At 68.7% G+C, this 55,121-nt stretch carries 53 protein-coding genes and 1 pseudogene (1 of these 54 running past the window's edge); 33 read left to right on the forward strand and 21 right to left on the reverse strand.

What is annotated here, in order from left to right; genetic code table 11:
• The 5 genes and pseudogenes from AB4Y68_RS05160 to AB4Y68_RS05180 form a co-directional block, all read right to left on the reverse strand.
• Nucleotides 1–310, reverse strand: a pseudogene (locus tag AB4Y68_RS05160) (energy transducer TonB); the annotation flags it as partial.
• Nucleotides 311–314: 4 nt separating this feature from the next.
• Complete coding sequence (locus tag AB4Y68_RS05165; RefSeq protein ID WP_441454441.1) at nucleotides 315–779, reverse strand: ExbD/TolR family protein; 465 nt, start codon at nucleotides 777–779, stop codon at nucleotides 315–317.
• A 3-nt stretch (nucleotides 780–782) separates the two neighbouring features.
• Nucleotides 783–1,538, reverse strand: a complete 756-nt coding sequence (tolQ, locus tag AB4Y68_RS05170) for a protein TolQ (RefSeq protein WP_441454442.1) — start codon at nucleotides 1,536–1,538, stop codon at nucleotides 783–785.
• A 169-nt stretch (nucleotides 1,539–1,707) separates the two neighbouring features.
• Nucleotides 1,708–2,967: a dicarboxylate/amino acid:cation symporter gene (locus AB4Y68_RS05175; protein WP_441454443.1), complete on the reverse strand. Its 1,260-nt coding sequence runs from the start codon at nucleotides 2,965–2,967 to the stop codon at nucleotides 1,708–1,710.
• A gap of 126 nt (nucleotides 2,968–3,093) precedes the next feature.
• Nucleotides 3,094–6,048, reverse strand: coding sequence for a TonB-dependent receptor plug domain-containing protein (locus AB4Y68_RS05180; protein ID WP_441454444.1), 2,955 nt, complete (start codon nucleotides 6,046–6,048; stop codon nucleotides 3,094–3,096).
• A gap of 516 nt (nucleotides 6,049–6,564) precedes the next feature.
• Between AB4Y68_RS05180 and uvrB the strand changes: the two genes are divergently transcribed.
• The 3 genes from uvrB (at nucleotide 6,565) to AB4Y68_RS05195 (ending at nucleotide 10,413) form a co-directional block, all read left to right on the forward strand.
• Nucleotides 6,565–8,784, forward strand: a complete 2,220-nt coding sequence (gene uvrB, locus AB4Y68_RS05185; RefSeq protein ID WP_441454751.1) for an excinuclease ABC subunit UvrB — start codon at nucleotides 6,565–6,567, stop codon at nucleotides 8,782–8,784.
• Between the two features lie 999 nt (nucleotides 8,785–9,783).
• Nucleotides 9,784–9,987 (forward strand): hypothetical protein, encoded by a 204-nt coding sequence (locus AB4Y68_RS05190; RefSeq protein ID WP_441454445.1) that lies wholly within the window; start codon nucleotides 9,784–9,786, stop codon nucleotides 9,985–9,987.
• A gap of 96 nt (nucleotides 9,988–10,083) precedes the next feature.
• Nucleotides 10,084–10,413 (forward strand): hypothetical protein, encoded by a 330-nt coding sequence (locus tag AB4Y68_RS05195; RefSeq protein ID WP_441454446.1) that lies wholly within the window; start codon nucleotides 10,084–10,086, stop codon nucleotides 10,411–10,413.
• 133 nt (nucleotides 10,414–10,546) lie between these two features.
• Here the strand turns inward: AB4Y68_RS05195 and AB4Y68_RS05200 are convergent, their stop codons facing one another.
• From AB4Y68_RS05200 to AB4Y68_RS05230, 7 genes are all read right to left on the reverse strand, one after another.
• Entirely contained in the window at nucleotides 10,547–10,834 is a 288-nt protein-coding gene (locus tag AB4Y68_RS05200; protein WP_441454447.1) for a GNAT family N-acetyltransferase, read from the reverse strand.
• Between the two features lie 4 nt (nucleotides 10,835–10,838).
• Entirely contained in the window at nucleotides 10,839–11,219 is a 381-nt protein-coding gene (locus AB4Y68_RS05205; protein WP_441454448.1) for a hypothetical protein, read from the reverse strand.
• Between the two features lie 13 nt (nucleotides 11,220–11,232).
• Entirely contained in the window at nucleotides 11,233–11,604 is a 372-nt protein-coding gene (locus AB4Y68_RS05210; protein WP_441454449.1) for a serine/threonine protein kinase, read from the reverse strand.
• A gap of 73 nt (nucleotides 11,605–11,677) precedes the next feature.
• Nucleotides 11,678–12,067: a dihydroneopterin aldolase gene (gene folB, locus AB4Y68_RS05215; protein WP_441454450.1), complete on the reverse strand. Its 390-nt coding sequence runs from the start codon at nucleotides 12,065–12,067 to the stop codon at nucleotides 11,678–11,680.
• The gene (locus AB4Y68_RS05220; RefSeq protein WP_441454752.1) at nucleotides 12,064–12,600 is read right to left on the reverse strand and encodes a 6-pyruvoyl trahydropterin synthase family protein; all 537 of its coding nucleotides are present in this window, start codon (nucleotides 12,598–12,600) and stop codon (nucleotides 12,064–12,066) included. The genes folB and AB4Y68_RS05220 overlap by 4 nt, the downstream gene beginning before the upstream one ends.
• A 118-nt stretch (nucleotides 12,601–12,718) precedes the next feature.
• A complete protein-coding gene (locus tag AB4Y68_RS05225; RefSeq protein ID WP_441454451.1) occupies nucleotides 12,719–13,498 on the reverse strand; it encodes an SDR family oxidoreductase in 780 nt (259 codons plus the stop codon).
• Nucleotides 13,499–13,912, reverse strand: coding sequence for a dihydroneopterin aldolase (locus AB4Y68_RS05230; RefSeq protein WP_441454452.1), 414 nt, complete (start codon nucleotides 13,910–13,912; stop codon nucleotides 13,499–13,501). It lies immediately after the preceding gene.
• A gap of 154 nt (nucleotides 13,913–14,066) precedes the next feature.
• On the opposite strand from AB4Y68_RS05230, the gene AB4Y68_RS05235 reads away from it, so the two are divergent.
• From AB4Y68_RS05235 to pgsA, 5 genes are all read left to right on the forward strand, one after another.
• On the forward strand, nucleotides 14,067–14,540 hold the full coding sequence (locus AB4Y68_RS05235; protein WP_441454453.1) for an NUDIX domain-containing protein: 474 nt from the start codon (nucleotides 14,067–14,069) through the stop codon (nucleotides 14,538–14,540).
• Between the two features lie 9 nt (nucleotides 14,541–14,549).
• Complete coding sequence (locus AB4Y68_RS05240; protein ID WP_441454454.1) at nucleotides 14,550–14,996, forward strand: DMT family transporter; 447 nt, start codon at nucleotides 14,550–14,552, stop codon at nucleotides 14,994–14,996.
• 16 nt (nucleotides 14,997–15,012) lie between these two features.
• A complete protein-coding gene (gene uvrC / locus AB4Y68_RS05245; RefSeq protein WP_441454455.1) occupies nucleotides 15,013–16,893 on the forward strand; it encodes an excinuclease ABC subunit UvrC in 1,881 nt (626 codons plus the stop codon).
• A 21-nt stretch (nucleotides 16,894–16,914) separates the two neighbouring features.
• A complete protein-coding gene (locus AB4Y68_RS05250; RefSeq protein ID WP_441454456.1) occupies nucleotides 16,915–17,535 on the forward strand; it encodes a carbonic anhydrase in 621 nt (206 codons plus the stop codon).
• Nucleotides 17,536–17,605: 70 nt separating this feature from the next.
• Complete coding sequence (pgsA, locus tag AB4Y68_RS05255; RefSeq protein WP_441454457.1) at nucleotides 17,606–18,238, forward strand: CDP-diacylglycerol--glycerol-3-phosphate 3-phosphatidyltransferase; 633 nt, start codon at nucleotides 17,606–17,608, stop codon at nucleotides 18,236–18,238.
• A gap of 182 nt (nucleotides 18,239–18,420) precedes the next feature.
• Here the strand turns inward: pgsA and AB4Y68_RS05260 are convergent, their stop codons facing one another.
• From AB4Y68_RS05260 to AB4Y68_RS05270, 3 genes are all read right to left on the reverse strand, one after another.
• Nucleotides 18,421–18,948 (reverse strand): GNAT family N-acetyltransferase, encoded by a 528-nt coding sequence (locus AB4Y68_RS05260; protein ID WP_441454458.1) that lies wholly within the window; start codon nucleotides 18,946–18,948, stop codon nucleotides 18,421–18,423.
• Nucleotides 18,945–21,056, reverse strand: coding sequence for a S46 family peptidase (locus AB4Y68_RS05265; protein WP_441454459.1), 2,112 nt, complete (start codon nucleotides 21,054–21,056; stop codon nucleotides 18,945–18,947). Before AB4Y68_RS05265 ends, AB4Y68_RS05260 begins: the two co-directional genes overlap by 4 nt.
• Before the next feature lie 328 nt (nucleotides 21,057–21,384).
• Nucleotides 21,385–23,478 (reverse strand): S46 family peptidase, encoded by a 2,094-nt coding sequence (locus tag AB4Y68_RS05270; RefSeq protein ID WP_441454460.1) that lies wholly within the window; start codon nucleotides 23,476–23,478, stop codon nucleotides 21,385–21,387.
• 193 nt (nucleotides 23,479–23,671) lie between these two features.
• Here AB4Y68_RS05270 and AB4Y68_RS05275 point away from each other — a divergent pair, with 193 nt between their 5' ends.
• From AB4Y68_RS05275 to AB4Y68_RS05285, 3 genes are read left to right on the forward strand one after another with little or no spacing between them, the layout of a single operon-like run.
• Nucleotides 23,672–24,844 (forward strand): ABC transporter permease, encoded by a 1,173-nt coding sequence (locus AB4Y68_RS05275; RefSeq protein WP_441454461.1) that lies wholly within the window; start codon nucleotides 23,672–23,674, stop codon nucleotides 24,842–24,844.
• 2 nt (nucleotides 24,845–24,846) lie between these two features.
• The gene (locus AB4Y68_RS05280) at nucleotides 24,847–25,596 is read left to right on the forward strand and encodes an ABC transporter ATP-binding protein (protein WP_441454753.1); all 750 of its coding nucleotides are present in this window, start codon (nucleotides 24,847–24,849) and stop codon (nucleotides 25,594–25,596) included.
• Nucleotides 25,597–25,619: 23 nt separating this feature from the next.
• Nucleotides 25,620–26,636, forward strand: coding sequence for an HlyD family secretion protein (locus AB4Y68_RS05285; protein ID WP_441454462.1), 1,017 nt, complete (start codon nucleotides 25,620–25,622; stop codon nucleotides 26,634–26,636).
• 235 nt (nucleotides 26,637–26,871) lie between these two features.
• Here AB4Y68_RS05285 and AB4Y68_RS05290 read toward each other — a convergent pair whose 3' ends face one another.
• Together AB4Y68_RS05290 and AB4Y68_RS05295 are read right to left on the reverse strand one after the other, a co-directional pair.
• Nucleotides 26,872–27,669 (reverse strand): crotonase/enoyl-CoA hydratase family protein, encoded by a 798-nt coding sequence (locus tag AB4Y68_RS05290; RefSeq protein ID WP_441454463.1) that lies wholly within the window; start codon nucleotides 27,667–27,669, stop codon nucleotides 26,872–26,874.
• A 133-nt stretch (nucleotides 27,670–27,802) separates the two neighbouring features.
• Entirely contained in the window at nucleotides 27,803–27,961 is a 159-nt protein-coding gene (locus AB4Y68_RS05295; protein ID WP_170136955.1) for a hypothetical protein, read from the reverse strand.
• A 164-nt stretch (nucleotides 27,962–28,125) separates the two neighbouring features.
• Between AB4Y68_RS05295 and AB4Y68_RS05300 the strand changes: the two genes are divergently transcribed.
• Together AB4Y68_RS05300 and AB4Y68_RS05305 are read left to right on the forward strand one after the other, a co-directional pair.
• Nucleotides 28,126–28,365, forward strand: coding sequence for a DUF1289 domain-containing protein (locus AB4Y68_RS05300; protein ID WP_441454464.1), 240 nt, complete (start codon nucleotides 28,126–28,128; stop codon nucleotides 28,363–28,365).
• Between the two features lie 148 nt (nucleotides 28,366–28,513).
• Entirely contained in the window at nucleotides 28,514–28,996 is a 483-nt protein-coding gene (locus tag AB4Y68_RS05305; RefSeq protein WP_441454465.1) for a retropepsin-like aspartic protease family protein, read from the forward strand.
• Nucleotides 28,997–29,206: 210 nt separating this feature from the next.
• Here AB4Y68_RS05305 and AB4Y68_RS05310 read toward each other — a convergent pair whose 3' ends face one another.
• The gene (locus tag AB4Y68_RS05310) at nucleotides 29,207–30,043 is read right to left on the reverse strand and encodes an LD-carboxypeptidase (protein WP_441454466.1); all 837 of its coding nucleotides are present in this window, start codon (nucleotides 30,041–30,043) and stop codon (nucleotides 29,207–29,209) included.
• A gap of 82 nt (nucleotides 30,044–30,125) precedes the next feature.
• Between AB4Y68_RS05310 and AB4Y68_RS05315 the strand changes: the two genes are divergently transcribed.
• The 8 genes from AB4Y68_RS05315 to AB4Y68_RS05350 all read left to right on the forward strand — a co-directional run bounded on the left by AB4Y68_RS05315 (nucleotide 30,126) and on the right by AB4Y68_RS05350 (nucleotide 39,877).
• A complete protein-coding gene (locus AB4Y68_RS05315) occupies nucleotides 30,126–31,514 on the forward strand; it encodes a UDP-N-acetylmuramate--L-alanine ligase (RefSeq protein ID WP_441454467.1) in 1,389 nt (462 codons plus the stop codon).
• A gap of 117 nt (nucleotides 31,515–31,631) precedes the next feature.
• A complete protein-coding gene (locus AB4Y68_RS05320) occupies nucleotides 31,632–33,233 on the forward strand; it encodes an ATP-binding protein (protein ID WP_441454468.1) in 1,602 nt (533 codons plus the stop codon).
• Between the two features lie 41 nt (nucleotides 33,234–33,274).
• Nucleotides 33,275–35,305, forward strand: a complete 2,031-nt coding sequence (locus AB4Y68_RS05325) for a TonB-dependent receptor (RefSeq protein ID WP_441454469.1) — start codon at nucleotides 33,275–33,277, stop codon at nucleotides 35,303–35,305.
• Nucleotides 35,306–35,381: 76 nt separating this feature from the next.
• Nucleotides 35,382–36,059 carry a PepSY-associated TM helix domain-containing protein gene (locus AB4Y68_RS05330; protein ID WP_441454470.1) on the forward strand — a complete coding sequence of 226 codons (678 nt, stop codon included), beginning with the start codon at nucleotides 35,382–35,384 and terminating at the stop codon, nucleotides 36,057–36,059.
• Nucleotides 36,060–36,081: 22 nt separating this feature from the next.
• Nucleotides 36,082–36,594 (forward strand): DUF2271 domain-containing protein, encoded by a 513-nt coding sequence (locus tag AB4Y68_RS05335; protein ID WP_441454471.1) that lies wholly within the window; start codon nucleotides 36,082–36,084, stop codon nucleotides 36,592–36,594.
• A gap of 12 nt (nucleotides 36,595–36,606) precedes the next feature.
• Nucleotides 36,607–37,413 (forward strand): DUF4198 domain-containing protein, encoded by an 807-nt coding sequence (locus AB4Y68_RS05340; protein ID WP_441454472.1) that lies wholly within the window; start codon nucleotides 36,607–36,609, stop codon nucleotides 37,411–37,413.
• The gene (locus AB4Y68_RS05345; RefSeq protein ID WP_441454473.1) at nucleotides 37,383–38,501 is read left to right on the forward strand and encodes an FAD:protein FMN transferase; all 1,119 of its coding nucleotides are present in this window, start codon (nucleotides 37,383–37,385) and stop codon (nucleotides 38,499–38,501) included. Before AB4Y68_RS05340 ends, AB4Y68_RS05345 begins: the two co-directional genes overlap by 31 nt.
• A gap of 8 nt (nucleotides 38,502–38,509) precedes the next feature.
• A complete protein-coding gene (locus tag AB4Y68_RS05350; RefSeq protein ID WP_441454754.1) occupies nucleotides 38,510–39,877 on the forward strand; it encodes a sulfite reductase subunit alpha in 1,368 nt (455 codons plus the stop codon).
• A 127-nt stretch (nucleotides 39,878–40,004) separates the two neighbouring features.
• On the opposite strand, the gene AB4Y68_RS05355 is transcribed toward AB4Y68_RS05350, so the two are convergent.
• From AB4Y68_RS05355 to AB4Y68_RS05365, 3 genes are all read right to left on the reverse strand, one after another.
• Complete coding sequence (locus AB4Y68_RS05355) at nucleotides 40,005–40,682, reverse strand: Fe2+-dependent dioxygenase (protein WP_441454474.1); 678 nt, start codon at nucleotides 40,680–40,682, stop codon at nucleotides 40,005–40,007.
• 83 nt (nucleotides 40,683–40,765) lie between these two features.
• A complete protein-coding gene (locus AB4Y68_RS05360) occupies nucleotides 40,766–43,042 on the reverse strand; it encodes a TonB-dependent receptor (protein ID WP_441454475.1) in 2,277 nt (758 codons plus the stop codon).
• 105 nt (nucleotides 43,043–43,147) lie between these two features.
• Nucleotides 43,148–44,356, reverse strand: coding sequence for an NAD(P)/FAD-dependent oxidoreductase (locus tag AB4Y68_RS05365; protein ID WP_441454476.1), 1,209 nt, complete (start codon nucleotides 44,354–44,356; stop codon nucleotides 43,148–43,150).
• 126 nt (nucleotides 44,357–44,482) lie between these two features.
• Between AB4Y68_RS05365 and AB4Y68_RS05370 the strand changes: the two genes are divergently transcribed.
• The 12 genes from AB4Y68_RS05370 to edd all read left to right on the forward strand — a co-directional run.
• Nucleotides 44,483–44,797 carry an endonuclease domain-containing protein gene (locus AB4Y68_RS05370; RefSeq protein ID WP_441454477.1) on the forward strand — a complete coding sequence of 105 codons (315 nt, stop codon included), beginning with the start codon at nucleotides 44,483–44,485 and terminating at the stop codon, nucleotides 44,795–44,797.
• Nucleotides 44,798–44,898: 101 nt separating this feature from the next.
• Nucleotides 44,899–45,198 carry a YerC/YecD family TrpR-related protein gene (locus tag AB4Y68_RS05375; protein ID WP_441454478.1) on the forward strand — a complete coding sequence of 100 codons (300 nt, stop codon included), beginning with the start codon at nucleotides 44,899–44,901 and terminating at the stop codon, nucleotides 45,196–45,198.
• Between the two features lie 9 nt (nucleotides 45,199–45,207).
• The gene (gene hisG / locus AB4Y68_RS05380) at nucleotides 45,208–46,089 is read left to right on the forward strand and encodes an ATP phosphoribosyltransferase (RefSeq protein ID WP_441454479.1); all 882 of its coding nucleotides are present in this window, start codon (nucleotides 45,208–45,210) and stop codon (nucleotides 46,087–46,089) included.
• Nucleotides 46,089–47,396 (forward strand): histidinol dehydrogenase, encoded by a 1,308-nt coding sequence (gene hisD / locus AB4Y68_RS05385; protein ID WP_441454480.1) that lies wholly within the window; start codon nucleotides 46,089–46,091, stop codon nucleotides 47,394–47,396. The genes hisG and hisD overlap by 1 nt, the downstream gene beginning before the upstream one ends.
• A complete protein-coding gene (gene hisB / locus AB4Y68_RS05390; protein WP_441454481.1) occupies nucleotides 47,393–48,826 on the forward strand; it encodes an imidazoleglycerol-phosphate dehydratase HisB in 1,434 nt (477 codons plus the stop codon). Before hisD ends, hisB begins: the two co-directional genes overlap by 4 nt.
• The gene (hisH, locus tag AB4Y68_RS05395; protein ID WP_441454482.1) at nucleotides 48,823–49,440 is read left to right on the forward strand and encodes an imidazole glycerol phosphate synthase subunit HisH; all 618 of its coding nucleotides are present in this window, start codon (nucleotides 48,823–48,825) and stop codon (nucleotides 49,438–49,440) included. Before hisB ends, hisH begins: the two co-directional genes overlap by 4 nt.
• Nucleotides 49,437–50,171 (forward strand): 1-(5-phosphoribosyl)-5-[(5-phosphoribosylamino)methylideneamino]imidazole-4-carboxamide isomerase, encoded by a 735-nt coding sequence (gene hisA, locus AB4Y68_RS05400; protein WP_441454483.1) that lies wholly within the window; start codon nucleotides 49,437–49,439, stop codon nucleotides 50,169–50,171. Before hisH ends, hisA begins: the two co-directional genes overlap by 4 nt.
• Nucleotides 50,168–50,935, forward strand: coding sequence for an imidazole glycerol phosphate synthase subunit HisF (hisF, locus tag AB4Y68_RS05405; RefSeq protein ID WP_441454484.1), 768 nt, complete (start codon nucleotides 50,168–50,170; stop codon nucleotides 50,933–50,935). The genes hisA and hisF overlap by 4 nt, the downstream gene beginning before the upstream one ends.
• 157 nt (nucleotides 50,936–51,092) lie before the next feature.
• Nucleotides 51,093–51,731, forward strand: a complete 639-nt coding sequence (hisIE, locus tag AB4Y68_RS05410) for a bifunctional phosphoribosyl-AMP cyclohydrolase/phosphoribosyl-ATP diphosphatase HisIE (protein ID WP_441454485.1) — start codon at nucleotides 51,093–51,095, stop codon at nucleotides 51,729–51,731.
• A 49-nt stretch (nucleotides 51,732–51,780) separates the two neighbouring features.
• Nucleotides 51,781–53,241: a glucose-6-phosphate dehydrogenase gene (gene zwf / locus AB4Y68_RS05415; protein WP_441454486.1), complete on the forward strand. Its 1,461-nt coding sequence runs from the start codon at nucleotides 51,781–51,783 to the stop codon at nucleotides 53,239–53,241.
• A gap of 183 nt (nucleotides 53,242–53,424) precedes the next feature.
• On the forward strand, nucleotides 53,425–54,138 hold the full coding sequence (pgl, locus tag AB4Y68_RS05420; RefSeq protein ID WP_441454487.1) for a 6-phosphogluconolactonase: 714 nt from the start codon (nucleotides 53,425–53,427) through the stop codon (nucleotides 54,136–54,138).
• Nucleotides 54,138–55,121, forward strand: the 5' portion of a protein-coding gene (edd, locus tag AB4Y68_RS05425; protein ID WP_441454488.1) for a phosphogluconate dehydratase. The gene runs 912 nt beyond the window's last position; the window shows 984 of its 1,896 coding nt (coding positions 1–984); its start codon is at nucleotides 54,138–54,140; its stop codon lies off the right edge, out of view. Before pgl ends, edd begins: the two co-directional genes overlap by 1 nt.

The raw sequence follows: 55,121 nt of genomic DNA on the forward strand, positions 1-55,121 counted from the left end.
GCGCAGGCGGCGTCGGAACCGGCGGCTTGGGCGCGGGCGGCGTCGGCGGCGGCGGCGTGGGCTTGGGTTCAGGCGGCGTCGGCGCGGGCGGAACCTCGACCGGCGCGGTGGCCCCGTCCTCGGGCGAGGGCTCGGGCTGCGGGTTGTCGGCCGGGGCGGCGGCGACCACCATCTCCGACACGATCGACACCGGCACCGAATTCACCAGCGGCTTGAGCTCGTCCTGTTTCGACCACGACACCAGGGCGAGCGCCACCACGCCGGCGTGCAGCGCGAGGGAGCCCAGGATAGCCGGTGACGGACGACGCAAGGGCTCAGCCCTCCGCCGCGTCGTCGGCGGCCGTGTCGGTGATCAGGTTCAGCTTGGTGAAGCCCGAGGCCGACAGGCGCGCCATCACGCGGGCCACGGCCTGATAGGGGGCCCGGCCGTCGGCGCGGATGAAGACCGGCTTGTCGCGCGCCTTGTCGCCGCCCTCTTCGGCCACGCGAAGCGCCAGCGCCTCCCAGCGGACTTCGCTCTCGCCGATGAAGATGGCGCCGTTCTGGTCGATCGAGACCGTGATCGGCTTGTCGGTCGTCTCGACGGCGCTGGCCTCGGTCTTGGGCAGTTCCACCGGCACGCCGACGGTCAGCAGCGGCGCCGAGATCATGAAGATGATCAGCAGCACCAGCATGACGTCGACCAGCGGCGTGACGTTGATTTCGCTTAAGGGACGCTTGCGCGCGCGGCGTCGACCACGCCCGCCGCCCGAGCCGCCTCCTCCTCCACCCATGGCCATGGGTCAGACGCTCCGACGCAGGTTCAGCTCGGCCGAAGGAGGCGGCGGCGGCGGCGGCGGGGCCGAGGGCGCGCCCAGACGCCGGGCGATGGCCGATTGCAGGTCGTCGGCGAAGGCTTCCAGACGGCCCGTGAACTTGCCCGCCGTCACCGAGAAGGCGTTGAAGGCGATATAGGCCGGGATGGCCGCCGCCAGACCGATGGCCGTGGCGAACAGGGCCTCGGCGATGGCCGGGGCCACGGTCGTCAGATTGGTGTTGCCCGCCGCGGCGATGCGGTCGAACGCGTTCATGATGCCCCAGACCGTGCCGAACAGGCCGATGAAGGGCGAGGCGGTGGCGACCACCGACAGCACGCCCAGGCCGTTCTCGATCTTCTGGCTCTCGCGCGCGATCACCGAATCCAACCCCCGGTCGATGCGGGCGATCAGCATGTTGCCCTGCGTGTCCGTCATGGCCCCGCGCGTCCGCGCTTCGCGCCAGTCCTGCAGCGTCAGCACCAGCATGCGCGGCAGGGGATCGGCGGGCTGGGCCCCCGCTTGCGCGGCGACGTCTTCCAGCGAGCGGCCGCTCTCGACCTGTTTCTCGAACTCGCTCGCCCGGGCGTTCATGCGGGCGAAGCGCACAGCCTTGTCGATGATGATGGTCCAGGACCAGACCGAGGCCACGGCCAGGCCGATCATCACCGTCTTCACCACCCAGTCGGCGGTCGCGAACAGCGCGATGGGATTCAGCATGGAGGCGTCGGCGGGCGGGATCATACAGCGTCCTTGGGTCAGTCCGGGTCGTCCGCCTCTATCCAGCGGGCGGACGTGGCGGTTTCATGGCGGCGGTCTAGCGGTCGTCGCGCCCCGCGTCACGGGGGCGATGTCTGACAACCTCGTTATTGCGAAGCTTGAGCATTCGTCCTTCTCCCCTTGAGGGAGAAGTTCACTCGACCGGCTCCGCCTCGCCGCCCTGCACCATCCGCGTCACGGCCATGTCGGCGGTGACGTTGCCCAGGGTGCGGAAGATGTCGGGGATGACCTCGACCGCCAGCAGCAGGGGCAGCATTTCCAGCGGCACCCCCATGGCGATGCAGATGGGGGCGATGGAGGCGAAAAAGCTCACCTGACCCGGCAGGCCGACCGTGCCGATGCTGATCAGCATGGCCGTCAGCATGGCGGCGACCAGTTGGCCCATCGACGGCTCGATGCCGAACAGATGGGCGCAATAGATGGCCACCCCCAGGTTGGCGACCGGGCTGGTGACGCGGAACACCGCCACCGCCAGCGGCAGGACCAGCCCCGCCGTGGCGCGCGGCACGCCCAGCATGTCGACCGAGCGCTCTACCATGACCGGCAGGCTGGCCAGCGACGACTGGGTCGAGAAGGCCACGACCTGCGCCGGGGCCGCCGCCCGCGCGAACCGGCTCAGGCTCACCCGCCCGAAGATCACCGCCAGCGGATAGAACAGCAGGCCGACGCCGATGCAGGCGATGGAGATGATCGCCACATAGTGCAGCAGCACCCCCGCCGCGCTGGCCCCCGCCGTCAGGCCCACGCCCAGCGACAGGGCGAAAACCCCCAGCGGCGCCGCCATCAGCACCCAGCGGACGATGACGATCATCGTCTCGCCCACCGCCTCGAAGAAGGTGACCAGCGGCAGGCGCAGCCGCTCGGGCAGGCGCGAAGCCGCGAAGCCGAAGAAGACGGCGAAGACCACGATGCCCAGGATGGCGTCCTCGGCCGCCGCCCGGATCGGGTTGGACGGGGCGATGGTCTTCAGGAACTCGCTGAAGGGAGCCGCCGCACCGATGCCCGCCGGCGCCGCCGGATGCCCGGCCAGCAGCAGACGCGCGCCCTCGGGGTCGATGGGCCAGAGGGCGTGCAGCCCATAGGCCGCGCCGACCGCATAAAGGGTGGAGCCCAGGATCAGCACACCGAACAGCAGCATGGCCTTCAGCGCCAGCCGCCCGGTCCGCGCCGCGTCGGCGATGGAGGCGATCCCCGTCACCAGCAGCGAGAAGACCAGCGGGATGATCGTCATCCTCAGGGCGTTCAGCCAAAGCTGGCCCAGGGCGGCGATGAAGTCCGCCGTGCCGTGGCCGCCGGGCAGGCCCCAGGCCTGCGCCGCCGCGCCCGCTGCCAGCCCCAGGGCCAGCGCCAGCAAAACCTGGGCGCTCAGCGACGCCAGAAAGGATCGAGCCATTTTCATAATGGCCACGCTAGCAGCGCCCGCGAAACGCGCCAGCCGCTTTCTGCATCCGCCCCGAACGCAGAAAGGGCGGCGAACCGAAGTCCGCCGCCCTCTCCTCAACCTGAAATCAGGTCAGGCTTAGAAGGACTTCGTGAGGTTCACGAAGGCCGTGCGGCCCAGGTAGTCGTAGCCCGAGTACAGCGGGGCGTTGCCGACCCGGTTGTACACGCCAGCCGAGATCACCGGCGGGTTTTCGTTCAGCAGGTTGCGAACGCCGGCCGTGACCGTCCAGCCGTCGGCCCGGTATTGGACCGAGGCGTTGTGCTGGAAGTAGTCGCCGACTTCGAGGTCGTACTGGCTCGTGGTCGGGTTTTCTTCATAGTAGGCGTAGCTGTCCGTGCCCTTGATCCACTCGACGCCGTAGCGCACGCGCCATTGGTCCCAAGCGTAGGACACATCAGCCGTCCCGGTGAATTCCGGGTTGTTGACCATGCCCTTGACGTCTTCCAGCGGGTCCTCTGCGAACAGCTTGCTCGAGACTTCCGTGTACTGGGTGACGCCCAGGTTGAACAGCGCGGTGCCCGGACCGACGTCCTTGCGGTAACGCAGGGTGTAGTCGAGGCCCTTCACGTTGTCGGTGGCCAGGTTCACGTAGCTGTCGTGGACGGTCAGGGCGTTGTTGGCCTTGTCGCGTTCGATCAGACGGCAGAAGCCGGTGTCGGCGGCGAAATCGCCCGGGTTGGAGTCGTAGCAACGGGTCAGGATTTCGCCTGCGCCGGTGCGCGACACGCCGTTTTCGACTTCGATCTCGTAGTAGTCGACGGCGAAGGCCAGATCGCCCCAGCCCGACGGCAGCGGCGGCTGAAGCACCAGGCCGATCGTCATGTTGGTCGAGGTTTCAGCCGCCAGGCCGGCGTCGGCGCCGCCCGCGGTGATGACCTTGACGCTGGTGGTCGACTGGAAGTCGCCCGCCAGACCTTCGGCCGTGCAGTTGGCGACGCGGTTCGGGTTCACGCCCGGCGCGCCGTAGTTGTTGCAGCGGTCGTTGGTGTTCGACAGGAAGCCGGTCGTGGCGCCGACGAACTGCTCGAACAGCGCCGGAGCGCGATACGAGGTGCCGTAGGTGCCGCGCAGCGTCACCCAGTCGATCGGACGATAGACCAGGCCGATCTTGTAGGTCGTGTCGTCGCCGTACGAGTCGTAGTCCGTGTAACGGAACGAACCGTTCAGCGTCAGTTCCTTGGCGAACGGGGCGTCGCGCAGCAGCGGCGCTTCGATTTCACCGAAGGCTTCCCACACCGCGTCCGAACCGCGGGTGATGGCCGAGGTCGAGTAGTTGTAGGTGTTGCCCGTCTGCGAATCGAGGCCCGGGACGTCGTTGATTTCCGACTTGCGGTACTCGGCGCCGAAGAAGCCCATGACCTTGCCGGCCGGCAGGTCGAACAGCGGGCCGTCGATGCCGAAGCTGGCGACGGTTTCGGTGAACTCGGTGATGCCCTTGACCGGACGGAAGACGTAGTCGACCCAGTCCTTCGGCAGCACGCCGGCGATGGTCTGCGTGCTCAGAGCCGGCGCCGCGACGCAGCCCGGGTTCGAGGCCAGTTGAGCGCACTGGAACTTGCCCGGTGCGGTCTGGACGACGTCCAGGCTCTCGATCAGGCGGTTCGTCAGGAACTGCTCGCTGGTGTATTCCGAACGCGAACGCGAATAGCTGAGCGAGGCGTCATAGCGCCATTCCGGAATGAAGAAGTCGCCCTTCACGCCCGCGACGTAGCGGCTGAAGTTCACTTCCTGTTGGGAATGGTCGTTGCCGAAGCCGATGAAGGCGCGGACGCCGACGTCCTGTTTCTTGTTCAGGCCCTGGTCGGCGAAGGCGGTGCTTCCGGCCAGGCTGGACGGGATCAGCGGGCTGCCCTTGGCGTAGTCGAGCGCCAATTGCTTGTAGCCGGTCTGCGACGACTTGCGCTGGTTGAACAGGACTTCGCCATAGACTTCGGCGTTGCCCAGGGCGTTCAGCTGATAGCCGCCTTCACCGTAGATGGTGTTGATCTCGACCGGCGAGATCAGCGACTTGTTCAGCATCCGGTCTTCGAAGGTGTCGCGGACGTTGATGTTGTTGGTGCCGCCGCCGACGCCTTCAAAGCCGACCAGGCCCGTCGTGACGCCTGCGTTCGGACGCCAGCGGTTGAAGGTGGTGCCGGTGGCGCCAGCCGCAGCGACGCCGGCCAGGCTGTTGGTGCCGATCGTGTTGATCGTCACGCCGTTCGAGCCGGTCGTGGTCAGCGGATAGCACTTCGACTGGCCGGTCAGCGGGTCGATGTAGTCCTTGTTGTTGCGGAAGCCATCGGTCTGGCAACGCGTGAACTCACGGTCGCGCAGGGTCAGCTCGTCGCGCTCGTAGCGCTCCAGCGAGCCGGCGGCGCGCCAGCGGTCGCCACGGGCGCCGGCCGTCAGCGAATAGCGGCTCGAACCGCCGGCGCCGTTGGCTTCCAGCGGCTCGTTGCGCTGGGCTTCAAAGGTCAGGCCCTCGAAATTCTTGCGGGTCTGGATGTTGACCACGCCGGCCACGGCGTCCGAGCCGTACACCGACGAAGCGCCGTCGCGCAGGACTTCGACGCGGTCGATCATGGCCGTCGGCAGCACGTTCAGGTCGGCTGCGCCGACGGAACCGCGCGAACCGGCGGGCGAAACGCGACGGCCGTTCAGCAGCACCAGGGTGCGGCTCGGGCCCATGCCGCGCAGACCGATGGTGTTGGCGCCGGGGCCGCCGTTGGTGACGTAGCCGCCGTAGGAGTTGTTGATCTGGGCGGTGCCGCCCGTGACGGCGGTGCTCTGCAGGGCTTCCGTGGTCGAGGCGAAGCCTTGCAGCGTCGCTTCTTCGCGCGTCACGACCTGGGTCGGCGACGGGGCGTTGAAGTTGTCGCGGCGAATGCGCGAGCCGACGACGACGATTTCATCGACGGAAGTGGTTTCCTGGGCGGTATTCGTTGCGTCCTGAGCGAACGCGGCTCCCGGAGCGAGCAGGGTCAGCGACAGGGCGGCAGCGCCAGCCACCATCGTCGTGCCCAGCAGGTAGTCTTTACGAGTGCTCATATGCCTCTATTTACCTGTGAATATTGAACAGCAAATACGGCGTTACGTGAACACCGCTTCGTATACCAATGTTCGACTCTACGTTTCTTGGTTGCCCTAACGGCTATGGAAAGCGTCACACAAGGGCAACAGATATCTTTCCGAAAAGCGACGTTCGGCGGAAAGATGCGTCATTTTTGACGCCAAGGAACCGATTTTGAACCACAATTCGACCATTTATGGCTATATTTAGCCAAACTTGGCCCGGATTGCGGCGTCATTCGGCCGGAATATGGCCAAGCTGGAGCCGTACGGCGGCGAAGAAGCGGCCCTCGCCGTCGCCGCGCCGCAATCCACGCCCTATGGCGTCAGCCCCCCGCGCGCACTACCTTGGCGTTCATGGCTCGTTCTCCTTCGAAACCGTCCAAGCCCGTCCACGTGCCGGGGCAAAACCCCGGCGTTCAGGAGATGGCCGCGCCCTTCCTGCACGACGCCCCGCGCGCCAAGGCGGCCAGGGGCAAGGCGGCGAAGGAGCCCATGTTCGCGCCGGTCGTCGGCCCGCGCCTGACGCCGGAGGAGCCGCCGGCCGCGCCGGGCGACTGGGTCCCTCACCGCCCCTCGCGCGAAGGCAAGAAGAAGGGCGTCCCTTTCCGGCTGGAGACCAAATACACCCCCGCCGGGGACCAGCCCGCCGCCATCAAGGAACTGGTCGCCACCGCCGCGACCGGCGAGCGGGATCAGGTGCTGCTGGGCGTCACCGGCTCCGGCAAGACCTTCACCATGGCCAAGGTCATCGAACAGACCCAGCGCCCGGCGCTGATCCTCGCCCCCAACAAGACCCTCGCCGCCCAGCTCTATTCCGAGTTCAAGAGCTTCTTCCCCGACAACGCGGTCGAGTATTTCGTCAGCTACTACGACTACTATCAGCCCGAGGCCTACGTCCCGCGCACCGACACCTACATCGAGAAGGACTCGTCGATTAACGAGCAGATCGACCGGATGCGCCACTCGGCCACCCGCGCGATCCTGGAGCGCGACGACGTCATCGTGGTCGCCTCGGTCTCCTGCATCTACGGCATCGGCTCGGTCGAGACCTACACCGCCATGACCTTCTCCCTGAAGGTCGGCGACCAGATCGACGAGGCCAAGCTGCGCGCCGACCTGATCGCCCTGCAGTACAAGCGCAACGACCTCAACTTCGAGCGCGGCATGTTCCGCAAGCGCGGCGACGTGCTGGAGATCTTCCCCGTCCACATGGAGGACCGCGCCTGGCGCATCCAGCTGTTCGGCGACGACCTGGAGTCGATCCAGGAGTTCGACCCCCTGACCGGCAAGAAGACCGCCGACCTGGAAGAAGTCACCGTCTATGCCGCCAGTCACTACGTCACCCCGCGCCCGTCGCTGAACCAGGCCATCACCGGGATCAAGGACGAGTTGAAGGAGACGCTCGCCTGGATGAACGAGAACGGCAAGCTGCTGGAGGCCCAGCGCCTCGAACAGCGCGTCCGCTTCGATCTGGAGATGATGGAGGCCACCGGCGCCTGCGCCGGCATCGAGAACTACAGCCGCTGGCTGACCGGCCGCGCGCCGGGCGAGCCGCCGCCCACCTTCTTCGAATACATCCCCGACAACGCCCTGCTGTTCGTGGACGAGAGCCACGTCACCATCGGCCAGATCAACGGCATGTTCCGGGGCGACTACCGCCGCAAGTCGACCCTGGCCGAATACGGCTTCCGCCTGCCCTCCTGCATCGACAATAGACCTCTGAAGTTCGACGAGTGGGACGCCATGCGGCCCCAGACGGTCCACGTCTCCGCCACCCCCGGCCCCTGGGAGATGGAGCGCACCGGCGGCGTCTTCGTCGAACAGGTCATCCGCCCCACCGGCCTGATCGACCCCCCGGTCGAGATCCGCCCGGTCTCAGGCCAGACCCGCAACCAGGTCGACGACGTCATCGACGAGGTCAAGGCCGTGGCGCGCCAGGGCTACCGCAGCCTGGTCACCGTCCTGACCAAGAAGATGGCCGAGGACCTGACCGAATACATGCACGAGCAAGGGGTTCGCGTCCGCTACATGCACTCCGATGTCGACACCCTGGAACGCATCGAGATCCTGCGCGACCTGCGCCTGGGCGCCTTCGACGTCCTGATCGGCATCAACCTGCTGCGCGAGGGCCTCGACATCCCCGAGTGCGGCCTGGTCGCCATCCTCGACGCCGACAAGGAGGGCTTCCTGCGCTCGGAAACCTCCCTGATCCAGACCATCGGCCGCGCCGCCCGCAACGTCGACGGCCGCGTCATCCTCTACGCCGACCGCATGACCGGCTCGATGGAACGCGCCATCGCCGAGACCAATCGCCGTCGCGAACGTCAGGAAGCCTACAACCTCGAACACGGCATCACGCCCGAGAGCGTCAAGCGCGACATCAAGGAAATCCTCGACAGCCCCTATGAGTCCCGCGAGATGGACCGCCTGACCCGCCCCGGCGTGGCCGAAGCCTCCAAACCCTTCGTCGGCTCCAACTTCCAGGCCGCCCTCAAGGACATGGAAGGCCGCATGCGCACCGCCGCCGCCAACCTCGAGTTCGAAGACGCCGCCCGCCTCCGCGACGAGATCAAGAAGATGAAGCTCCTCGACCTCGAATTCGCCAACGAAGCCCTCACCGGCGCCGGCGAAGACGTCGACAAATCAGCCCCGAAGCGCTGGCGCGCGGAAGCGGCGGCCGAGAAGGCCGAGGCGTTCAGGAAGGGACGGTAGGCTTTCCTTCTCCCCTTGCGGGTGGAGGAAGCTCGCATCGCGAGCTGACGACGGGTGGCAGCCGGAGGCTGACGGATGAGGGGTCGCGCGACGCCTGCCGACGACCGGCCTTCATCCAACGTCGAGAAACCCCTCATCCGCCCCTGCGGGGCGCCTTCTCCCGCAAGGGAGAAGGGCACAACACGCCAACCTCCCCGTCCCAATCCCCACGATTTCCCGCCCTTACCCCTCCGCCATCCCCTTTCAACTCGCCCTACCTTCCGCCCATGCCATCCTGCCTTCGTTCCGTCGCATGGAGGGCTCGTGAGGCCTGCGACCTTGCGGGCGGCGGGAGCGGATGGAGCGGGGTCCTTGTCGGGCTGCGCGGCGTCCGTCGCGGTCTCCGGTCAAGGGCGCTGAGCCCAGCGGACAGGTCGCGGCGGGTTCTGGCGCGCGGTTCACAGATGCAGCGGACGGAGTAAGGGCGAACGCCTGAACCTTCGCCCCGTGGTCTCAAGTAGCCCGCAAGGGCGATAGACCACACATCAAGACAAGGAGCCGACGGGACCTAGCGACGGGGCGTTCGACCCGTCCGTCATAGAGGTTCCGGTCAGGGTCGCGGGGGTTACGCGGACCGTTCCAGGAGGCCTGTCGCAAGCAGGCCCCTGCCCGCCGCGGGCGCCGGGGGTAGCCGTGAACACCGGCGCCTGCCCCGAGCTCGTGGAAGCCCGTCCGCGCGGAGCGCTGAGTCTACGTCGAAACGGTACACACACATCACACTCCGGGCGTCGGCCCGGCGCTCCGCCCAGCCCTCCCTTCCACCGCCCGCTGAAAAGCGCGGCGGCGAAACGCGTGCGCCCTTCTCCCCTTGGGGAGAAGGTGGGCGCCGGAGGCGCTCGGATGAGGGGGAGCTTTCCGCGCCCTCGACGCCGACCGTCCGTTCGCCGCCGCCCGCCCCCTCATCCGTCAGGCGACGCCTGACACCTTCTCCCCCGAGGGGAGAAGACTATTGGAGCAGACATGGCCCCTCCCCGACCGCCGCGCACCCGGCCCGTCCCTCACCCTGATGACGAGCCGGACATGCATCCGGCCGAACTGCGCCGGCTGGAGAAGGAATTCTTCGCCCGCGTCGATCATCTGGTCGCCGTCTTTCAGCGCAAGCACGAGGCCAGCGAGCGCCAGAAGCAGGCGCCGCCCGAACCGCCCCTCAACCCCAACGCCTGAGGCTTGGGCGCCACAGGGGCAGGAAACCACGCCCCCCTCATATGAATATGGGGAACGGCGCAGAAATTGCGGCATTGTCGTGTCGAAGGGTGCATCATGTCGAAATCGAACAGTCCAGAATCCGACGACCGTCCCAACCTGCGGATCGTCTCCTCCCCCGAGGCCGAGGTCTATGACCTGATGCGTGCGCCAGAGACCACCGCTGAACGCGTCAAGCGCCTGCAAGCCGAGGCGCGCGCCCTGGCCCTCGAACAGGTCGAGGCTCTGGAAGAAGTGCTGCTGAAAGCCTCCGAGATGGCCAAGGACATCGCCGAGGGCGGCGAGGCCTACCCCGTCGGCGCCCGCGAACTGGCCCACCGTCTGGTCATGGACCTGCCCGCCAAGGCCGAAACCATGAAGGCCATCATCGCCAAGAGCCATCCATAATTCTTAGGGCGCTATCGCTCGCGACGCGGTCGCTCGCTGCTTGAGCGCGCGAAGCGCCCTTTCCTTCGCCGTCATCCCGGCCGAAGCGTCAGCGGAGAGCCGGTACCGCCTGACGCCGCCGTCAGCGGGTCGGTCAGCCGACGACGTCGGAATATTCCGGATGCCGCTTCAGCCACACGACTGCATAGCTGCAGATCGGCTCCAGCTTCAGCCCCTCGGCCCGCGCGTGCTCGGCCAGGGACTGCATGAAGGTCGACGCCGCGCCCGTGCCGCGCAGCGCCGGCGCCGCCTCGACGTGCAGGATGACCCGCGTCTTGCCGCGCGCGACATATTCGGCCCAGACGCGACGGGTCTCGCCGTCGGCGTCTGGGAAGTCCTGATGGAAGCGGCGGGCGGCGGCGTGGTCCTTGAACTCGGTCATGAGCCTAGGCCGGACGGTCGTTCAGCAGGGCCAGCAGCCCCAGAACGCTCTTCACCGTGAACCAGATCGACACCAGCACCAGCAGGCAACCGAACAGGATCAGGAAAGGAATGCCGATCAGAAAGGCCGAGGCCACGGCGCTGATGGCGATCAGCACCCACAGCGCCGCGCTGATCCAGAAGACAGACCAGAACAGCCTGATCTGCGCCTCGACGTGCTGGGCCGCCAGCCCCGTCGCCGCGCCGCGATTGATATAGGCCAGCCCCAGCCCGACCAGCACCAGCACGTTGGCGCTGGGGATCGACAGAATATAGAGGATCCACGCCACGATCGCGCCATCGCGCCCCGCAACGGGCTGAACCGAGGTTCCGTTCGGGTCGGTCATGGGCGCAGGCCTTTCAGTAGAAGAGGCGGTGAGGATGGCGGATCGGTCGGCCTTCCAGCAGGTCCTTCAGCCCAATGGCGCCGCGCACGATGGTCCACACCGCCATGACGAACAGCACGAAGACGCCGACATTGATGGCGATCAGCAGGACCCCGGCGATGATCGAGGCCACCGCCGCCATCAGCGTCCGCTGCTGGAAGATGAAATGGCTGCGCGCCAGGGGATCGCTCGGCGGCGCCTGGCGCCAGAGCCGCAGCAGGCCGATCATCGCCGCCACGCCGAAGGTCGGCACGGTGAACAGGATCAGGGCGTATCCGGCGTAAAGCCCCGCCAGGTCGTCCGACGCCCCCGCGCCGTTGCTGATGTCATCGCGGGACTGGATCATCGAAACCTCTTGCAAGGCGCAACAATGGCGGGACGCGCGGCCCCGCGCAACCGAACTTAGCGGGCGCCGGTCGTTAGCGGGAGTATGCGACTTCGCAGCCCGCCGCCGCCGCGCCGGGAATGGCGCCGGGCTTTTCGACCCGCACCTTGACCGCCAGGACGCGCCCGTCCTCGAGACAGGCTAGGGCCACCCGTTCGGCGAAGGTCTCGACCAGGGCGATATGCTCGCCCCCGGCCAGTTCCCGCGCGATCCGGGCCACGCCCTCGTAATCCAGCGTATCGGACAAGCGATTGATCGGCCCGGCCCCCAAGTCCAGATCGACGTCGACCGTCAGGGGCTGCAACCGGCCGTGCTCATGGGCGTGAACCCCGATGGCGGCCTGAACCTCCAGACCGCGCACCAGCACGGTCAGGCCCAGACGGCGCGGCTCGGACGACGGCAGGGGGGCGATGACGGCGCTCACGACCAGGTCTCCGGCGGCAGGATGTCGTTGATGCTGAAATCGGCCCGATCGCACCAGTCGCCCAGCTTCCACGCCCGCTCGGCCTCGGTCAGGCCCCGCGTCAGGACGGTGTTGGTCGGCGTCTCCTCGATGGCCAGTTCGGCCAGTCGGAAGGGCAGGCCCTCAGCGGCGAGGATGGCTTCCAGCTTGCGCCACAGGGCGATGACCAGGGCCTCGGTCGTCGGGTCGCCGTCGACGGTCAGGACCTGGTTCAGCCGCTGCGGCTCATGCGCCTGGAACCAGGCCAGCAGCGGGTCGGCGCGGTTCAGCTGGAAGGCGTGGTCCAGGCTGCGGTCGACGAAGCCGTGCCAGCGCCGCTTCAACTGCTCGAACGAGGCGGCGTGGTTCGAGACCCCGAAGGCGATCTCGGCCATCGGCTCCAGCGTCACCTTGACGAACTCATTGTGCCCGTGCGGCACGGCGCACTTCGACCCCGCATCGGCGATCAGCCGGTGCGCCATCGAGAAGCGGCGGGTGAACTGGACGGCAGGCATCAGGGGCAAGGGTTCCGAAAACGCGGGCGCTCCATATAGGCGCCGCGAAAGGTTCGCGCATCAACACCCTGACGACGGCGATGTAAAGGCGCGTCCAAGAACGGCGTCAGGGCCAGCCTCAGGGAAGAGGAATTCCGTCAAAGGCGACGTCGCGCCCCCGGCCGATCAGGCTCTCGCCCCCGTCGATGGTCAGGTTCTGCCCCGTCAGGCTGGGCGTCTCGAGGATGAAGCGCACGGTGCGGGCCACATCCTCCAGCGACGCGCCGCGCCCCAGCGGGGTATCGCGCCATGCCGCTTCGTACTCGGCCTCGGTCTGCTCGCCGCTGCGCAGGATCAGGCCGGGCGAGACGCCGCACAGCCGGATGCGGGGGGCCAGGCCCATGGCCAGTGTCCGCGTCAGCCCCGCCAGACCGACCTTGCCGGCCGTATAGGCGAAGAAGTCCGGGTTCGGACTGTCGACCTTGTGATCCAGGATATTGACCACCACGCCCTCGCCTCCCTGAGCCTCAACGGCGGCGGCGAAGTCGCGGATCAGGAAGACCGGGGCGGTCAGGTTGGACGCCAGATGCGCCGCCCACGACGCCTCGGTCAGGGTCGGCAAGGTATCGTAACGAAACAGGGAGGCGTTGTTGATCAGGGCGTCGATCCGCCCGAAGTGGCCGATCACCCGACCGATCAGGCCGTCGCGGTCCGCCGCCTCGTTCAGGTCCGCCTGAAAGGCCGCGGCGCGCACGCCCTTGGCGGTCAGTTCGTCCACGAGGGCGGCGGCGTCATCCGCCCCGCCGCGATGGTGGACGGCCACGTGCCAACCCGCCTCGGCCAGCGCCCGCGCCAGTCCGGCGCCCACGCGTCGCGCCGCGCCGGTGATCAGCACCACCCTGTCGGCGGCGTTGCTCACTCAGTTCGACCTGCGGCGGAAGATTTCCACGCCCGCGCCGGCGGCTTCGGGGAAGATGTCGGGCTTGACGATCCGCACCCGGCAGGCCTCGACCGGCGGCAGGTCCAGACAGACGCCGATCAGGTCCTCGACCAGGGTTTCCAACAGCTCGACATGATCGCGCCCGCGCCATCCGGCCACATGGTCGCGCACCCGGTCGTAGTCGATGAAACCCCCGTCCGGCAAAGGCCAGCGGGCGAACATCTCGACATTGACGATCAACCGCGTGGGGCGCTCAGGGTGCCGCTCCCACGGGTGCAGGCCGATGCGCACATCGACCGCCACGTCCGACAGAAGGACGCGGACATGGTCCCCGGCGGTGCGCCAGTCGAACCCGCCCGCGCCCATCCCGCTGTCGGGCGCGGTTTCAGTCAACCGAACCGAACTCGTAGAAGTTCACGGCGGCGATGACGGCGATGAAGACGAAGATGATGGCGATGGCCAGCATGGGAAGGCTCCTGTTCAAAGGTCCGAATAGAGGCACAGACGCGACTGTTCAAGCCGCTGTCGCCCGGCCTATCGTCGGCGCATGACCACCTGGCGCACGCGAATCGAGCCCTTCACCCGTCCGCTCTTCTTCGCCTGGTCGCGGATGAACCGGGGCATGACCCTGGGCGTGCGCGGCGTGGCGGTGGACGACGAGGGTCGGGTGCTGCTGGTCAAGCACACCTATCTGCACGGCTGGTGGCTGCCGGGCGGCGGGGTGGACCGGGGCGAGACCACCCACGCCGCAGTGATCCGCGAACTGCGCGAAGAGGCCGGACTGATCGCACGCGGCGAACCGCGCCTGATCTCGGTCCACTCCAATGAACGCTTCTTTCCCGGCGACCACGTCCTCGTCTTCCGCATCGAGAGCTTCGAGCTGACCGAACGCACCAGCCACGGCGAGATCGCCGAGATCGGCTGGTTTCCTCCCGAGGCCCTGCCCGCCGACACCCATCGCGGCAGCCGCGACCGGCTGGCCGAGATCTTCGGCGGCGCGTCCTCAGATCCGAACTGGTAGAGCCGCAGCATGCAGATTCCGATCCTTGTCTTTCTGACCATGCTCCTGGCGGGCGCCGCCACGGCCCTGCAGGGTCCGACCAACGCCAAGCTGGTCACAGCGGTCGGGTCGCCGCTGAACGCAGCCTTCATCTCCTTCGCGGTTGGCACGGTGGCGCTGGGCTGCCTGGCCCTGGCGATGCAGACCCGGCCCGACGTCGGCGCGATGAAGGCCCTGCCGTGGTGGGCCTGGATGGGCGGGCTGTACGGCTGCGCCTTCGTCATTTCCGCCGCCTGGGGCGTGCCGCGCCTCGGCGTGGCCACGACCATCACCCTGATGGTCGCGGGACAGTTGGCGCTCAGTCTGGTGGTCGACCATTTCGGCGCCCTGGGCGTTGCGAAACAGCCGCTGAGCCTGGGCCGGATCGCCGGGGTCGCCCTGGTGATCGGCGGCGTGGTTCTGGTTCGCCGGTCGTGAGCCTATATCCCGCCCGATGACCGAGGAGACGACCGACACTCTGGGCGAAGCCCTGCCGCTTCAGGCCGCCGCCCTGATCGCGGACGAGGCGCGTCGCGCGCCGGACAAGCCCGGCGTCTATCGCATGTACGGCGAGGACGGCGCCTGCCTCTATGTCGGCAAGGCCAAGTCGCTGAAGAAGCGCATCGTCCAGTATGCGCAGGGGCGGTTCCACACCCAGCGCATCGGCCTGATGGTATCGCTGACCCGGTCGATGCAGCTGGTGGTCACGGCCACCGAGACCGAGGCCCTGATCCTCGAAGCCGGCTACATCAAGCGGCTGAAGCCGCGCTTCAACGTCCTGCTCAAGGACGACAAGTCCTTCGCCGAGCTGATGATCCGCCGCGACCATCGCGCGCCGCAGGTCCGCAAGCATCGCGGCGCCCACACCATTCCCGGCGACTATTTCGGGCCCTTCGCCTCGACCTGGGCGGTCAACCACACGCTGAACACCCTGCAGAAAGCGTTTCTCCTGCGCTCCTGTTCGGACAGCGTCTTCGAGACGCGCACCCGGCCCTGCATGCTGCATCAGATCAAGCGCTGCTCGGCCCCCTGCACCGGCCTGATCAGCCTGGAGGACTACGCCGAACTGGTCAGCGAGGCGGAACAGTTCCTGCGCGGCAAGTCGCGCGCCGTCATCGCCCGCCTGTCCGGCGACATGCAGGCGGCGTCCGACGAGATGGAGTTCGAACAGGCCGCCCGGTTGCGCGACCGCATCCGCGCCCTGACCGCCATTTCGATGGAGCATTCGGTCTCGGCCGAGAACGTGGGCGAGGCCGACGTCTTTGCGCTTCACGCCGAGGGCGGGCAGGCCTGCGTTCAGGTCTTCTTCTATCGCGCCGGCCAGAACTGGGGCGGCCGGGCCTATTTCCCGCGCGTGGACCGCAGCGATCCCGACCCCGTCATCCTGGGCGCCTTCCTGGCCCAGTTCTATGAGGACAAGCCGGTCCCGCGTCAGATCCTGACCAATATCCGCCCGCACGAATTCGAGCTGCTGCAGGAGGCCTTCACCCTGAAGGCCGAACGCAAGGTCGAGATCCTTCAGCCCCGGCGCGGCGACAAGCAGACCGTCCTCGACCACGCCCTGACCAACGCCCGCGAGGCCCTGGGCCGCAAGCTGGCCGAGAACTCGGCCACGTCGAAAATCCTCGACGAGGTTTGCGAGGTCTTCGGCCTGGACGCCCGGCCCGAGCGGATAGAGATCTACGACAACGCCCACATCTCGGGCACCAATGCGGTTGGCGGCATGGTGGTCGCGGGACCCGAGGGTTTCCGCAAGAACCAGTACCGCAAGTTCAACATCCGCGGCGAAGACCTGACCCCCGGCGACGACTACGGCATGATGCGCGAGGTTATGCGCAGGCGCTTCGGCAAGATGGTCAAGGACGAGGAGGCCGGCGAGACGGTCGAGCGCCCCGACCTGCTGCTGATCGACGGCGGCGCGGGGCAATTGGCCGAGGTGCTGGCGGTCCTGGCCGACCTGGGCGTCGACGACATCACCGCCGTCGGCGTGGCCAAGGGGCCGGATCGGGACGCGGGCAAGGAGCATTTCTTCATGCCCGGCAAGCCGCCCTTCATGCTGCCGCTGAAGTCGCCCGCCCTCTATTACATCCAGCGGCTGCGCGACGAGGCCCACCGCTTCGCCAACGGCGCCCACGCCCAGCGCCGCTCGATGGACATCAAGAAGAACCCGCTGGACGAGATCGAGGGCATCGGCCCGGCCCGCAAGAAGGCCCTGCTGCACGCCTTTGGTTCAGCCAAGGGCGTGTCGCGCGCCGGGGTCGCCGATCTGATCAAGGTCGACGGCGTCAATCAGGCCCTGGCCGAACGCATCCACGCCTTCTTCCGCAAAAGCTGAACCGGGTCTAGGAAGGCCGCCATGACCGATCCCCGCGACGAACTGACCCAAGGCTATCACCGCTTCCGCCAGAACCGCTGGCCGACGGAACACGCCGAATATGAAGCCCTGGTCCACGGCCAGAAGCCGCACACCCTGGTCGTGGCCTGTTCCGACAGCCGCGCCGATCCGGCCCTGATCTTCGACACCGCGCCGGGCGAACTGTTCGTGGTGCGCAACGTCGCCAACCTGGTCCCACCCTATCAGCCGGACGGCAAGCTGCACGGCGTCTCGGCGGCGCTGGAGTTCGGCGTCAACGTGCTTCAGGTCAAGCGCATCGTCGTCATGGGCCACGCCTACTGCGGCGGCGTGAACGCCATGCTCAACGGCTCGCCCGCCAACTGTCAGGACTTTGTCGCTCCCTGGGTCGAGCAGGCCGCCCCGACCGTGCGCCGCGTGGTCGAGGACTTCCCCGCCGATCAGGTCGAGCGCGTGGCCGAGGAGACTGTCGTGCGCCTGTCGCTCGACAACCTGCGCACCTTCCCCTGGATCGCCGAGCGCGAGGCGGCGGGCGAGCTGGCGCTCAGCGGCCTGCATTTCGGCATCGCCGACGGCATCCTGTCCAGGCTGACGGGCGCGAAGCGGTTCGAACGGCTGGACTGAGCCGCCCTCGCCCCCACCCTCGCCTCTGACGGCGAACCATGGCACACCGTCAGGCGTTGCAATGGACGAGATGATGACTGCTCACAAAGCCAACCCGATCCCGAACATCCTGACCAGCGCGCGGCTGGCGGCGGGCGTGGTCATGTTCCTGCTGCTGGCCGGGGCCACCAGCGGCTTTCCCTTCCTGTCGGCGTGGCTGAGCCCTGACGACCAGTTCGCCATGTACCGGACCGGCTTCTGGATCTTCGTCATCGCCGCCTCCACGGACTGGGTCGACGGCTATCTGGCGCGGCGCTGGCACGCCGAGACGCGCTGGGGCGCCATTCTGGACCCCATCGCCGACAAGATCCTGGTCACGGGCGCCATCCTGGGCGTGCTGACGAGCGGGTCGGTGCAGCAGATCATCATTCCCTGCGGCCTGATCCTGTTCCGCGAGTTCGCCGTTTCCGCCCTGCGCGAAGCCATGGCCGGGCGCATCAACCTGCCCGTCACCCTGGCCGCCAAGTGGAAGACGACGCTGCAGATGATCGCCCTGGGTTGCCAGCTGTTCGCCCGCAACTGGGACGGCTGGGGCCTGCCGTTCGACTACCTGCCGGCCTTCCAGCTCTTCTCCGACACCCTGATCTGGCTGGCGGCCCTCATCACCCTGTGGACCGGCTGGCAGTATTTCAGCGCCGCCCAGAAGCAGATGCGCGACGCGTGAGGTTCTCCTTCTCCCCTTGAGGGAGAAGGTGTCATGCGCAGCATGACGGATGAGGGGTGTCGGCGGTTCGGGTTGAATTTCAGCGCCCGCCGCCGGCCCCCTTTTTCCCTAGCGTCGCGCTGACACCCCTCATCCGAGCGCCTTTCGGCGCCCACCTTCTCCCTCAAGGGGAGAAGGGAAAGTCAGAGCGCCTTTTCCATGACCACGAACTCGAGCTCCCGCGTCTGCGGCAGGCCGAAGCGTTCGTCGTCCAGAGGGAAGGGCCGGGTCTCGCCGGTCAGGGCGTAGCCGCGGCGTTCGTACCAGGCGATCAGTTCCGACCGCTGGCGGATGACGGTCATCTCCATGCGGGACGCGCCGAAGCGGGCGACGGCCTCGGCTTCGGCGGCGTCGATCAGGCGACGGCCGAGACCGCCCGCCTGCCGGGTCGGATCGACGGTGAGAAGGCCGAGATAAGCCAGACCGTCGCCCTGATCCGCCACCTGGACGCAGCCGGTCAGGACGCCCTCGACCTCGGCCAGCAGGATGACCCGGCTGGCGTCGGCGAGGATGTCGCGCAGCTCGGCCTCGTCCGTGCGCTGGCCGCCCAGCAGGTCGGCCTCGTGGGTCCAGCCCGCTTTCGCGCTGTCGCCGCGATAGGCGCTTTCGATCAGGCGGTGCAGCGCCGGAACATCGTCCGGCGCCGCAGGGCGGAAGGCGGGTGGGCTCAACGCCGCGCCCGGCGCGGCGCGGCCTTGGGCGCGGCCACGCCCAGTTCCTGCACCAGGTGATCCATGCCGTAGACGTCGCGCAGGGCTGTGGTCACGGCCTGGGTGGTGACGATGACGCTGCGGTTGACGTTGCGGTCATAGCCGTAGGCGTTGCGCTGGGTCAGGACGGTGGAGTCGAAGTTGGCGCCGATGATCTCGCCCTTGGCGTTGACGGCGGGCGAGCCCGAGGAGCCGCCGATGGTGTCGGACGAGACGGCCATGTCCATCACCGCCGTCGGGTCGATCCGGTCTTTGGCCGCCAGCAGCTTGGGCGCGACGGCGAAAGGCTCGGCGCCGGTAGCGCGGTCCCACAGGCCGGCGAAGGTGGTGAAGGCGCCGATGCGCTGCCCCGGAACGTCCGTACCCTCGACCCGGCCGTAGGTCAGACGCAGGGTGCCGGTGGCGTCGGGATAGACGGCGTCGCCATAGGCATTGAAGCGGGCAGCGGCCAGGTCTTCCGAGGCGCGGTCGGTCGGCGCCTTGACCTTGTTGTCCCAGTCGGCGCGGACGGCGCGGGCGTCGGCGTCGATGGCCAGGACATACTGGATCAGCGGGTCGGTCGAGGCCTGAACGGCGGGCAGACCGCCCTGCCACAGGGCGCGGCGCACGGCGGGGTCGGCCAGTTTGGTGCCGGCGATGACGCGGGCCGACAGGCCTTCAGGGCTTTCCTTGCCCAGCAGGGTGCGGACGTAGGGGCTGTCGACCGTCAGCCATTCGCGAGTCTTGGACAGCCACCACTCCAGACGGATCTGCTCCAGTTCCGGATAGGTGGGGCGTTCGGCGAACAGGCCGGATTCCACGCCCGGAAGACGGCTGTCGGCGTACTCGGACAGACGCTGATCCGACGGCTTGGCGCGTTCCTGAGCGCCGCGCACGATGGCCCGCGCCCATTGGAACAGCGACGAACCGCCCGCCACCGAGGTGGTGCCCATGCCCGTGCCGCCCTCAAGCAGGGCCATAGGCGCATAGAGCTCGCGGGCCAGGGGCTGAACGCCGTCCAGCGTGGCCCAGGGGTCCGTCGCGCCGCCAGCCGCGCGGGCGCGGAAGTCGGCTTCGGCCTCGGCCTTGGTCGCCATGAAGGCGGCGTCGGTCAGGGCGCGCATCCGGCCCAAGCCGCGCTTGTAGGTGTTCTCGACGCCGACGATGGGATCCATGGCGATGAAGGCCTGATCGGCGCCTTCCTCGGAATAGCGGATCAGGCGACCGCGCAGTTCGGAGGCGATCAGCTGGTCCATCGGCAGGACCACGTCGCGGATCGTCATCAGCTGCGACTGGGTCAGCAGGCGCTGGGTCGCGCCGGGGTTGCCGGTGATGAAGACGGGCTCGCCCTCGGTCGGCTTGTTCGGGTTCCAGGTGAAGTGAACCGGCGTGGCGACCGGCTTGCCGTCCTCGTAGAGGCGGATGAAGGCCGCATCGATGGCGAAGCGCGGGAAGGAGAAGTTGTCGAGGTCGCCGCCGAAGGTCGCGGCGCGGTCTTCCGGCGCCCAGGCCAGGCGCACGTCGGAGTATTTGCGGTACTTGTAGAGCTTGAACTGGCCGCCGCGATACAGGCTGACGACCTGGCAGCGGATCTTGGGATCATTGCCGCAAGCCTCGGTCTCGATACGGCCGGCCTCTGCCTCGCGGGCCTGGGTGAAGGCCTGGCCGTCCAGGCCCTGACCCGCCTTGTGCAGGCGTTCGGTGACGTCGACGATCTCGGTCAGGATCTCGGCCGAGGCGCCGGGGCATTTCAGCTCTTCCTCGCGGCTTTTCGGCGTGAAGCCGGTCTCGCCGTACTGCTGCTGGGGGGTGGACAGGTTGGCGACGCAGGTGGCGACGCAGTGGTTGTTGGTCATCACCAGCCCCTGGCCGGAGATGACGCCCGCCGAGCAGCCGCCGAACTTGACCGACGACAGGCGGACCTTGTCGAGCCAGGCCTGATCGATCGAGGTCCCCAGCGTCGCATTGGCGCGGGCGATGGGGAAGTTGTCGTAGGTCCACATCCCCTCCTCGGCCCGGGCCGAGGACGCGACGGACGAAGCGGCGGCGAAGGCCAGGACGGCGGCCGAGGCGAAGAGCATGTGACGCATGGAAAACTCCTGGTTCAGACTCTGGCGAGGAAAAACAGAGTCCAATTCGTCTGAATAGTCTGAAATCGGCTGGAAGGAACCTAGCAGGCCGGTGCGTCAGACGGGGGCGTAGTTCCTTCTCCCCTTGAGGGAGAAGGTGCGCGCCGAAGGCGCTCGGATAAGGGGTGTCGGCGCGAGGTTATGAAAAAGGGGGGCCGGCGGCGAGCCTGAAAATCAGACCGCGCCGCCGACACCCCTCATCCGTCATGCTGCGCATGACACCTTCTCCCACAAGGGGAGAAGGGTCATTCTTTTTGCGCTAACGCCTGCGGCTGCTTGAGCGCCGCAGTTAGCGCGTCACGCCCAGTTCGCGCAGGAGGCGCGGCTGGTTGTAGACGTTGCGCAGGGCCTCGGTGACGGCGGCGGTCGAGACCGAAACCGTGCGGTTCAGTTCGCCGTCGTAGCCGAACGAGCCGCCCAGCGAGTGGATGTTGCCGTCGAAGGCGGCGCCGATCACTTCGCCCTTGGCGTTGATCACCGGCGAGCCCGAGTTGCCGCCGATGATGTCGTTGGTCGAGACGAAGTCATAGACCGTCGCCTTGTTGACGCGGCTCTCGGCGTCGAGGAAGCGCTGGGCCGCGTTGAACGGCTCGGCGCCGGTGGCGCGTTCGTACAGGCCGCCGATCTGGGTGAAGGCCGGCACGGTCACGCCGCGGTAGGTCCAGCCCTTCACCGCGCCGTAGGAGAGACGCAGGCTGAAGGTCGCGTCGGGATACAGGTTGTCGCCATAGACGGCGAAGCGGGCCTGGGCGACCTTTTCGGCGGCGCGGGCGGTCGGGGCGTTGACGCCCGCGTCCCACTGGGTGCGGACGGCCTGGGCCGCGTCGTCATTGGCCAGGACGAAGGCGATCATCGGGTCGCCCGACGAGGCCAGCTGTTCCGGCGTCATGGCCAGGGCCTGGGCGCGGAAGGCCGGGTCGATCAGCCTGGTCTCGACCAGTTTGGCGGCGATGCCCTCGGGGTTCTCGCGGCCCAGCATCGCCTTCACCTCGGCGTTGTCGACGGTCAGGTATTCGCGGGTCTTGGACAGCCAGAAGGACAGCTGGATCTCCTCGACGCCCTTGGCGATCGGCGCTTCCGAGGCCAGGCGGCGGCCCAGGGCGGCGATGTCGCTGTCGGCGTAGCCGGCGCGGCGCTCGGCGACCGGCTTGGCGCGTTCCTTGGAGGCGCGGACGATGGCGCGGGCGTAGGAGTACAGGGTCGAACCGCCGCCGGCGTTACCTTCCAGCTGGCGGTAGGGCAGGTAGAGGTCGCGGGCTGTGTCCTGGACCTTTTCCAGATCCGTCCACGGATCGCCGATGCGCTGAGCCAGGGCCGGGTCGGCGGCGACGCGCTGACGCAGTTCGGCTTCTTCCTGGCGCTTCTTGCCCATGAAGGCCGGATCGGTCAGGGCGCCTTCCTGGCCGTAATAGACCTTGAAGCTGTTCTCGAGACCGAAGATCGGGTCCAGGGCGACGCGCTTTTCTTCCTCGCCCTTCGTCGAGTACTCGACCAGACGGCCGCGCAGTTCCGAACCCTGGATCAGGGTGATCGGGATCTGCTGGTCGCGCAGGCGTTCCAGCTGGCTCATGGTCAACAGGCGCGAGGTCGAGCCGGGGTTGCCGGCGACGAAGGTGACTTCGCCTTCCTTGGGCGCGTTCGGGTTCCACTTGAGGTGGTTCGGCGTGACGACCGGCTTGCCGTCCTCGTAGGCGCGCAGGAAGGCGGAATCGAGGGCGTAGCGGGGGAAGTTGAAGTTGTCGGGGTCGCCGCCGAAGAAGGCCGCCTGGAACTCCGGGGCGAAGACCAGACGCACGTCTTCATACTTGCGGAACTGATAGAGGGCGTACTTGCCGCCGCGATAGAAGCTGATGACCTGGCAGGTCAGCTTGCGGTCGTCGCCGCAGGCCTCCTTCTGGATCTTGTCGATCTCGGCCGAGCGGGCCTGGACGAAGGCGGCGCCTTCGAGCCCTGCGCCAGCGCCGAGCACGCGCTCGGTCACGTCGGTGATGCCGGTCAGGACCTCAGCCGTCTGGCCGGGGCATTTCTTCTCTTCCTCGCGCGTGGCCGGCATCCAGCCGTTCTTGACGTAGTCGTTCTGGGCCGTGGACAGGTCCTGCACGCAGGAGATGACGCAGTGGTGGTTGGTCAGGATCAGGCCTTCGCCCGAAACGAACGAGGCCGAGCAACCCTGCAGGCGCACGGCGGCGTTGCGCACGCCGTCCAGCCAGGCCTGGTCGATGCGCGTGCCGTATTTGTCGTTCACCGTCTGGATGGGGAAGTTGTCGAACGTCCACATGCCTTCGTCGGCGCGGGCGGGCGTGGCGGGCGCGCTGATCACGGCGGCGGCGAGGCCCAGGGCGGCCAGCGAGGCGGTGAAGGAAAAGGTGCGGCGAAGCGACATATGGCTCTCCCGGCGCGCAAGGCCCGGCGCCTCGCGTCTGTTATTATGCAACCAGCGCCGCCGATGGACGGGCCTCAAATCCCCATAGTCCCGCTGTCGAGCGAGGGGAAGCCGCAGCCTTACCCCGATTTAACTTGGCCGCAGCCCGCAGCGCGGTCAGATAACACTGCAAGTCAGGGGTTTGAGACGCGTCATGTCACTCGCGCTATCCACGCTGCTCTTCGAGTGGCGACGCTATATGGCCGCCGTCATGGCGCTGGCCCTCTCGGGCCTGCTCGTGCTGGCGATGACCGGGGTCTTCATCGGCATCGGCAAGGGCTTCACCGCCCAGATCGAACGCTCGCGCGCCGATGTCTTCGTGCTGCAGCCCGGGGCCAAGAGCATCATGAACGGGCCGTCGGGCGTGCCGCGCCGGTTCATCCCGCAAGTCTACAACCACCCCGAGGTCATCGAGGTTCAACCGCTGGACGGCGCGGGCGGCACCTTCCAGTCGGTCAAGAACGTCGACCCCACCCTGTCCCAGGCGGATCGCGCCAAACAGGGCGCGCCGCGTCAGCAATTCGTGGCGACCCGGATCATCGACACCATTCCCGGCGCCGTGACCATTCCCACCGACTATTCCGCCGACCTGGTCGAGGCGCTGCGCCGTCCCTATGCGGTGGCGATCGACGAAACGGCGCTCAGGCCGCTGGGCGTCAAGCTGGGCGACAAGGCCCTCTACAACGGCCAGACCGTCACCGTCGCCGCCATCACCCGCGGCTACCCCAACATGATGCAGCCGACCATCGTGATGTCGCGCGACACGCTACGGATGCTCGGCCAGGCCGACACCGGCCCCCGCGTCGGCCCCCTGATGATCAAGCTGCGTGATCCGGCCAAGGCGGACGTCGTCGTCGCGCAACTGAACGCCATGGGCAACGGCCAGTGGAAGGCCTGGACGCGTCAGGCCCTGGCCGACGCCAACTCCAGCGCCATGTTCGAGGAAGGCATCCTGGTCATCATCATCGGCGGCTGCGTGGTGCTGGGCATCATCATCGGCGTGGCCATCACCTGGCAGACCCTGCGCGGCGCCATCATGGCCAACATCAAGGAGTTCGCCTCGCTGCGCGCCCTGGGCGTCGGCATGGGCTCCCTGCGCCGCATCGTCATGGAGCTGAGCTTCTGGGTCGGCCTGGTCGGCGTGGCCGCCGCCATAGGCCTGACCTGGCTGCTGTCGCTGTTCGCCCTGTCCAAGGCCGTCATCATCGCCCTGCCCCTGCCGCTGCTGATCGTGGTGGGCGGCGGGCTGATCGCCATCGCCATGGTGTCGGGCCTGCTGTCGATGGGCATCCTGAAGAAGAGCCAACCTGCGGACCTGTTGCGATGAACATGCACACGAAAGTTCAAGGCAAGCATGGCGAATTCGCCATCGAGGCCAAGGGTCTGGTCAAGCGGTTCAAGTCCGGCAAGTCCTATGTGGAGGTGCTGAAGGGCGTGGACTTCGACGCCCGCCACGGCGATCTGACCATGGTCATGGGGCCGTCCGGTTCGGGCAAGTCGACGCTGATCGCCGCCCTGTCGGGCCTGCTGCGCCCCGAACAGGGCCGGGTCGACGCCCTGGACGTCGATGACATGTGGAAGCTGTCGTCGGGCAAGATCGACAAGTTCCGCCTGGACCACTGCGGCTTCATCTTCCAGGGCTTCAACCTGTTCCCGGCCCTCAGCGCCCTGCAGCAGGTGACGACGGTGCTGAAGTTCCAGGGTCTGACCCCGGATCAGGCCAAAAAGCGCGCCACCCTGGCGCTGGAGGAGGTCGGCCTGGGCCATCGCCTGCATCAGCGGCCGTCGGCCCTGTCCGGCGGCGAGAAGCAGCGCGTCGCCATCGCCCGCGCCCTGGCCAAGGACCCGCAGATCCTGTTCGCCGACGAACCGACCTCGGCCCTGGACGGCGAGAACGGCCAGATCGTCATCAAGCTGCTGCGTCGGGCCGCCACCGAACACGGCGCCGCGGTCATCTGCGTGACCCACGACCCCCGCCTGGAAGCCTGGGCCGACCGGGTCATCCACATCGAAGACGGCGTGATCATCGACGACCAGCGCCGCATCCCCAATCCTGACGCCGTTCTGGCCTCGCACTAGACCTCGATCCCAAGGACACCTCCATGCCCGCTTTCCTGAAAAACAAATGGCTCTGGATCGGCCTCGTGCTGCTGATCGCCCTCGTCGTCGGCTTCGGCATGGTCCAGAAGGCCAATGCCGCCAAGAAGGCCGAACTGGCCAAGGCCGCCGAGCAGAAGGTCGAAAGCCCCTACGCCGCCATCGCCAACGCCAAGATCGACATCGAGGGCGGCATCATTCAGATCGCGGCCCGCCGCGGCGGGGTGGTGCGTGAAGTCCTGGTGCAGGAAGGCGACCGCGTCACGGCCGGCCAGATCCTGGCCCGTCAGGAGGACGACGAACCGCGCCTGGCCCTGCAAAGCGCCTCGGCCGACGTGGCCCAGGCCGAGAGCCAACTGCGCATGATCGCTGTCGACATCACCACCGCCCAGCGCGAATACGACCGACTGCAGAAACTGGTCGCCACGAACTTCGTCGCCGCCCAGAAGCTGGATCAGGCGCGCGACGCAATCGCCACGGCCCAGGCCCGTCTCGGGTCCCAGCAGGCGGCCGTCCGGACCGCCCGCGCCCGCCGCGACCAGTCCGCCTATAACGTCGAACTGACCGTCATCCGCGCCCCGCAGAACGGCCGCATCGTACGCCGCTACGCCAACCCGGGCGCCGGCGCCTCGACCCTGAACGTGTCGAACATGTTCGATCTGGAGCCCGACGCCCCGCGCATCGCCCGTGCCGAAATCGTCGAGGCCGACATTCCGAACATCGCCACCGATCAGGCAGTCGAGATCACCCCGGAAGGCGACCCGACCAAGATTTATGTCGGCAAGGTCCTGCGCCGCGCCGCCGTCTTCGGCGCCCGCAAGCTGGCCTCGGACGACCCCTCGCAACGCTCGGACGAGCGCGTCGTCGAAGTGGTCGTCGCCGTCAACGACGCGCCCCTGCTGATCGGCCAGCGCGTGCTGGTCAAGTTCATGAAGCCGGGCGAGACGGCCGGCGCCAAGCGCGCCGCCAATGTCGCCGGCGTTCCCGCCAGCCGCTCGATGCAGACGCCGGCCAAGCGCTAAGAGTTAGCGAAAACCGACGACGGAAAGGGGCGCTGAGAGGCGCCCCTTTTTGTTGACTGCTGACAGCCTCCCTTCCCCCTCGAGGGGGGAAGGGTCGGGGGGATGGGGGTGAGGGCGCGACATTGAAGGTCGAGCGCATGAGGCGGTCCGCGTCTCCCCACCTTCATTTGAAACGGCCTACCCACACCCCCACCCAACCCTCCCCCTCGAGGGGGAGGGCTTCCCAATTGTCAGATCAGTTCCCCGTAAATTCCCCCGGCCGCTTCTCCAGCACCGCCGTGACGCCCTCGATGTGGTCCTCGGTCAGATGGGCCAGGGCCTGCAGGGCCGCCGACAACTCCAGCATCTGGTCGAAATTCATGTCGCGGCCCTGACGCAGCAGACTCTTGGCCATGCGCAGGGCCTGGGGCGGCTGGGCGGCGATCTGGTTGGCCGTCGCCATGGCCTCGTCCATCAGGGTCTCGTGCGGGACGACGCGGTTGACCAGGCCCCATTTGTCCGCCGTCTCGGCGTCGATGGCGCGGGCGGTGAACAGCATCTCAGCGGCGCGGACATAGCCGATGTTGCGCGGCAGCAGCCACGAGCCGCCGTCGCCGGGGATGATGCCCAGCTTCATGAAGGGCACGCCGAAGGTGGCCTTGTCCGAGGCGATGCGGATGTCGCCGAGGCCGGCGATGTCGCAGCCCAGACCCATGGCCGGGCCGTTGACCGCCGCGATCAGCGGAACCTCCAGCCCATACAGCGAGCGGACGATGCGGTGGACCACCCGGCGGTAGCGTTCGCGGATGGCGGCGCCCGAGCCCTCGAACAGGTCGGCGCGGGCCTTCATCGCCTTCAGGTCGCCGCCCGCCGAAAAGGCCCGCCCCGCCCCGGTCATGACCACGCAGCGGATCGAGGGATCGGCGTTGACCGCCTCGCAGGCCGTAGCGAAGGCCTCCCCGTCTTCCAGGTCCGGCAGGGCGTTCAGCCGGTCGGGCCGGGTCAGGGTCCAGACCATGACCGCGCCACAGCGCTCCTCGACGATCAGACCCATGGCGGCTTTCCTTTTCCTTGGCCCTCTGAATGCAGCGGCCGGTTTCAGCGGGGCGGCGGGCGAAGGCAAGCGGAATTGAAAAACCCCGGTCGATCTGACCGGGGCTTCTGGGTTGGATCAAATACCCTCGCGACTACGCGCGCGGCCGTTTGATCGTTATGGGCACGAAGTTCGAGGGATGACTGACCGCGCGGTTGTTCGCGGGGTTCATCTGCTTCGTGTTCACCAGCATCCCGCCCCACAGGGCGAAGGACATCATGGCGTGTTGGAGATTACGGTCCTTGTCGTTCATTTTGGCGTCTCCTTTCGTTGAACGATGAAAGAAGACGCGTCGTGCTTATCGGGAATCTCACCGTCATAGTCGTTTCGCGTCAGGGCCCTAGATAGCCCCGCTTGGTTAAAAAGTCAAGATTTTGGTCCGAAGTCGGACGTATTGTAGTTTCAACGTCATAAAACATGAGCCCTCCGACCATCCCCTCTCTCGGCCCTTCCCTCGCCCAGGCGCCGCGCGCCATCGCCACGCCCTGCGTCATGGTCTGCACCGTCGACGGGGCGTCCGGCCTGTGCCTGGGCTGTCTGCGCACGCTTGAGGAGATCGCGACCTGGAGCCGGCTGAACGACGCGGAACGGGCCGCGATCATTAGTGAACTGGACGAGCGGCGCCGGCGGATCGACCCGGCCCTGCTGGGCGGGTAGGACCCTCCTCTGCCGTCATCCCGGAAGCGGCGCCGACCGCAGCGTCTTGGGTGACGGAGAAGGCGACAGGTAACGCAGTTCGGTCGTCAACCTTTCGTTCGCCGTATCGCTTCACCCGACGCCAAGACCCTTGCGGCACAGTAGGGTCATGATCCGTATCGACCCGCGCTCTGCTGTCGTTTTCGCCGCCGCTCTGGCGTCGTCGCTGGCCTGCGTCGGCGCCCTGCGCTGGATGGACGGCGCGGGCCAGGCTCACGCCGCCAGCGCGCCGCCCTCGGTCGTGCGCTCGGCCGACGGGCATTATTGGGCCGAGGCCATCGTGGACGGACGGCCGATGCGGATGCTGGTCGACACCGGCGCCAGCGTCGTGACCCTGAGCCGCGCCGATGCCGAACGGGCGGGCGTAAGCGTCGCCGCCAAGGATTTCACCCGCACGATCAACACCGCCGCCGGTCCGGTGCGCGCCGCGCCGGTCGTGCTGCCGTCGCTGGCGGTGGCCGGGGTGCGGCTGACCTCGGTCGAGGCCCTGGTGGTGGACGCCGACATGCCCGCATCGCTGTTGGGCATGAGCTATCTGGGCCGGCTGGCGGGATTCGACGCCCGGCCCGAAGGCCTGACCTTCAAGGGCTAGACCTCAGCGGTCCGACGGCTAGATATATATTCGTCATCCGCACTCGTTCTTAACCCGCTCATCCCGGCGGATGCCGGGATTCAGGCCTTTGGCCGCAAGCTCTGCGTTGAACGAAGCGCTATTTCCCCCCGTGGCGTCTGTAGCTCTCACTGGATCCCGGCGTCCGCCGGGATGAGCGGTGAGGGGAACGCCGCCAACACCCAACAACCCTCAGCGGTTCACGCCGAACGGCACCACCTTATTGTCGGCGTCGTGGCCGATGTCCGCCGTCCCCAGATAGGGAATCCCCGAGCGCGCGCACCAGTAGCGGACGATCTCTTCCGCCGTCAGGCCGAAGTCGGGATCATTGGGGGTGACGTCCGAGACCCGGCCCAGGCGGATGCCCGCCGCGCGGCGGATCGAGGCTTGGCCCGTCAGGTGGAACATCATCCGGTCGACGCGGTAGAGCGCCTCGGACACCTCTTCGAGCATGATGACGTGGCCGCTCAGGTCCGGCTCCAGCGCCGTGCCGACCAGTTCATTGAGGATGGTCAGATTGAAGGCGACCGCCGGGCGCGGGTCGTCCAGCAGCGAGGACTCCAGCGAGGCGCGGTCGCCGCTGACCAGCCAGTCCACCGCGCGTCGCCCGGTCGCGTCGTGGCGCGCCCCATCCGAGGCCATCGGCCCGTGCGCCAGATGCGGGAAGCCCGCCTTGTAGAGCAGGGCCAGAAGACTGCCCGCGTCGGAATAGCCGAGGTAGCGCTTCTTGCGCGCCACGGCGTTCAGCTGCGGCAGGACCGCCTCGGCGATGCGGCACGAACCGTAGCCGCCGCGCGCGAACCAGATGGCGCCAAGGCGCGGATCATTGGCGAACTCGACGAAGGCGCGGGCGCGGGTGGCGTCGTCGCCGCCGAAATGGCCGTGCTTGTTGAAGGTCTGGGGGTGGAAGATCAGTTGCACCTCGCCGCCCGGATAGGCCTGATCCATCCAGGCCTGGATCGCCTCGCCGCGGGCGAAGTCCAGACGCGAACTGGCGTTGACGACGCCGATCTTGAAGGGTGCAGGCATAGTGATGGGGCTGGCCTCCGGCGTCGCCCGTGCTAGTCAGGCCGCCGGACATTCCCCGGTTTCGCGCGTCAAAATCAAGCCGATGAACAAAGACTATTTCTTCTGCGGCGTCGGCGGGTCCGGCATGTTGCCCCTGGCCATGATCGTTCAGGCGCAAGGAAACCGCATCGCCGGGTCGGACCGGGCGCTGGATCAGGGCCGCACGCCGGACAAGTTCGACTGGCTGCGCGCCCACGGCGTGACCCTGCATCCGCAGGACGGATCGGGCGTGGTCAGCCGGGACCAGATCGTGGTCGCCACAGGGGCGGTCGAGGACACGGTGCCGGACATCGGCGCGGCCAGGCGCGTCGGTGCCACCATCGTCACTCGGCCCCAGCTGCTGTCGCAGCTGTTCAACGCCGCCCCGACCTCGATCGGCGTGGCCGGCACCAGCGGCAAGTCGACCATCACCGGCATGGTGGCCTGGATTCTGGATCAGGCGGGCCGCAAGCCGACCGTGGTCAACGGCGCGGTGATGAAGAATTTCGCCGACGCCGACCATCCCTTCGCCAGCGCCCTGGTCGGGGGAGCGGACCTGTTCACAGCCGAGGTGGACGAGTCGGACGGCTCCATCGCCCGCTATGATCCGACCGTGGCGGTGGTGTCCAACATCTCGCTAGACCACAAGTCGATGGAGGAACTGCGCGACCTGTTCGGCGGCTTCGTCGAGCGCGCGACGACGGCGGTGCTGAACCTCGACAATCCCGAGACGGCGGCGCTGGCGCAAGAGTTGGAGCCAGGCAAGGCGATCACCTTTGCGCTCGGCGAGGAGGAAGCTGACCTGTCGGCGCATGATCTGGCGCCCCTGCCGACCGGCATGACCTTTACTCTGCGGGTGCGCGGCGAGGCCCCGCGTCCGGTCATGCTGAACGTCCCGGGCGCCCACAACGTCGCCAACGCCCTGGCGGCGCTGGGCGCGGTGAAGGCTCTGGGCGTGTCGGTGGATGCGGCGGTCGCGGCGCTGGAAAGCTTCGCCGGCATCCGGCGGCGCCTCGAGGTGGTGGGGACGCAAAACGGCGTCACCGTCATCGACGACTTCGCCCACAACCCGGACAAGATCGCCGCCACGCTGAAGACCCTGCACGCCTTTGACGGGCGGCTGCTGATCCTGTTCCAGCCGCACGGCTTCGGCCCGCTGAAGCTGATGAAGGCTGAGTTCATCGAGGGCTTCGCCGGGCTGATGCGCGAGCACGACGTCCTGCTGATGCCCGAGCCGGTCTATTACGGCGGCACCACCGACCGCAGCGTGGGGTCCGAGGACATCGCGGCGGGCGTGCGCGCCGAGGGCCGTCAGGCCGAAGCACTGGCGACCCGCGCCGACTGCGGCGACCGCATCGTGGACCTGGCCCAGCCCGGCGACCGGGTGGTGGTCATGGGCGCGCGCGACGACAGCCTGTCGAGCTTCGCGGCCGAGCTGCTGGCCCGGCTTTAAGCTCCGCGCCCGGAGCAATCGTCAAATTGCGCTTACAAAACATTCACTTCCAGAAAAGCGGCCGTTAAGCGTTGCTGGTCTAACTGCGCTCTCGCAAAACGCGGGAGGGGCGACGACATGGCCAGGATCGGAGACTTCGTCGAGGCGGCGCCGCCCATAGCGCCCGAGGCCTTTGGCGCTGAGGCCTTCGACCGCTTTCAGGCCGAGCCGGCTGCCCTGGTCATCGCTGTGGTCGACGCCGACGGCCGCCCCGTCGGCCTGATCGAGCGCAACGCCTTCACCCTGAAGATGGCCGCCGAGTTCGGCCGCGCCCTCTATGCCCGGCGCCCGGTCTCGGCCCTGATGGACCCCGCGCCCCTGCTGGTCGAGGCCGACGCCGACGCCGACGTCCTGTTCCAGACCATGGACGCGGCGGGGCTGGGCGCCCTGCTGGAGGGGTTCATCGTCGTGTCGCGCGGCCGCTATGTCGGGGTCGGCGCGGGACTGCACGTGCTGCAGGCGGGGGTGGCCATCCACAAGCGCCGCGCCGAGGCCATGGGCGAACTGGCCCAGAACCTGGTCCGCGCCGAATCCGAGGCCCGCGCCTCCAGCCGCGCCAAGTCCGAATTCCTGGCGGTGATGAGCCACGAGATCCGTACGCCGCTGAACGGGGTGCTGGGCGTCGCCGCCCTGATGGAGCGCGAGCTGACGCAAGGCTCGCTGCGCCCCTATGTCCGCACCATTCTGGATTCAGGCAACAGTCTGCTGCGGCTGCTGACCGACGCCCTGGACCTGTCGCGCGCCGAGGCGGGAATGCTGACGCTGGAGCCCGCGCCGCTGGACCTCGACGCCGTCGCCGCCGACCTGACGGCGCTATGGCGGCCCCGCGCCGAGGAGAAGGCGCTGCGCCTGACGGTGACGACGGCGACGAACGCCGCCCGCTGGGTCGTGGGCGACGAGATGCGGCTGAAGCAGTTGCTCAACAACCTGATCGGCAATGCGCTGAAATTCACCCCCGAGGGCGCGGTCGAGGTCAGCCTGTCCTCCCGGCTGGACGACGGCGCGGTACAGATCGAGGCCGTGGTGGACGACAGCGGGCCGGGCGTCAGCGAGGAGGCGGCGGCCACCATCTTTGATCCTTTCAACACCGGCGAAACCCAGCGTCAGGGGGCGGGCGCGGGGCTCGGCCTGGCCATCTGCCGTCAGATCGTCGAGCGGATGGACGGCGCCCTGTCGGTCGAGCGTTCGCCGCAGGGCGGGGCGCGGTTCCGCTTCCATCTGCGCCTGCCGCTGGCCGAGGCCGACGCCAGCCGCGCCGACGACCTCGTCGCCGCGCCGACCGCGCATGAGACCCTGCATGTGCTGGTGGTCGACGACAACGCCACCAACCGCTTCGTCGCCGGCAAGGTGCTGGAGCTGTTCGGCTGCACCCATGAGACCGCCGAGGACGGGCGGCAGGCGGTGGAGCGGGCCACGGTCGCGCCGTTCGACCTGATCCTGATGGATGTGAAGATGCCGGTGATGGACGGGGTGGCGGCGACGCGGGCCATCCGCGCCCTGCCTGGCGCCGCGTCCGCCGTGCCCATCCTGGCCCTGACCGCCAACGCCGACCCGCGCGACGAGGCCGAGTATCTGGCGGCGGGCATGGACGGCGTGGCGCAAAAGCCGATCCAGCCGGACGCCCTGCTGAACGCCATCCGGCGGGCGCTGTCGCGCCACGCCGTGGCAGAGGCGGCGTAAGAGCGCGCAACCCGTCGGGCGCTGAGGTATGGTGCCGCTTGATGCTTCAGGACCCGCCCCCCGCCCCGCCTGCCACTGTCATAGACGAGGTGATCGTCACCGCCGCGCGCCTGCCGCCGGCGGCGGGCGAGGCGGCCTTCTCAGTGATCCGTCTGGGCGAAGATACGCTGTCGACCTCTACGCGTCTGGACGAGGCGTTGGCGACGGTGCCGGCGGTGTCGCTGTTCCGGCGCACCTCGAGCCTGGCGGCCAATCCAACGACGCAGGGAATCTCCTTGCGCGCCATCGCCCCGTCGGGCGCGGGGCGGACGCTGGTGACGCTGGACGGGGTGCCGCTGAACGATCCCTTCGGCGGCTGGGTGATCTGGTCGCAGACGCCGACCGAGAGCATCGAAAGCCTGGACATCGTGCGCGGCGCCGGGGCCGGTCCCTATGGGGCGGGGGCGCTAACGGGCGTGATCCAGCTGAGGGAACGCGAGCGCGGCGGGGTGCTGGACGCCTCTATCGCCGAGCGCGGCGGGGCGCGGCTGGCGGGATCGGGCGGCGTCGACGCCGGGCCGGCGCGGCTGACCGGCTCGCTCCTTTACGAGACCAGCGACGGCTATGTCCCGGTGCGCGGCGCAGCGGCGGGGGCGGCTGACACGCCGCTGGACCTGGAGGCGAAGAGCGCGGCCCTTCGGGCGGATGTTCCGCTGGGCGAGGCGGCCCTGTCGCTGCGGGCGGCGGCCTATGAGGAGGATCGCGGCTCGGGTCTGGCGGGAGCGCGGGCCACGGCCAGCGGCCGTGTGCTGTCGGCCACCGCTGCGAAACGGCCCTCCGAGGGCGACTATGGCTGGCGGTTGCAGGCCTGGCGGCGCGAGAGCGATCTGGCCAACACCTCGGTCGCGGCGTCCCCCGACCGGGCGACGACCACGCCCGCCAATGACCAGTATGAGACGCCCGCGACCGGATGGGGCCTGAACGCCGCCCTGCGCCGGGCCGAGCGCCGGGTCGGCGGCGGGCGTCTGGAGTGGGAGGTCGGCGCCGACGCCCGCTTCAACGCGGGCGAGACGCATGAGCTGTTCCGCTACATGGCGGGAGCCTTCACCCGCGACCGCGTCGCCGGGGGCGAGACCTCGGTGGCCGGGCTTTACGGCGAAGGCTCGCTGGAGGCCGGACCCTGGTTGCTGGCCGGGGGGCTGCGGCTGGACGGCTGGAAGAACCAGAACGGACGGCGGCTGGAGCGCGACCTGGCCACCGGGGCGCCGACGCTGGACGAGACCGATCCCGAGCGCTCGGGCGAGATGGTCAGCGCGCGGCTGGCGGCGCGGCGCATGATAGGCGGCGGCTGGGCGGCGCGGGCGGCAGCCTATTCCGGCTTTCGGCCCGCCACGCTGAACGAACTGCATCGCCCCTTCCGCGTCGGCAACGACCTGACCGAGGCCAACGCCGGACTGGTCCCCGAAACCTTGCAGGGCGTCGAGGCCGGGCTGGCCTTCGAGGGGCCGATCTCGGCGCTGACGGCGACCCTGTTCTGGAACCGGATCGAGGACGCCGTCGTCAACGTCACCATAGGCCAAGGGCAGGGAACCTTCCCCCGCGCGGGCTTCGTGCCCGCCGGCGGGGTGCTGCGCCAACGCCAGAACGCCGGGACCATCGAGGCGACCGGGGTGGAGATCAGCGTGCGCCAGACGGTGCGCGCCGGACTGGACCTAAGCGGGGCCGTGTCGATCACCGACGCGCGGCTGGACGGCGGGTCCTCCGCGCCGCAACTGACCAGCCTGCGCCCGGCCCAGGCCCCGATCTGGGGCGCCACGGCCGGGGTCGACTGGCGCGCCAGCGACCGCCTGACCCTGGCCGCCCGCGCCCGCTATGAGAGCCGGCGCTTCGAGGACGATCTGAACAGCCGGGTGCTGGGCGCCACCGTGACGCTGGACGCGCGGGCCGACTGGCGGTTGGACGACGCGGCGTCGCTGTGGCTGGCCGCCGACAATCTGTTCGACGCCGAGGTCGAGGTCGCGGAGACCGGAACCGGGGTCGCGGGCTTTGGTCCGCCGCGCATGGTCAGCACCGGCGTGCGGCTGGCTTACTGAACCGCGATCCGGCCCGCGACATTCCGGCGTCTAAACGGTATTGCAAATCGTTCGCAAAGTATGGCACAGCCATAGTGTGACCGAAACCGCTGCACCCTCACCCCGGACCGCCGCCAAGCGCCCCGCCAAGGCGAAGGCGGCGCTGAACGCCCAGCGGTCGTTCTGGCTGAAGCAATTGCACAGCTGGCACTGGATCTCGGCGGCGCTCAGCCTGGTCGGCATGATCCTGTTCGCGGCGACCGGCATCACCCTGAACCACGCCGCCCAGATCCCGGCCGAGCCCGTGGTCAAGGACGCGACGGCGACCCTGCCCGCGCCCCTGCTGGCGCGCCTGTCCGACTTCCCGGAAGAGACCACCGACCCCGTGCCCGCCCCCGTCGCCCGCTGGGCCGCCGAGGCCTTCCAGGTCCAGCTCGAGGGCAAGCCGACCGAGACCACGGCGGACGAGATCTATGTCGCCCTGGCGGCGCCCGGCGGCGACGGATGGCTGACCATCGACCGTTCCACCGGCGAGGCCGTGCACGAGAAGACCACGCGCGGCTGGGTCGCCTACCTCAACGACCTGCACAAGGGGCGCAACACCGGGAAGGTCTGGTACTGGTTCATCGACGCCTTCGCCGCAGCCTGCGTGATCTTTTCGCTGACCGGCCTGGCCCTGCTGTGGCTGCACGCGCGCGGCCGTCCCTCGACCTGGCCCGTCGTGGCCCTGGGTCTGCTCATTCCCGTCGTCATCGCCCTCTTGTTCATTCACTAAGCCCTTCATTGGCGAGCCCCCCATGCGCAAGCTTCCCCTCGTCCTGACCGCTGCGGGCCTGACCGCCGCAGCCGCCCCCGCCTTCGCCGCCGACCTGACGGTGAACGTCGAACTGCCGCGCATCGCCAGCGCCTCCTATCACCGGCCTTATGTGGCGGTGTGGATCGAGAAGCCGGACCAGTCGACCGCGCAGACCCTGGCCGTCTGGTACCAGCAGACCCGCAACAACGAGGGCGACGGCACGGACTGGCTGAAGGACCTGCGCACTTGGTGGCGCAAGGGCGGCCGCGCCATGACCCTGCCCGCCGACGGCGTGTCCGGCCCGACCAAGGCCCCCGGCCGCCATGCGGTGACGGTCCCCGCCGCCCGCCTGCGCAACCTGCCCGCCGGCCAGTACAACCTCGTCGTCGAGGCGGCCCGTGAACTGGGCGGCCGCGAGGTCGTCCGCGTGCCCTTCCGCTGGGGCGGGGCCAACACCGGCGCCGGAACCGGCGCCACCGAACTGGGCGCCGTCAGCGTCGCCGTGACCCGCTAAGGACCAGAGATCATGAAAAAGACGCTCGCCTTCCTGACCCCGGCATTGGCCCTAGCCGCCGTCCTGGCCGCGCCGCTGTCGGCCCAGGCGCACCGCGCCTGGCTGGCCCCGACCTCGACCGTGCTGTCGGGCGCCGACGCCTGGGTCGGCTTCGACGCCGGCATGTCGAACGGGGTCTTCATCCCCGACCACGCCGCCATGCGTCTGGCCGGCCTGACCATCACCGCCCCGGACGGCTCCACCGCCCAGGCCGAGAACGTGATGCAGGCCAAGTACCGCTCCAGCTTCGACCTGCACCTGTCGCAGCCCGGCACCTATCGCGTCGCCAACGTCGGTTCGGGCTTCATGGTCAACTACGTGCAGGGCGGCGAGCAGAAGCGCTGGCGCGGCGCCGAGGCCGACTTCGCGACGGCCATTCCGGCTGACGCCACCGAGGTCGAGGCCACCCGCACCGACAGCCGCACCGAGACCTTCGTCACCCTGGGCGAGCCGACCGACCTGAAGACGGTCGGCAAGGGTCTGGAACTGGCCCCCGTCACCCACCCGAACGATCTGGCCGCTGGCGAGGCCGCGACCTTCAAGCTGCTGAAGGACGGCCAACCCGCCGCGAACGTCGACGTCACCATCGCGCGCGGCGGCGTCCGTTACCGCGACAACCCCGAGGAAATCACGGTCAAGACCGGCGCTGACGGCGCCTTCAGCGTGACCTGGCCGGAAGCCGGTCTCTACTGGCTGGGCGCCTCGGTGCGCACGGCGGGCGTGAACGGCCAGCCCGGCTCGAACGCCTCGTGGAACGGCGCGCTGGAAGTCCTGCCCTGACCTCGAAACGCTCCAGCTCGACCCCGCCGCCGCTCCAGATCGGAGCGGCGGTTGACGGCCGTCAGGACAACCGCGTCCTGATCCCGCCGACCACGCGCGCGCCGGAACGACCGCCCAGCGACCTGATCTGGTCGCTGGGCGGCTCGAGCATGGGCACAACCTGGTCGGTGCGTCTGGTCCCGCCGCCGGGCATTACGCAAGACGCGTTTCAGGCGGCGATCGAGGACGAACTGGCGCGCATCGTCGCCCTGTTCAGCCCCTGGACGCCGGACAGCGAGATCAGCCGCTTCAACAACGCCCCCGTCGGGACGTGGGAGCTGTCGCCGGACTTCTGGTCGTTGCTGAACGCGTCGCTGGATCTGGCCGACGACGTCAACGGCGCGGTCGATCCGACCCTGGGGGCTCTGGTCGACCTGTGGGGCTTCGGCCCGCCGGGACCGCGCGATCCGCTCCATCCCCTGCCCGCCGCCGAAGAGGTGGAGGCGGCCCTGGCCGTGTCCGGGTGGCAGAAGCTGCGGCTGAACCGCGACGGGCAGGCGGCGGTGCAGGCTGGCGGCCCCAATGGCGGGATGAAGCTGGACTTCTCGGGCATCGCCAAGGGTCATGCGGTGGACCGGGTTTCGGCCCGCCTGACCGAGCTGGGCGCGACCTCGCATCTGGTCGAGATCGGCGGCGAGCTGCTGGGGCGCGGGGTCAAGCCGGATGCCCAGCCCTGGTGGGTCGAGATTGAGGCCGTGCCGGATTCGCCCGCGCCGCATACGGTGGCCGCCCTGTTCGACGTGGCCGTGGCCACCTCGGGCGACTGGCGGCGCGCCTTTGTGCATGAAGAGCGCCTCTATCCGCACACCATCGACGGCTCGACCGGGCGGCCGGTGGACAATGGGTTGGCGCAGGTCACGGTGTTCGACGCCTCGGCCATGCGCGCCGACGCCCTCGCCACCGCCCTGATGGTGCTGGGACCGTTCGACGGGCCGGAGTTCGCCGAGGCGATGAAGATCGCGGCCCACTTCGTCGAGCGCACGCCGCGCGGTCTGGTCGAACGGATGAGCCCCGCCTTCGCCGCCATGATGGACGAAGAAGAAGCCTGAACGTGACGATGGATGCGACCCGCTGGCTGTGGACGGGCCTCGCCGTCGCCCTGTGGCTGGGCCTGATCGGCCTGACGGTCTGGCGCGTGCGCGCCGCCGCTAGAAAAGCCACAGAGCAGGCGCGGGCGCTGGCTGACGCGGCCGGAGACGACGCCGTCCTGATCGCCTTCGCCAGCCAGACCGGGTTCGGCGAGGAACTGGCCTGGATGACCGCCCGGGCGCTGGGCGACGGCGGCGTCGGCGCGCGGATTGCGTCCTTCGCCGATCTGGATCTGGAGACGCTGAAGGGCGCGCGGCGTCTTCTGGTCATCGCCTCCACCACCGGCGAGGGCGACGCCCCCGACGGCGCGGCCCGCTTCGTGCGGCAGGTGATGAAGGACGAGGCCGACCTGTCGCACCTGTCCTATGGATTGCTGGCGCTGGGCGACCGGTCCTATGACGCCTATTGCAGCTTTGGCCACGCGGTCGGCGACTGGCTGGACCGCTGCGGGGCCCAGACCCTGTTCGACCGGGTCGAGGTGGACGACGGCGACGCGGGCGCCATCCGCCACTGGCAGCATCAGTTGAACCAGTTGACCGGCTCGACCGCCGCCTCCGACTGGACCCCGCCCGCCTTTGGCCGCTGGCGTCTGGTCGAGCGGACCTTGCTGAATGCGGGCAGCCCCGGCGGCGCGGCGTATCATCTGGCCTTCGAACCGATCGACCACGCGCCCGACTGGGCGGCGGGCGACATCGCCGAGATCGGCCTGCCCGCGCGCGACGGCGAACAGCCGGCCAGCCGCGAATACTCGGTCGCCTCACTGCCCTCGGACGGACGGGTCGAGGTCTGCATCCGCCTGATGACGCGGCCGGACGGGACTCCGGGTCTGGCCTCGGGTTGGCTGACCAGGGACGCCCGGATCGGCGACGAGGTGGCCATGCGCGTGCGCGCCAACCGCAGCTTCCACGCCCCGCGGCCGGAAGCCCCTATCATCCTGATCGGCAACGGCACCGGGATCGCGGGCCTGCGCGGGCATCTGAAGGCGCGGGCTCTGCATGAGAAGACCGGCGGCGCCTGGCTGCTGTTCGGCGAGCGGACGCGGGCGCACGACGCCCTCTATGACGCGGACCTGCAGGCCTGGCTGGCCTCGGGCGCCCTGACCCGACTGGACCGCGCCTTCTCGCGCGACGGAGACCAGAACCGATATGTACAGTCGCTGGTGGCCGAACAGGCGCGCGGGGTGGCCGACTGGGTGGATCGCGGGGCCTATGTCTATGTCTGCGGCAGCCTGGAAGGGATGTCGAAGGGCGTTCACGCTGCGCTGGAGGCGGCGCTGGGCGAGGAACGGCTGACGCGGCTGACCGACAGCGGGCGCTATCGGCGCGACGTCTATTAATCAAGATACCCGCTCACCCCGGCGGACGCCGGGGCCCAGTGAGCGCTTCAACCGCTACAATATCTTCTAGGGCATGGGCGCGGCCAAAGTACTGGATCCCGGCGTCCGCCGGGATGAGCGGGAGGATTTACACCTCCGACCATCTCCGCAGCAGGTTGTGATACAGCCCGGTCAGTTCGATGACCGCCTGATCCTTCGGTCCCTTGTCGAGGTTGACCCGCTGGGTGGCCACGTCGAGACGGAACAGACTTTCGCGGTCGGCGTCGTCGCGGATCAGGCTCTGCAGCCAGAAGAAGCTGGCGACCCTCACGCCCCGCGTCACCGGCGTCACCCGATGCAGGCTCTTGGACGGATAGAGGACCAGATCGCCGGCGGGCAGCTTGACCGACTGGCTGCCGTACATCTCCTCGATGATCAGTTCGCCGCCGTCATAGTCCTCGGGCTCGGATAGGAAGAGGGTGGCCGACAGGTCGCTGCGGATGCGGATGTTGCCCCGCTGGCGGATGGCGTTGTCGACGTGGACGCCGAACTCGCTGCCGCCCTCGTAGCGGTTGAACAGGGGCGGAAAAATCGTGTGCGGCAGGGCGGCCGAGACGAACATGGGGTTGGCGTTCAGGGCCTGGACGATCAGGGCCGAGACCTCCTTCGCCGCCTCGCTGTCCTCGGGCAGTTGCAGGTTCTTCTTGGCCGTCGCCGACTGGTGGCCCGAAGTCATGTTGCCGTCGGCCCAGGGGCCGGCGTCCAGGGTCTGACGCAGGGCCGTCACCTCGGCCTTGGTGAAGACGTCGGGGATGTGCAGCAGCATGGTTCTCTCACCGTAACTCATCAGCCCCGCCGCTCACGACGGGGCCGACATGATGGCGCGAAACGCGGTCGCCCAGTAGGGGCTTAGTAGCGCAGGTTCAGCGTCAGGATGGCCGAACGCCCGGGCGCCACGTCGGCGTGGTGCACGCCGTTGGTGCGGATGACGTATTCCTCGTCGCCCGCGTTCTGGACGTTCAGCTGCAGCGAGGCGCGGTCGTTGATCTCATACGAGGCGAACAGGTCCACGCGGGTGTATTCTGGGGCGTAGATGCGGTTGGCGCCGCCGCCGGCGCCGCCCTGATTGCCGCCGAACGACTTGGAAACATAATAGACGCCGCCGCCGAGGCTCAGTTTGGGCAGGACGCGGTAGGTGGTGAACAGGCTGGCGCTGTGCTCCGGCGTATTGGCCAGGGCCTCGCCGACGTTGACGCTGTTGTAGGCGCCGCTGACCAGCTCCGAATCCATCCAGGTGTAGCCGCCGAAGACCTGCCACTTGTCGGTGACATTGCCCGAAGCGCCCAGTTCGAGGCCTTGAACTTCGGCTTCGCCGGCCTGCTCATAGACGCCCGGCGCCACCTGAATCTGCGCGTCCTTGCGGGTCAGGCGGAACAGGGCGCCGCTGAGGGCCAGACGGTCGTTGAACAGGTTGGCCTTGGCCCCGAGCTCGACGCTCTGGGTCTCTTCGGGATCCAGCACGCTGGTCAGCAGATTGCCCGTGCCGACGCCCACGCCGGTGTTCTGGTCGCCGGCCGAGATGGTCGGCGGCGTCGAGGAGGTGGCGTAGGAGGCGTAGAGGCTGGTGTTCGGCGTCGGCTTGTAGACCAGGCCGACCTGATAGTTGACGAAGTTCCAGTCGCCCTTGAACGGCGCATAGACCGGGGCCGCGACCGTGCCCGTGGCGTTGATCGCGTCGACCGAATAGTCGTCCCAGCGCAGGCCCAGGTTGACGATGAACTTCTCGCCGAAGCTGAGCGAGTCGAAGGCGTAGACGCCCAGCGAATCCGTCTGGCTGTCGCTGACCACGCCGCGCGTGATCGTGCCGGTCCAGGGGTCGTTCGGGTTGGGGTTGTAGATCGGGGTGCAGTCGACGCCGGTCAGCGGCGCCGGACAGGCCGACCCGGTCAGGGTCGTGACCGTATAGGAGGCGTTCTTGTTGGTTTCGCGCGACAGTTCGACGCCCGCGTCGAAATTGTGCTTGATGCCGCCGGTCATGAACGAGCCGTGCAGGTCGGTGACGTTGGCCAGGGTTTCGGCCGGGTTCCAGCGCGACTTGGTGCCGCGCTTCATCCACCAGACGCCGTTGACGAGCGCCGCGCCGGGGACCGGCGTCGTGGCGCTGCCGCCGTCGCCGGGGTTGGTGACGACATAGTCGTTCAGCGTCTGCGACCAGCGGGAGACGTTGCGGATCGCCAACGCATCGCTGAAGCGGTGATCGGCGGCCAGGGTCAGGCTGTCGACCGTATTGGTCAGATAGTCGCGCGCCTTCAGCCCGTAGAAGCTGTCGTAGGGCACATCCATGACGCCGCTGTCGGTCGTGCGGACGTTGGTCTTGGTGAAGAGCGGGATGCCGTAGTCAGGCATCTGGTCGCTGTCGAGGTGGTAGTAGCTGGCGGTCAGGGTGGTCGGCGTGCCCAGACCCGCAGCTATGGCGGCGGCGACGCCCCACTTGTCGAAGTCGACCGCGTCGCGGCCGGCGACGTCGCCCTGCGAGGCCATCAGGTTCAGACGCATGGCGGCGGTCGGGCTGACCTGCCAGTTGGCGTCCACCGTGCCGCGCGCATAATTGTCAGTACCGGCGCCGGCCGAGCCATGGATGAAATGGGTCAGGCGCGGGGCCTTGGACGACAAGTTGATGCTGCCGCCGCCCGAGCCGCGGCCCGAATAGACCGAATCCGGTCCCTTGATGACCTCGACCTGCTCCAGGTTGAAGACCTCGCGCTGCTGGCCGCCGGTGTCGCGGATGCCGTCGACGAAGATGTTGTTGCCCGAGGCCTGGCCGCGAATGAAGGGACGGTCGGCCAGGGGCTGGCCGCCTTCGCCCGCGCCGAAGGTGATGCCCGGCGAGGTGCGCAGAATGTCCTGCAGCGAGGTGGCGGCGGTCTGTTCGATGATCTGCTGCGGGATCACCGTGACCGAGCGCGGGGTATCGACCAGGGGGGCGACGAACGACGGATCCTTGGGCTCGCGCTTCACCCGCCGGCCCTGCACGTCGATGGTCCCCAGATTTGTGGCGTCCTGCGTCACGTCCGCCGTGGCGATCGGGGCTTCGTCACCCGCCAGAACCGGCGAGGCGCACAGCATGCCGGCGGCGCTGGAAGCGAACAGAAGCGCCTTGAGGGCGGAAGAGGGGCCGTCGGACATGGGGGAGAAACCGGTCAGTGATATTGCGATCACGTCGCAATATCACCTTACTCTCGTCCCGCAAGTGACTCTGCGAATAAATCGCAATTAATCCCCGTGGCGTTTCTAGACCCGCGCGACCGCCTTCATCGACACGGCAGGGTCGGCCAGCAGGGCCGCATCCACCGGCGTCGCCTTGCCGATCAGCTGGCGCCCTCCCATGAACTCGGCCGGGGCGTTGACCGCCTCGACGCAGACGATCCTGTCGCCGTTCAGGTGGAAGACGGCGAAGACGCCGCCGGCCGGGTCGCCGCGCACCACCTGACGGTCGGCGTCGAAGGGCAGGCCGGCGATCTGCAGCTTGACGTCGTACTGATCCGACCAGAACCACGGCACTTCCGGCGCGGGAGCCGCGCGGCCGACGATAGCGGCCGCCGCCTGCTTGGCCTGCTCCAGGGCGTTGGGCACGCTCTCCAGCCGGTGCATCCGCCCGCCGTGAACCGGAATGGGCCGGTAGGTCACGTCGCCGATGGCGTAGATGGCGGGGTCGGCGGTGCGGGCGTTTTCGTCCACGACCACGCCGTTCTCGCAGGCCAGACCGGCCGTCCGCGCCAGGGCTTCGCGCGCCAGGGCGCCGACGCCGACGAGGATGGCGTCGGCCGCGATCAGCGATCCGTCCGCCAGCCGCACGCCGCCGTCCTCGAAACCCGAGACCTCGGCGCCGGTCAGGATTTCGACGCCGTGCCGGCGATGGAGGTCGGTGAAGAAGGCCGACAGGGTCTGCGACGCCACGCGCGCCAGCACCCGGTCCATGCGCTCGATCACCACCGCCTCGGCGCCGAGGGCGCGGGCAGAGGCCGCCGCCTCCAGCCCGACATAGCCGCCGCCGACCACGGCCAGACGCTTGCCGGGGGCCAGCGCCGCCTTCAGGCGTTCGGCGTCCTCCAGCGCGCGAAGCTCCAGCAGATCGGACCGGTCGGCGCCGGGGACGGCCAGCTTGCGCGCCGTCGAGCCGGTGGCCAGGATCAGGGCGTCATAGGACTCGACCACGCCGTCGGCGAAGGTCACGGACTTGCTCGCCGCATCAATGGCGGTCGCCGTGACGCCGGTGCGCAGGTCGATCTTGTGCTCGGCGTAGAAGCTCTCGGGGCGCAGCAGCAGGTCCTCCAGACCCGCCTCGCCCTTCAGCCAAGCCTTGGACAGGGGCGGCCGCTGATAGGGCGCCGCCGCCTCCTCGCCCGCCAGGACGATCTCGCCCTCGAAGCCATACTGTCTCAGCAGCGCCGCCGCCGAGCCCCCCGCGTGTCCCGCGCCGATGATCAGAACCTTGGTCATGGCAGCGGAGATAGGACGGATCGAGCGGAGCGGCTACTCTCTCCTCCCCACTTGTGGGGAGGGGGACCACGAAGTGGTGGAGGGGCCATCCCGCCGACCGCTGAAACCTATCGCCGCGCCGCCGGGATGCGCCGCGCCCTGACGCCGCCCGAGGCGAGGCTATGGATCCAGGTCAAGCGCGGCGGGCTGGAGGGTCTGAAGTTTCGACGCCAGCATCCGGTGGGTCCCTACATCCTGGATTTCTACTGTCACGCCGCGCGGCTGGCGGTGGAGGTCGACGGCGCGGGTCATGATGATCCTGAGCAGATCGCGCATGACGAACGGCGGACGCATTGGCTGGCGTCGCAGGGCGTTGAGGTTCTGCGGGTGCGCTCGACCGATGTGCGCGATCATCTGGAGGGGGTGCTGGCGGTGATCCTTCAGCACGCGACGGGACGGTAGAGGCCCTCCACCACTTCGTGGTCCCCCTCCCCACTCGCGTGGGGAGGAAAGACAGCGGCGGCGCTTGACCGTTCCACTGTTACAGCATAATGAAACACGCCATGAGCCCCGCCCCCGCCAAGACCGCCCTGCTGGACGCCCTGCTTTCGCTGAAAACGCGCGAGGAGGCGGAGGCTTTTCTGTCCGACCTTTGCACCCCTGCTGAACTGCGCGCCTTCGCCGAGCGCTGGCAGGTGGCGCGGCTGCTGGACGGCGGGGACAAGACCTATCGCGAGATCGCCGTGGAAGCCTCGGCCAGCCCGACCACCGTGGTGCGCGTCGCGCGCTCCCTGAAAGACATGCCGCACCAGGGCTATCGCCTGGTGCTGGACCGCCAAAAAACGCCTTCTGGCCAAGCCTGAGTTGAGATCATGAGCACCGTGCAAGGGCGGCTTCGCATCGCCGTTCAGAAATCCGGCCGCCTGGCCGAACGCAGCCTCGACCTGGTCCGCGACGCGGGCCTTCGGGTCATCAAGGGCAACAACGAACTGCTGTATCGGATCGAGAACTATCCGATCGACCTGCTGCGGGTGCGCGACGACGACATTCCGACCTTCGTGGCGGACGGGGTCTGCGACCTCGGCATCGTCGGCGAGAACGTGCTGGAGGAAGGCCGCAACGGCGGGCCGAACGCCGAAGTGGTCATGCCGCTGGGCTTTGGCCGCTGCACGCTGAAGATCGCCGTGCCGCCGACGCTCGACTACGCCGGGCCGCAGTCGCTGGACGGCCTGCGCATCGCCACCTCCTATCCCAAGATCCTGCGGCGCTTCCTCAACGACCGCGACGTGCGCGCCGAGATCGTCACCATGCGCGGCGCAGTCGAGGTGGCCCCGCGGATGAAGCTGGCCTCGGCCATCTGCGACCTGGTCTCGACCGGCGCGACGCTGGAGGCCAACGGCCTGACGGCCAAGGAGACGGTGCTGGACAGCCAGGCGGTGCTGATCAAGGCGCCCACCGCGCCCGAGGCCGGGCTGCAGCACCTGCTGGACAGCATCATCGAGCGGATGGCGGGCGTGGTGTCCTCACAGGGCGCCAAATACGTCATGCTGAACGCCCCGCGCGCGGCGCTGGCTGAGATCACCGCCATCCTGCCGGGCGCCGGCTCGCCCACCGTCATGCCGCTGTCGGGCCGCGACGACGCCGTGGCCGTCCACGCCGTCTGCCAGGAGGCCGTCTTCTGGGAGACGCTGGAGAAGCTGAAGGCGGCGGGGGCCTCGGCCATCCTGGTCCTGCCCATCGAGAAGATGATGTGATGAAGCGTATCGACTGGAACACCCTGGACGCCGCCGGACGCAAGGCGGCGCTGGCCCGGCCGCAGCGCCGCACCGAGGGCTTCGTGACCGGCGTGGTGCGCGAGATCTTCGACGACGTGCAGACGCGCGGCGGTCAGGCCGTGACCGACTGGGCCGTCAAGCTGGATGGCGCAGCCCCACGCCGCATCGCGATCAATGAAGCCGCCGCCGCCCAGGCCCGCGCCGACCTGCCGCCCGCCGCCGCGCGCGCCCTGCGGGTGGCCGCCGACAATATCCGCGTCTTCCACGCCGCAACCCGGCCCGAGGACACCGGCTTCATCGAGACCACGCCCGGCGTGCGCTCCAAGCTGGTGTGGCGGCCCATCGGCTCGGCGGGCCTCTATGTGCCGGGCGGGACGGCGCCGCTGTTTTCGTCGCTGCTGATGCTGGCCATTCCGGCGGGCGTGGCCGGGGTCGGGCGGCGCGTCGCCGTCACCCCCCCTTCGAAAGATGGGTCGGTTCACCCGGCCATGATCGTCGCCGCCGCCGAGGCGGGTCTGGACGAGCTGTGGCTGCTGGGCGGGGCCCAGGCCATCGCGGCGCTGACCTTCGGCGTCGAACTGGACGACGGCGTCATCGAACCCGTCGACAAGCTGTTCGGGCCCGGCAACGCCTATGTGGCCGAGGCCAAACGCTATGCCGCCAGCCTGCCGGGCGGTCCCGCGGCCGATATGCCCGCCGGCCCATCGGAGCTGCTGGTCATCGCCGACCGGGACGCCGACTTCGAGATCGTCGCCGCCGACCTGCTGAGCCAGGCCGAGCACGACGCCGACGCCCAGGTCATTCTGGTCTCCGACAGCGGCACGGCCCTGACCGAGATCGTCGCCGAGGTCGAGCGTCAGGTCGAGACCCTGCCCCGCGCGGCGATCGCCCGCGCCTCGCTGGCCGAGGCCCGCGCCATCCGCGTGCGCGACATGGCCGAGGCCTGCGCCGCGGCCAACCTCTATGGCCCCGAACACCTGTCGATTCAGGCCGAGGACGCCGAAGCTTTGGTCGACAAGATCACCGCCGCCGGCGCCGTCTTCGTCGGCCAGTGGGCGGCCGAAACGCTCGGCGACTACGCCGCCGGGCCCAGCCACGTCCTGCCGACCGACGGCGGGGCGCGGACGCTCGGCGGCATCACCACCGCCAGCTTCATGACCACCATGTCGGTGCAGACGGTGACGCAGGCCGGCGCCGCCGCCCTGGCCCCCGTCGCCGCGCGTCTGGCGCGGATGGAGGGGCTGGAGGCCCACGCCCGCGCCGCCGATCTGAGGATGGAGGGGTGACGCTTCCCGCCCCCTATCCGCCGCTGGTCTCGGGCGGCGAAGGTCTGGACCGTTATCCGGCAGATCCGACCGCACTAGCTGCGCGGCTGGCCGACCTCTACGGCGTCGCCGCCGATCAGGTGCTGCCGGTGCGCGGCCTGACGCACGGGCTGGAACTGGTCTGGCGTCTGGCTGCTCGCGACGGGCAGACGGTTCAGGCGCCCGAGGCCGAACCCTACCTGGGGCTGGCGGCGCTTTACGCCCGCCCGGTCGAAACGGCCGAGGTCGCCGCGGTCGTCATCCGCGCCCTCGGTTCGCCCGAAGCCGTGGCCGAGATGGCCGAGCGCGTCGCCCCCGCCCTGCTGGTCGTGGACGAGGGTCTGGTCGAGTTCGCCGAGGCGGCGTCCGCCGCGACGGTGGTGAAGGACCACGCCAACCTGATCGTGCTGCGCAGCCTGTCGCTGGCCTATGGCCTGGCCGGGGCGCGGGTCGGGGCGGCGGTGGCGCAAGGGCAGACCTTGGCCCGGCTGGCGCGCGTGCTGGAACCCTACGCCCTGCCCGAGGTCTCGGTGCGGCTGGCGCTGCAGGCGCTGGACCCCTCGCGGATGATCGAGACCGCCGAGCGCATCGACGGCGTGCGCCGCGAGCGCGTCCGCGTGGTCGAGGCCCTGTCGCGGTTGATGCCGCTGGAGGCCGGGGTCGGGCCGGTGATCATCGCCCGCCCCTCCGATCCGGGGGCGGTCATCGAGAGCTTGCGTCGTTTCGGCCTCGACGCCGACGCCGCGGGCGAGCGCGTGCGTCTGCCCGTTTCGCTGAAGCCCGAGGTCAACGATCGACTGCTGGTGGCCCTGGGCGCCGCCGCGCCCAAGGTTCGCCGCACCCGCGTCGGACAGGCCGTGCGCGATACGAAAGAGACCCGCATCGTCTGCGCCGTCGATCTGGACAGCGCCGGGCCGGTGACCATCCACACCGGCGTCGGCTTCTTCGACCACATGATCGAACAGGTGGCGGCGCACGGCGGCTTTTCCATCCGCCTGTCGTGCGAGGGCGACCTGCACACCGATCCGCACCACACCATCGAGGACAGCGCCATCGCCCTGGGGCAGGCGCTGAAACAGGCGCTGGGCGAAAGGAAGGGCATCGCCCGCTACGGCTTCGTCCTGCCGATGGACGAGGCCAACGCCAGCGTCTCCATCGACCTGTCGGGGCGACCCTATCCGGTGTTCGAGGGGACGTTCGCGACCCCCTTCATCGGCGACTACCGCACCGACCTGACGGCGCACGTCATCCGCTCCTTGGCCGAAAACCTGGGCGCGGCCATCCACGTCAGCGTCACCGGGGACGACGACCATCACAAGACCGAGGCCGTTTACAAGGCCCTGGGCCGCGCCCTGCGTCAGGCCATCCGCGTCGAGGGCGATGTGGTGCCGTCGACCAAGGGGGTGCTGTGAGCCCCCCTCGCACCAAGGATGTCACCCTGATCGGTTACGGCTCGGGCAATGTCGCCTCGGTGCGGTTCGCGCTGGAGCGGCTGGGCGCGCGGGTGCGGATCACCGCCGATCCCGCCGATCTGGGCGAGGCCGAGCGGGTCATCCTGCCCGGCGTCGGGGCTGCGGGCTATGCCATGCAGCGGCTGAACGCGCTCGGTCTGGTCGAGCCTCTGCGCCAGTTCAAACGCCCGCTGCTGGGCGTCTGTCTGGGCCAGCAGCTGCTGTTCGAAACCAGCGCCGAAGACGGCGGCGCCGACCTGCTGGGTCTGATCCCGGGTCGGGTCGAAGCCATCGCGCCCGCGCCCTCACGGCCCTCGCCGCACATGGGCTGGAGCCGGCTGGCGATCCGTCGCCCCGATCCCCTGCTGGAGGGGATCAAGGACGGCGACTGGGCCTATTTCGTGCACGGCTTCGTCTGCCCCGACGGCCCGGCGACCATCGCCGCCGCCGACTACGGCATCCCCGTGCCCGCCGTGGTCAACAGCGCCAACCGCTGGGGCTGCCAGTTCCACCCGGAACGCTCGGCGGCTGCGGGCGCGCGTATCCTCAAGAACTTCCTCGAGTTGCCCGCATGATCGTCTATCCCGCCATCGACCTGAAGGACGGCGTCTGCGTGCGGCTGATGCACGGGCGCTTCGATCAGGTGACCCGCTATGACGAGGTCCCGGCCGCGCGTCTGGCCGCCTTCGCCGCCGAGGGCGCGGCCTGGGTCCACATTGTCGATCTGGACGGGGCCGAAGCCGGGCGCGCCATGCAGCACGGCCTGATCGGAGAGATGGCGGCCTCGGTCGCCGTCAAGATCCAGTCGGGCGGCGGCGTGCGCTCCGAGGCCGATGTCGAACGCCTGCTGGAGGCCGGCGTCGACCGCGTCGTGGTCGGGTCGATGGCCGTGACCAAGTCGGACGAGGTGCTGGCCTGGCTGGACCGGTTCGGGTCCGAACGCATCACCCTGGCGCTGGACGTCAAGTACGAGGACGGTGTTCCGGTCCCGGCGCTGAAGGGCTGGACCCAGTCGGCGGGGGTCGATCTGTGGACGGCTCTAGAGCGCTATCCGTCCGACCTGCTGACCCATGTGCTGATGACCGACGTGGGCCGCGACGGCGCCCTGACCGGGCCCAATCTCGACCTGCTGGGCGAGGCGCTGGCGCGTCGGCCGGAGCTGAAGATTCAGGCCTCGGGCGGGGTGGCGTCGCTGGACGACCTGACCGCGGCGCGCGATCTGGGCTGCGACGGGGCCATCGTCGGGCGGGCCATCTACGAAGGTCGCTTCACCGTGGCCGAGGCGCTGAAGGCGGTGGCGCCATGACGGCGAGACGCATCATCCCCTGCCTCGACGTCAAGGATGGGCGGGTGGTCAAGGGCGTGCGCTTCGAGCGTCACGTCGACATGGGCGACGCCGCCGAACTGGCCACGCGCTATCGCGACCAGGGCGCCGACGAACTGGTCTTCTACGACATCACCGCCAGCCCCGAGGGGCGGACGCTGGACTATGGCTGGGTGCAGGACATCGCCCGGCTGCTGGACATCCCCTTCTGCGTCGCGGGCGGCATCCGCACCGTGGAGCAGGCGGCGCGCTGTCTCGACCACGGGGCCGACAAGGTGTCGATCAACTCCCCCGCGCTGGAACGTCCCGAACTGATCGGCGAGATGGCCGCGCGGCTGGGGCGTCAATGCGTCGTCGTCGGCGTCGACAGCGCCTTCCAGGACGGCGAGTGGCGCGTCCACAAATACACCGGCGATCCCAACGCCCGGCGCGGCGCGGGCAGGCTGACCATGGACTGGATCGTCGAGGCGCAAGGTCTCGGCGCCGGGGAGATCGTGCTGAACTGCATCGATCAGGACGGGGTGCGGCGCGGATATGATATCGCGCAACTGGCCGAGGCGCGGCGGCGGCTGACCATTCCGCTGGTGGCCTCAGGCGGGGCCGGGGCGGTCGAGCATTTCCGCGACGTGTTCGAGCAGGCGGATGTTTCCGGCGCCCTGGCCGCCAGCGTCTTCCACTCGGGCGCGATCGCGATTCCCGATCTCAAACATTACCTCGATCAGGTCGGGGTGGAGGTGAGGATATGACCCGCCCCCTCCCTTCCCGCTCATCCCGGCGGACGCCGGGATCCAGAGCTTTGGCCAGAAGCCCAGACCTCTGGACCTATGGCCGAATGATATTCAACGCCACATCGCGTGGCTCTCACTGGATCCCGGCGTCCGCCGGGATGAGCGGATTAGAATAATGCTCGATCTCCAATCCCTCGACATCAGCAAGATCGACTTCGCCAAAGGCGGCGGTCTGATCCCCGCCGTGGTGCAGGACGCCGACACCCTGCAGGTGCTGACGCTCGCCTACATGGACGAGGCGGCGCTGCGCGAGACGCTGGACAGCGGCCAGGCCACCTTCTTCTCGCGCTCGCGCGGCGGGCGGTGGCGCAAGGGCGAGACCTCGGGCGATTTCCTCAATGTCGTCTCGGTAACGCCCGACTGCGACGGCGACGCCGTGGTGGTGAAGGTCCGGCCGGTCGGCAACGCCTGTCACCTGAACCGTGTCAGCTGCTTCGGCGACGAGGACGCGCCGGGGCTGGGCCGCATCGGCCGGCTGGAGCGCACCATCCACGTCCGGGCGCAGGCCGATCCCAACGACAGCTGGACCGCGCGCCTGATGGCGCAGGGGCCGAAACGCGCGGCGCAGAAGGTCGGCGAGGAGGGCGTGGAGACGGCGCTGGCCGGGGCCGCGGGCGACGAGGCGGAACTCGCCAGCGAGTCGGCGGATTTGATCTATCACCTGCTGGTCCTGCTCCACACGCGTAACATGGTGTTTCAGGACGTGCTCGACGTCTTGGCGCATCGCGCGCAACCGGCCAAGGACGATAGCTAGGCCGTAAGGCGAAGACCCCGCACGCCGGGGCCACGGAGGACAAGCGCGAATGGCGGCTCTCATTCTGTTCGGCGGAGGCGGCGACCTCGCCATGCGGATGCTGTTGCCTTCGCTCTATTTTCTCGACCACGACGGCCTGCTGCCCGAGGGGCTGAAGATCATCGGCGCCGCCCGCTCGCACGAAACCCGCGAGGACTATGTCGCCAAGGTCCATGAGGCGGTGAAGCCGCGCGCCGAGGCGGACGACGCCTGGGACGAGGCCAGCTGGGCGCGGATGGCCGCCCGCCTCGATTATCTGGCCGTCGACGCCACCGATCCCGAGAGCCTGAAGCCGCTGAAGGCCAGATGCGGCGACGGCGACGTGACCTCCTTCCTGGCGGTGTCGCCCTCGCTCTACGACCGCATCGTCACGGCGATGAAGCCCGCGGGTCTGGCCGAGAAGAACTGCCGCATCGCGCTGGAGAAGCCGGTCGGCCACGACCTGACGAGCTTCCTTGAGATCGACGACGCCGTGGCCCGCGCCTTCGACGAGCGCCAAGTGTTCCGCATCGACCACTACCTGGGCAAGGAGACGGTCCAGAATCTGATCGCGCTGCGCTTCGGCAACACCATCTTCGAGCCGCTGTGGAACAATCTGACGGTCGACCACGTCCAGATCACGGTCGGCGAAACGGTCGGCGTCGGCGACCGCTGGCCCTACTACGACGAATACGGCGCCCTGCGCGACATGCTGCAGAACCACATGCTGCAGCTGCTGTGCCTGGTGGCGATGGAGCCCCCGAGCGACCTCGACCCGGATTCCGTGCGCAATGAAAAGGTCAAGGTGCTGCGGTCCTTGCGCCCCATCACGCCCGAGGAAGCCGAGCGCGTCACGGTGCGCGGCCAGTATGTGGCGGGTCAGGTCGAGGGCCAGCTGGCCAAGGCCTATGAGCAGGAGCGCGGCCAGCCTTCGGAGACCGAAACGTTCGTCGCCATCCGCGCCGACATCGACAACTGGCGCTGGGCGGGCGTGCCCTTCTTCATGCGCACCGGCAAACGCCTGCCGGAGAAGCGCACCGAGATCGTCATCCAGTTCAAGCCGGTGCCCCACTCCATTTTCGGCCACGGCGAGCGCGGCGACATCTACGACAATCGTCTGGTCATCGAACTGCAGCCCGAGGAAGACATCTCGCTGTCGGTGATGAACAAGAAGCCGGGGCTGGATCAGCGGATGCAGTTGCAGCCGATCAAGATGAGCCTGTCGTGGGGGCAGGACGGCAAGGACGCCGCGCCGCCGCGGCGCCGCATCGCCTATGAGCGGCTGCTGCTGGATGCGCTCAAGGGCGATTCGACCCTGTTCGTGCGCCGCGACGAGGCCGAACAGGCGTGGAAATGGGTCGACGAGGTCTCGGAGGCCTGGGACTGCCGCGACTGCAAGCCGCTGGACTATGTCGCCGGAACCTGGGGACCGGAGGCGGCGGACCTGCTGCTGTCGCGGACGGGTCGGAAGTGGAACACGCGCGATGAGTAAATTGGCACACAAGCCCTCCCCTCGAGGGGGAGGGTTGGGAGGGGTGAAGACAGGCCGGGTCTCGCTTCGCACCAGAGGGCTCGACCTTGCAAGCAGCGGCGCCTCGCGCGCCATCAAGTTCAGCCTCCTGCCTGCACCCCATCCCCCAACCCCTTCCCCCTCGAGGGGAAGGGGAGGCATGCCATGACCCAATCACTCATTCAGGTATTCCCTACCGTCCGGTCCTGGGCCGAGGCCGCCGCCGCGCGGCTGGCGGAGGCGCTGGCCGCCGGCATCGCCGCGAACGGCCGCGCCGTCTTCGCCGGATCGGGCGGCTCGACCCCCTCGCCCATCTACGCCGGGCTGGCCCAGGCAGACTTGGACTGGTCCAGGGTCGTCGCCACCCTGGTGGACGAGCGCTATGTGCCGGAGACCTCGCCCGACTCGAACGCGGCGTTGATGAAGCGGACCCTGCTGACGGGTCGGGCCGCCGCTGCGCGCTTCCTGCCGCTCTACCGCCCCGCCGTGACCGTGGACCGCGCCGCCGCCGAGGCGTCGAAGGCTCTGGCGGCCGAAGACAGGCGTCTGGACGCCGTCCTGCTGGGCATGGGCGAGGACGGGCATATCTGCTCCATGTTCCCGCAAAGCCCGACGCTGAAGACCCTGCTGACGCCCGACCTCAAGCCCGCCGTCTATGGCGTGCCGCCGGGCCGCGACGGTCTGGCGCCGCCCCAGGAACGGCTGTCGATCAACCTGCCCTATCTGATCGGTGCGCGCCGCGTGGTGCTGGCCCTGACCGGGGCCGCCAAGCGCGCCGTGTTCGAGCGCGAGGCGGGGGGCGATCCCCGCGTCCATCCCATCGCCGCCCTGATCGCGGCCAAGGTTCCCCTCGAAGTGCTTTGGACGGAGGCCGTCTGATGGCTCCCCCCCTGAATCCCGTGGTGGCGGAAGTCACCGCCCGCATCGTCGAACGCAGCCGCGCCACCCGCGCCGACTATATCCGCCGCATGGACGCCGCCCGCGACAGCGGCGCCGGCCGCGCCAAGCTGTCCTGCGCCAACTGGGCGCACGCCTTCGCCGGCCAGACCGTGGCCGACAAGCTGACGGCCATGGACGGGTCCAAGCCCAACGTCGGCGTGGTCACCGCCTACAACGACATGCTGTCGGCGCATCAGCCGTTCGAGCGCTTCCCCGCCGTGATCCGCCAGGCCGTCCGCGAGGTCGGGGCCACGGCCCAGGTGGCGGGCGGAACCCCGGCCATGTGCGACGGCGTCACGCAAGGGCGCCCCGGCATGGAGCTGTCGCTGTTCAGCCGCGACGTCATCGCCATGGCGACGGGCGTGGCCCTGACCCACGACGCCTTTGACGCCGCCATGATGCTGGGCGTCTGCGACAAGATCGTGCCGGGCCTGTTCATGGGCGCGCTGGCGTTTGGTCATCTGCCGGTCGTGTTTGCGCCTGCGGGACCCATGCCCTCGGGCATTCCCAACGCCGAGAAGGCCCGCATTCGCGCCGAATATGCGCAGGGGCTGGTGGACCGCGCCACCCTGCTGCAAAGCGAGATCGGCAGCTATCATTCGCCCGGCACCTGCACCTTCTACGGCACGGCCAACTCCAACCAGATGATGATGGAGATCGCCGGGCTGCATCTGCCTTCGACCGCCTTCGTCCACCCCGATACGGGCCTGCGCGACGCTCTGACGGCGGCGGCGGCCCAGCGGGCGGTGGAACTGGCGCGCACGGGCCAAGGCCGCATGGCCGACGTCATCAGCGAGAAGTCGATCGTCAACATGATCGTCGCCCTGCTGGCCACCGGCGGCTCGACCAACCACGCCATCCATCTGGTTGCCATGGCGCGGGCGGCGGGAGTGCTGATCGACTGGACCGACATGGATCAGCTG

Source organism: Brevundimonas sp. 2YAF1 (assembly GCF_052114745.1).
GTDB lineage: Bacteria > Pseudomonadota > Alphaproteobacteria > Caulobacterales > Caulobacteraceae > Brevundimonas.

What these genes read in the sequence shown, in the direction of transcription:
- AB4Y68_RS05165 (WP_441454441.1), bottom strand. Translation starts at nt 779, where the DNA reads ATGGCCATGGGTGGAGGAGGAGGCGGCTCGGGCGGCGGGCGTGGTCGA.
- tolQ (WP_441454442.1), bottom strand. Translation starts at nt 1,538, where the DNA reads ATGATCCCGCCCGCCGACGCCTCCATGCTGAATCCCATCGCGCTGTTC.
- AB4Y68_RS05175 (WP_441454443.1), bottom strand. Translation starts at nt 2,967, where the DNA reads ATGGCTCGATCCTTTCTGGCGTCGCTGAGCGCCCAGGTTTTGCTGGCG.
- AB4Y68_RS05180 (WP_441454444.1), bottom strand. Translation starts at nt 6,048, where the DNA reads ATGAGCACTCGTAAAGACTACCTGCTGGGCACGACGATGGTGGCTGGC.
- uvrB (WP_441454751.1), top strand. Translation starts at nt 6,565, where the DNA reads ATGTTCGCGCCGGTCGTCGGCCCGCGCCTGACGCCGGAGGAGCCGCCG.
- AB4Y68_RS05190 (WP_441454445.1), top strand. Translation starts at nt 9,784, where the DNA reads ATGGCCCCTCCCCGACCGCCGCGCACCCGGCCCGTCCCTCACCCTGAT.
- AB4Y68_RS05195 (WP_441454446.1), top strand. Translation starts at nt 10,084, where the DNA reads ATGTCGAAATCGAACAGTCCAGAATCCGACGACCGTCCCAACCTGCGG.
- AB4Y68_RS05200 (WP_441454447.1), bottom strand. Translation starts at nt 10,834, where the DNA reads ATGACCGAGTTCAAGGACCACGCCGCCGCCCGCCGCTTCCATCAGGAC.
- AB4Y68_RS05205 (WP_441454448.1), bottom strand. Translation starts at nt 11,219, where the DNA reads ATGACCGACCCGAACGGAACCTCGGTTCAGCCCGTTGCGGGGCGCGAT.
- AB4Y68_RS05210 (WP_441454449.1), bottom strand. Translation starts at nt 11,604, where the DNA reads ATGATCCAGTCCCGCGATGACATCAGCAACGGCGCGGGGGCGTCGGAC.
- AB4Y68_RS05220 (WP_441454752.1), bottom strand. Translation starts at nt 12,600, where the DNA reads ATGCCTGCCGTCCAGTTCACCCGCCGCTTCTCGATGGCGCACCGGCTG.
- AB4Y68_RS05235 (WP_441454453.1), top strand. Translation starts at nt 14,067, where the DNA reads ATGACCACCTGGCGCACGCGAATCGAGCCCTTCACCCGTCCGCTCTTC.
- AB4Y68_RS05240 (WP_441454454.1), top strand. Translation starts at nt 14,550, where the DNA reads ATGCAGATTCCGATCCTTGTCTTTCTGACCATGCTCCTGGCGGGCGCC.
- uvrC (WP_441454455.1), top strand. Translation starts at nt 15,013, where the DNA reads ATGACCGAGGAGACGACCGACACTCTGGGCGAAGCCCTGCCGCTTCAG.
- AB4Y68_RS05250 (WP_441454456.1), top strand. Translation starts at nt 16,915, where the DNA reads ATGACCGATCCCCGCGACGAACTGACCCAAGGCTATCACCGCTTCCGC.
- pgsA (WP_441454457.1), top strand. Translation starts at nt 17,606, where the DNA reads ATGATGACTGCTCACAAAGCCAACCCGATCCCGAACATCCTGACCAGC.
- AB4Y68_RS05265 (WP_441454459.1), bottom strand. Translation starts at nt 21,056, where the DNA reads ATGCGTCACATGCTCTTCGCCTCGGCCGCCGTCCTGGCCTTCGCCGCC.
- AB4Y68_RS05270 (WP_441454460.1), bottom strand. Translation starts at nt 23,478, where the DNA reads ATGTCGCTTCGCCGCACCTTTTCCTTCACCGCCTCGCTGGCCGCCCTG.
- AB4Y68_RS05275 (WP_441454461.1), top strand. Translation starts at nt 23,672, where the DNA reads ATGTCACTCGCGCTATCCACGCTGCTCTTCGAGTGGCGACGCTATATG.
- AB4Y68_RS05280 (WP_441454753.1), top strand. Translation starts at nt 24,847, where the DNA reads ATGCACACGAAAGTTCAAGGCAAGCATGGCGAATTCGCCATCGAGGCC.
- AB4Y68_RS05285 (WP_441454462.1), top strand. Translation starts at nt 25,620, where the DNA reads ATGCCCGCTTTCCTGAAAAACAAATGGCTCTGGATCGGCCTCGTGCTG.
- AB4Y68_RS05290 (WP_441454463.1), bottom strand. Translation starts at nt 27,669, where the DNA reads ATGGGTCTGATCGTCGAGGAGCGCTGTGGCGCGGTCATGGTCTGGACC.
- AB4Y68_RS05295 (WP_170136955.1), bottom strand. Translation starts at nt 27,961, where the DNA reads ATGAACGACAAGGACCGTAATCTCCAACACGCCATGATGTCCTTCGCC.
- AB4Y68_RS05300 (WP_441454464.1), top strand. Translation starts at nt 28,126, where the DNA reads ATGAGCCCTCCGACCATCCCCTCTCTCGGCCCTTCCCTCGCCCAGGCG.
- AB4Y68_RS05305 (WP_441454465.1), top strand. Translation starts at nt 28,514, where the DNA reads ATGATCCGTATCGACCCGCGCTCTGCTGTCGTTTTCGCCGCCGCTCTG.
- AB4Y68_RS05310 (WP_441454466.1), bottom strand. Translation starts at nt 30,043, where the DNA reads ATGCCTGCACCCTTCAAGATCGGCGTCGTCAACGCCAGTTCGCGTCTG.
- AB4Y68_RS05315 (WP_441454467.1), top strand. Translation starts at nt 30,126, where the DNA reads ATGAACAAAGACTATTTCTTCTGCGGCGTCGGCGGGTCCGGCATGTTG.
- AB4Y68_RS05320 (WP_441454468.1), top strand. Translation starts at nt 31,632, where the DNA reads ATGGCCAGGATCGGAGACTTCGTCGAGGCGGCGCCGCCCATAGCGCCC.
- AB4Y68_RS05325 (WP_441454469.1), top strand. Translation starts at nt 33,275, where the DNA reads ATGCTTCAGGACCCGCCCCCCGCCCCGCCTGCCACTGTCATAGACGAG.
- AB4Y68_RS05335 (WP_441454471.1), top strand. Translation starts at nt 36,082, where the DNA reads ATGCGCAAGCTTCCCCTCGTCCTGACCGCTGCGGGCCTGACCGCCGCA.
- AB4Y68_RS05340 (WP_441454472.1), top strand. Translation starts at nt 36,607, where the DNA reads ATGAAAAAGACGCTCGCCTTCCTGACCCCGGCATTGGCCCTAGCCGCC.
- AB4Y68_RS05350 (WP_441454754.1), top strand. Translation starts at nt 38,510, where the DNA reads ATGGATGCGACCCGCTGGCTGTGGACGGGCCTCGCCGTCGCCCTGTGG.
- AB4Y68_RS05355 (WP_441454474.1), bottom strand. Translation starts at nt 40,682, where the DNA reads ATGCTGCTGCACATCCCCGACGTCTTCACCAAGGCCGAGGTGACGGCC.
- AB4Y68_RS05360 (WP_441454475.1), bottom strand. Translation starts at nt 43,042, where the DNA reads ATGTCCGACGGCCCCTCTTCCGCCCTCAAGGCGCTTCTGTTCGCTTCC.
- AB4Y68_RS05365 (WP_441454476.1), bottom strand. Translation starts at nt 44,356, where the DNA reads ATGACCAAGGTTCTGATCATCGGCGCGGGACACGCGGGGGGCTCGGCG.
- AB4Y68_RS05370 (WP_441454477.1), top strand. Translation starts at nt 44,483, where the DNA reads ATGCGCCGCGCCCTGACGCCGCCCGAGGCGAGGCTATGGATCCAGGTC.
- AB4Y68_RS05375 (WP_441454478.1), top strand. Translation starts at nt 44,899, where the DNA reads ATGAGCCCCGCCCCCGCCAAGACCGCCCTGCTGGACGCCCTGCTTTCG.
- hisG (WP_441454479.1), top strand. Translation starts at nt 45,208, where the DNA reads ATGAGCACCGTGCAAGGGCGGCTTCGCATCGCCGTTCAGAAATCCGGC.
- hisD (WP_441454480.1), top strand. Translation starts at nt 46,089, where the DNA reads ATGAAGCGTATCGACTGGAACACCCTGGACGCCGCCGGACGCAAGGCG.
- hisA (WP_441454483.1), top strand. Translation starts at nt 49,437, where the DNA reads ATGATCGTCTATCCCGCCATCGACCTGAAGGACGGCGTCTGCGTGCGG.
- hisF (WP_441454484.1), top strand. Translation starts at nt 50,168, where the DNA reads ATGACGGCGAGACGCATCATCCCCTGCCTCGACGTCAAGGATGGGCGG.
- hisIE (WP_441454485.1), top strand. Translation starts at nt 51,093, where the DNA reads ATGCTCGATCTCCAATCCCTCGACATCAGCAAGATCGACTTCGCCAAA.
- zwf (WP_441454486.1), top strand. Translation starts at nt 51,781, where the DNA reads ATGGCGGCTCTCATTCTGTTCGGCGGAGGCGGCGACCTCGCCATGCGG.
- pgl (WP_441454487.1), top strand. Translation starts at nt 53,425, where the DNA reads ATGACCCAATCACTCATTCAGGTATTCCCTACCGTCCGGTCCTGGGCC.